Annotated in this window: 45 protein-coding genes (1 of these 45 cut by a window edge); 20 read left to right on the plus strand and 25 right to left on the minus strand. The window is 63.3% G+C overall.

What is annotated here, in order from left to right:
• Positions 1–157 precede the first annotated feature (157 nt).
• From HNP98_RS12410 to HNP98_RS12425, 4 genes are all read right to left on the minus strand, one after another.
• On the minus strand, positions 158–1006 hold the full coding sequence (locus HNP98_RS12410) for a type 1 glutamine amidotransferase (RefSeq protein ID WP_173810400.1): 849 nt from the start codon (positions 1004–1006) through the stop codon (positions 158–160).
• Between the two features lie 152 nt (positions 1007–1158).
• Positions 1159–2256 (minus strand): carboxylate-amine ligase, encoded by a 1098-nt coding sequence (locus HNP98_RS12415; RefSeq protein ID WP_173810523.1) that lies wholly within the window; start codon positions 2254–2256, stop codon positions 1159–1161.
• Between the two features lie 76 nt (positions 2257–2332).
• On the minus strand, positions 2333–3451 hold the full coding sequence (locus HNP98_RS12420; protein ID WP_173810401.1) for an ATP-grasp domain-containing protein: 1119 nt from the start codon (positions 3449–3451) through the stop codon (positions 2333–2335).
• 97 nt (positions 3452–3548) lie between these two features.
• The gene (locus HNP98_RS12425; RefSeq protein WP_173810402.1) at positions 3549–4256 is read right to left on the minus strand and encodes an esterase family protein; all 708 of its coding nucleotides are present in this window, start codon (positions 4254–4256) and stop codon (positions 3549–3551) included.
• A 167-nt stretch (positions 4257–4423) separates the two neighbouring features.
• Between HNP98_RS12425 and HNP98_RS21935 the strand changes: the two genes are divergently transcribed.
• On the plus strand, positions 4424–5977 hold the full coding sequence (locus HNP98_RS21935) for an alpha/beta hydrolase-fold protein (protein ID WP_246275120.1): 1554 nt from the start codon (positions 4424–4426) through the stop codon (positions 5975–5977).
• A gap of 545 nt (positions 5978–6522) precedes the next feature.
• Here the strand turns inward: HNP98_RS21935 and HNP98_RS12440 are convergent.
• Both HNP98_RS12440 and HNP98_RS12445 read right to left on the minus strand, forming a co-directional pair.
• Positions 6523–7158, minus strand: coding sequence for an AlbA family DNA-binding domain-containing protein (locus HNP98_RS12440; protein ID WP_173810403.1), 636 nt, complete (start codon positions 7156–7158; stop codon positions 6523–6525).
• Positions 7159–7286: 128 nt separating this feature from the next.
• A complete protein-coding gene (locus tag HNP98_RS12445; protein ID WP_173810404.1) occupies positions 7287–7715 on the minus strand; it encodes a DUF3127 domain-containing protein in 429 nt (142 codons plus the stop codon).
• A gap of 176 nt (positions 7716–7891) precedes the next feature.
• Here HNP98_RS12445 and HNP98_RS12450 point away from each other — a divergent pair, with 176 nt between their 5' ends.
• Positions 7892–8821: an isoaspartyl peptidase/L-asparaginase family protein gene (locus HNP98_RS12450; protein WP_173810525.1), complete on the plus strand. Its 930-nt coding sequence runs from the start codon at positions 7892–7894 to the stop codon at positions 8819–8821.
• A gap of 49 nt (positions 8822–8870) precedes the next feature.
• On the opposite strand, the gene HNP98_RS12455 is transcribed toward HNP98_RS12450, so the two are convergent.
• The 4 genes from HNP98_RS12455 to HNP98_RS12470 form a co-directional block, all read right to left on the minus strand.
• Entirely contained in the window at positions 8871–12938 is a 4068-nt protein-coding gene (locus tag HNP98_RS12455) for a non-ribosomal peptide synthetase (RefSeq protein WP_173810405.1), read from the minus strand.
• Positions 12939–13130: 192 nt separating this feature from the next.
• Positions 13131–19805, minus strand: a complete 6675-nt coding sequence (locus HNP98_RS12460; protein WP_173810406.1) for a polyketide synthase — start codon at positions 19803–19805, stop codon at positions 13131–13133.
• 435 nt (positions 19806–20240) lie between these two features.
• A complete protein-coding gene (locus HNP98_RS12465) occupies positions 20241–21113 on the minus strand; it encodes a cyanophycinase (RefSeq protein WP_173810407.1) in 873 nt (290 codons plus the stop codon).
• A 177-nt stretch (positions 21114–21290) separates the two neighbouring features.
• A complete protein-coding gene (locus tag HNP98_RS12470; RefSeq protein ID WP_173810408.1) occupies positions 21291–23093 on the minus strand; it encodes a hydrolase/aminopeptidase in 1803 nt (600 codons plus the stop codon).
• Positions 23094–23349: 256 nt separating this feature from the next.
• On the opposite strand from HNP98_RS12470, the gene HNP98_RS12475 reads away from it, so the two are divergent.
• The 3 genes from HNP98_RS12475 to HNP98_RS12485 all read left to right on the plus strand — a co-directional run bounded on the left by HNP98_RS12475 (position 23350) and on the right by HNP98_RS12485 (position 26847).
• A complete protein-coding gene (locus HNP98_RS12475) occupies positions 23350–25128 on the plus strand; it encodes a L,D-transpeptidase family protein (RefSeq protein ID WP_173810409.1) in 1779 nt (592 codons plus the stop codon).
• 254 nt (positions 25129–25382) lie between these two features.
• Positions 25383–25964, plus strand: a complete 582-nt coding sequence (locus tag HNP98_RS12480; protein WP_173810410.1) for a helix-turn-helix domain-containing protein — start codon at positions 25383–25385, stop codon at positions 25962–25964.
• Between the two features lie 706 nt (positions 25965–26670).
• Positions 26671–26847, plus strand: coding sequence for a hypothetical protein (locus HNP98_RS12485; protein WP_173810411.1), 177 nt, complete (start codon positions 26671–26673; stop codon positions 26845–26847).
• Between the two features lie 100 nt (positions 26848–26947).
• Here the strand turns inward: HNP98_RS12485 and HNP98_RS12490 are convergent, their stop codons facing one another.
• Both HNP98_RS12490 and HNP98_RS12495 read right to left on the minus strand, forming a co-directional pair.
• Positions 26948–27430 carry a hypothetical protein gene (locus tag HNP98_RS12490; RefSeq protein ID WP_173810412.1) on the minus strand — a complete coding sequence of 161 codons (483 nt, stop codon included), beginning with the start codon at positions 27428–27430 and terminating at the stop codon, positions 26948–26950.
• A 112-nt stretch (positions 27431–27542) separates the two neighbouring features.
• Entirely contained in the window at positions 27543–29036 is a 1494-nt protein-coding gene (locus tag HNP98_RS12495) for a DEAD/DEAH box helicase (RefSeq protein ID WP_173810413.1), read from the minus strand.
• 298 nt (positions 29037–29334) lie between these two features.
• Between HNP98_RS12495 and HNP98_RS12500 the strand changes: the two genes are divergently transcribed.
• The gene (locus HNP98_RS12500; RefSeq protein WP_173810414.1) at positions 29335–29850 is read left to right on the plus strand and encodes an NUDIX domain-containing protein; all 516 of its coding nucleotides are present in this window, start codon (positions 29335–29337) and stop codon (positions 29848–29850) included.
• 885 nt (positions 29851–30735) lie between these two features.
• On the opposite strand, the gene HNP98_RS12505 is transcribed toward HNP98_RS12500, so the two are convergent.
• A complete protein-coding gene (locus HNP98_RS12505) occupies positions 30736–31092 on the minus strand; it encodes a helix-turn-helix domain-containing protein (RefSeq protein ID WP_173810415.1) in 357 nt (118 codons plus the stop codon).
• 443 nt (positions 31093–31535) lie between these two features.
• On the opposite strand from HNP98_RS12505, the gene HNP98_RS12510 reads away from it, so the two are divergent.
• Positions 31536–31886, plus strand: coding sequence for a hypothetical protein (locus HNP98_RS12510; protein WP_173810416.1), 351 nt, complete (start codon positions 31536–31538; stop codon positions 31884–31886).
• 50 nt (positions 31887–31936) lie between these two features.
• On the opposite strand, the gene HNP98_RS12515 is transcribed toward HNP98_RS12510, so the two are convergent.
• Positions 31937–32542: a hypothetical protein gene (locus tag HNP98_RS12515; protein WP_173810417.1), complete on the minus strand. Its 606-nt coding sequence runs from the start codon at positions 32540–32542 to the stop codon at positions 31937–31939.
• A 241-nt stretch (positions 32543–32783) separates the two neighbouring features.
• On the opposite strand from HNP98_RS12515, the gene HNP98_RS12520 reads away from it, so the two are divergent.
• The 8 genes from HNP98_RS12520 to HNP98_RS12555 all read left to right on the plus strand — a co-directional run bounded on the left by HNP98_RS12520 (position 32784) and on the right by HNP98_RS12555 (position 40773).
• Positions 32784–33020, plus strand: a complete 237-nt coding sequence (locus HNP98_RS12520; RefSeq protein ID WP_173810418.1) for a hypothetical protein — start codon at positions 32784–32786, stop codon at positions 33018–33020.
• A complete protein-coding gene (locus tag HNP98_RS12525) occupies positions 33017–33964 on the plus strand; it encodes a UDP-2,3-diacylglucosamine diphosphatase (protein WP_173810419.1) in 948 nt (315 codons plus the stop codon). The genes HNP98_RS12520 and HNP98_RS12525 overlap by 4 nt, the downstream gene beginning before the upstream one ends.
• A 154-nt stretch (positions 33965–34118) precedes the next feature.
• Entirely contained in the window at positions 34119–35180 is a 1062-nt protein-coding gene (locus HNP98_RS12530) for a glycosyltransferase family protein (RefSeq protein WP_173810420.1), read from the plus strand.
• Positions 35177–36655 carry a GH1 family beta-glucosidase gene (locus HNP98_RS12535; RefSeq protein ID WP_173810421.1) on the plus strand — a complete coding sequence of 493 codons (1479 nt, stop codon included), beginning with the start codon at positions 35177–35179 and terminating at the stop codon, positions 36653–36655. Before HNP98_RS12530 ends, HNP98_RS12535 begins: the two co-directional genes overlap by 4 nt.
• Positions 36656–36687: 32 nt before the next feature.
• On the plus strand, positions 36688–37407 hold the full coding sequence (locus HNP98_RS12540) for a dienelactone hydrolase family protein (RefSeq protein ID WP_173810422.1): 720 nt from the start codon (positions 36688–36690) through the stop codon (positions 37405–37407).
• A gap of 415 nt (positions 37408–37822) precedes the next feature.
• Entirely contained in the window at positions 37823–38611 is a 789-nt protein-coding gene (locus tag HNP98_RS12545) for an NIPSNAP family protein (RefSeq protein WP_173810423.1), read from the plus strand.
• A 135-nt stretch (positions 38612–38746) separates the two neighbouring features.
• The gene (locus tag HNP98_RS12550; protein ID WP_173810526.1) at positions 38747–39685 is read left to right on the plus strand and encodes a sugar phosphate isomerase/epimerase family protein; all 939 of its coding nucleotides are present in this window, start codon (positions 38747–38749) and stop codon (positions 39683–39685) included.
• 254 nt (positions 39686–39939) lie between these two features.
• Complete coding sequence (locus tag HNP98_RS12555; protein WP_217425748.1) at positions 39940–40773, plus strand: alpha/beta hydrolase; 834 nt, start codon at positions 39940–39942, stop codon at positions 40771–40773.
• Between the two features lie 141 nt (positions 40774–40914).
• Here the strand turns inward: HNP98_RS12555 and HNP98_RS12560 are convergent, their stop codons facing one another.
• Together HNP98_RS12560 and HNP98_RS12565 are read right to left on the minus strand one after the other, a co-directional pair.
• Positions 40915–41370, minus strand: coding sequence for a VOC family protein (locus HNP98_RS12560; RefSeq protein ID WP_217425749.1), 456 nt, complete (start codon positions 41368–41370; stop codon positions 40915–40917).
• A 40-nt stretch (positions 41371–41410) separates the two neighbouring features.
• The gene (locus HNP98_RS12565; protein WP_246275121.1) at positions 41411–42907 is read right to left on the minus strand and encodes a TolB family protein; all 1497 of its coding nucleotides are present in this window, start codon (positions 42905–42907) and stop codon (positions 41411–41413) included.
• Between the two features lie 257 nt (positions 42908–43164).
• Between HNP98_RS12565 and HNP98_RS12570 the strand changes: the two genes are divergently transcribed.
• The gene (locus tag HNP98_RS12570; RefSeq protein WP_173810426.1) at positions 43165–44595 is read left to right on the plus strand and encodes a 3' terminal RNA ribose 2'-O-methyltransferase Hen1; all 1431 of its coding nucleotides are present in this window, start codon (positions 43165–43167) and stop codon (positions 44593–44595) included.
• A 5-nt stretch (positions 44596–44600) separates the two neighbouring features.
• Here the strand turns inward: HNP98_RS12570 and HNP98_RS12575 are convergent, their stop codons facing one another.
• Positions 44601–46001 carry a restriction endonuclease gene (locus HNP98_RS12575; RefSeq protein WP_217425750.1) on the minus strand — a complete coding sequence of 467 codons (1401 nt, stop codon included), beginning with the start codon at positions 45999–46001 and terminating at the stop codon, positions 44601–44603.
• A 64-nt stretch (positions 46002–46065) separates the two neighbouring features.
• Between HNP98_RS12575 and HNP98_RS12580 the strand changes: the two genes are divergently transcribed.
• Complete coding sequence (locus HNP98_RS12580) at positions 46066–46218, plus strand: AAA family ATPase (RefSeq protein WP_173810427.1); 153 nt, start codon at positions 46066–46068, stop codon at positions 46216–46218.
• A gap of 193 nt (positions 46219–46411) precedes the next feature.
• Here HNP98_RS12580 and HNP98_RS12585 read toward each other — a convergent pair whose 3' ends face one another.
• A complete protein-coding gene (locus HNP98_RS12585) occupies positions 46412–46984 on the minus strand; it encodes a hypothetical protein (protein WP_173810428.1) in 573 nt (190 codons plus the stop codon).
• Between the two features lie 28 nt (positions 46985–47012).
• Between HNP98_RS12585 and HNP98_RS12590 the strand changes: the two genes are divergently transcribed.
• Positions 47013–49775 (plus strand): polynucleotide kinase-phosphatase, encoded by a 2763-nt coding sequence (locus tag HNP98_RS12590; protein WP_173810429.1) that lies wholly within the window; start codon positions 47013–47015, stop codon positions 49773–49775.
• Between the two features lie 75 nt (positions 49776–49850).
• Here HNP98_RS12590 and HNP98_RS12595 read toward each other — a convergent pair whose 3' ends face one another.
• Both HNP98_RS12595 and HNP98_RS12600 read right to left on the minus strand, forming a co-directional pair.
• A complete protein-coding gene (locus HNP98_RS12595) occupies positions 49851–50009 on the minus strand; it encodes a hypothetical protein (RefSeq protein WP_173810430.1) in 159 nt (52 codons plus the stop codon).
• Positions 50010–50018: 9 nt separating this feature from the next.
• Complete coding sequence (locus HNP98_RS12600) at positions 50019–50456, minus strand: DUF6934 family protein (RefSeq protein WP_217425751.1); 438 nt, start codon at positions 50454–50456, stop codon at positions 50019–50021.
• Between HNP98_RS12600 and HNP98_RS21940 the strand changes: the two genes are divergently transcribed.
• A complete protein-coding gene (locus HNP98_RS21940) occupies positions 50457–50654 on the plus strand; it encodes a hypothetical protein (RefSeq protein ID WP_217425752.1) in 198 nt (65 codons plus the stop codon).
• Positions 50655–50834: 180 nt separating this feature from the next.
• On the opposite strand, the gene HNP98_RS12610 is transcribed toward HNP98_RS21940, so the two are convergent.
• From HNP98_RS12610 to HNP98_RS12625, 4 genes are all read right to left on the minus strand, one after another.
• Positions 50835–51086: a DUF3601 domain-containing protein gene (locus tag HNP98_RS12610; protein WP_173810432.1), complete on the minus strand. Its 252-nt coding sequence runs from the start codon at positions 51084–51086 to the stop codon at positions 50835–50837.
• A gap of 2 nt (positions 51087–51088) precedes the next feature.
• Positions 51089–51679: a TMEM175 family protein gene (locus HNP98_RS12615; RefSeq protein ID WP_173810433.1), complete on the minus strand. Its 591-nt coding sequence runs from the start codon at positions 51677–51679 to the stop codon at positions 51089–51091.
• Between the two features lie 146 nt (positions 51680–51825).
• The gene (katG, locus tag HNP98_RS12620; protein WP_173810434.1) at positions 51826–54093 is read right to left on the minus strand and encodes a catalase/peroxidase HPI; all 2268 of its coding nucleotides are present in this window, start codon (positions 54091–54093) and stop codon (positions 51826–51828) included.
• A 565-nt stretch (positions 54094–54658) separates the two neighbouring features.
• The gene (locus HNP98_RS12625; RefSeq protein ID WP_173810435.1) at positions 54659–55534 is read right to left on the minus strand and encodes an alpha/beta fold hydrolase; all 876 of its coding nucleotides are present in this window, start codon (positions 55532–55534) and stop codon (positions 54659–54661) included.
• 269 nt (positions 55535–55803) lie between these two features.
• On the opposite strand from HNP98_RS12625, the gene HNP98_RS12630 reads away from it, so the two are divergent.
• Complete coding sequence (locus tag HNP98_RS12630; RefSeq protein ID WP_217425753.1) at positions 55804–56319, plus strand: DUF4112 domain-containing protein; 516 nt, start codon at positions 55804–55806, stop codon at positions 56317–56319.
• A gap of 205 nt (positions 56320–56524) precedes the next feature.
• Here the strand turns inward: HNP98_RS12630 and HNP98_RS12635 are convergent, their stop codons facing one another.
• Positions 56525–57388, minus strand: the 3' portion of a protein-coding gene (locus HNP98_RS12635) for a VWA domain-containing protein (RefSeq protein ID WP_173810436.1). Its footprint extends 240 nt past the window's final position; the window shows 864 of its 1104 coding nt (coding positions 241–1104); its start codon lies beyond the right edge, outside the window; the stop codon is at positions 56525–56527.

Genomic DNA, 57388 nt, shown 5'->3' on the forward strand with positions numbered 1-57388 from the left:
GCTCGTTCAGCAAGTGCCGCGCGAGCCATTATAACCGAATTAAAATTGCTATTGACCAGCATAATTTGGAAATCACCCTGCTTTAAGCCACTACCTTTAAAATAACTAATTAACTTAAAAAAAACTGATAGCTGACAACGAGTAACTAATAGATTAATTACCGGGCAATTAGTTGCGCTGCTGTATTCGGCGTGGATTCAAGCTGCGCCACGGCTAAGCGCAGAAACGTGGGTACGACAATGCCCTCCGTGACTTCGATGGTGGTGGGGTCGGCCAGCAGGTGCACCATCTCGTCGTACTTGTCTTCGCCGTAGGCCGTAATTACCTGCTGCTTGCGCTCGTCCGTCCGCATGTAGCGCAGCATGCCTTCGCCGTCGGCTTCGGGGTGAAACTGGGTGCCGAGCACTTCGGGCGAGAAACGAATGGCCATCACGGCGCGGGCCAGGGCCACGTGGGGCCGCTCTTTTTCGAGGCAGAGCACCGCGGCCCCCAGCGCGTCCAGCCGGGCCAGGTCGGGGTGGGTGAGCTGGTAATCGCGCGAATCGACGGCGTAGAAGGGTTCCGGCAACGCGTGCAGCACCGGGTCGGCGTGGCCGGCGGCCGTCAGGTGCACGGGCATCACCCCAAACGAGGTAGACTTGCGCTTGCTCAGCTCGCCGAGGCCCAGGTGGCGGCTCACCAGCTGGAACGAGTGGCAAATCAACAGCAAATGCTTCTTGTCGTCGCTGGCCAGGTTGTGGGCAAACAATTCGTCAATAAACTGAAAATAAGCGCTTTCCCAGGCATCGGTGGTGGCCAGCGGGCTACCGGGGCCCCCGGAAGAAATGAAGACGTCAAAATCGGCGAGGCGCGGCAGCTGGTCCTGGCCCCGCACGTCGAAAGTTTCGACGGCGAAGCGGCTGCCGTGGGCGGCCTCGGCGCGGCGCACGAGCTGGCGGATGCAGCGCATGCCCTCGTTGGCCGCGCCCATGTACATATCCAGAATAGCTAAACGAACGGTGGTCATAAAAAAACGAATGTTGAGATGGGCTAACGGCTAATCATCGAAAAGAAACGGTTAAAAGACAGTAATCGACTCCTGAACAATAAAAAAACAGAAACGCCAACCGAGCGGCTGGCGTTCTGGCAGATCGAATTAGTAAGATTGAAGCAGCAAATTTACAATCCGTGCGAGGTTTCGGCTAGGATGTAGTCCACCACCTTGGTCAGGTCGCCGGTTTCGCGGAACACGGCCAGCTGGCGGTCGGCCCCGGTGCCCTGCTCCAGCATTTGCAGTACGTATTCTACCTCGTGGCGGCTGCCCAGCTCGTCGAGCACATCGTCCACGAAGTCGAGCAGCTCCAGAATGAGGGCCCGGGTGGGCACTTCCTCCTGCTTGCCGAAGTCAATCATGGTGCCGTCGAGGCCGTAGCGGGCGGCCCGCCACTTATTTTCCTTGATGAGGGCGCTGCGGTAGAGCCGGAAATTGAGGTTCTGGCGCTTGAGCTTGTAAATTTTGGCCACCAGGGCCTGCATCACGGCGGCCACGGCGATGGTTTCGTCGGGGCGCATCATCATGTCGCAGATGCGGTACTCGATGGTGTCGAAGAACGGGTGCAGGCGCAAATCCCACCAGATTTTCTTGCCGTTGTCGATGCAGCCGGTCTTAATCAGCAGCTGGATGAATTCGTCGTAATCGCTGGCGCTCGTGAAGTAGCTCGGAATGCCGGTGCGCGGAAACCGCTCGAACACCTTGGTGCGGAACGACTTATAGCCGGTTTCGCGTCCTTCCCAGAACGGCGAGTTGGTGCTGAGGGCGAACAAGTGGGGCAGGAAGTACCGCAGCGCGTTCATCATGTACACGCCGATGTCGCGGTTTTCGATGCCCACGTGCACGTGCATGCCAAACACGAGGTTGGAGCGGGCCGCCTCCTGCAGTTCCTCCACAATTTTGTCGTAGCGGGCGTCGGGCGTGATGGGCTGGTCCTGCCAGCGCGAAAACGGGTGCGTGCCCGCCGCGCCGATGCGCAGGCCCACGTTGCCGGCCAGCTCAATCACCTGGCGGCGCAGGTGCAGCACCTCCGTGCGGGCCTCGTGGATGTTCTGGCAGATGTTGGTGCCCACCTCCACCACCGATTCGTGCATTTCGGCCTTCACTTGCTCGTGGAGCGTGATTTTGCCGTTGTCCACGATTTTGGACATGTGCGAGCGCAGCTCCCGCGTGTCGGGGTCGATGGTCTGAAACTCTTCCTCGATGCCGAGGGTGAACGTGGGCAAGGGCATAGCTAGTCAGTTAACAGTGAGCAGTTAACAATTATTGGGGGAGGCAAGCGCCGGCCGTCGGCGCAGGGGGCTACTCCGGCTTCTTAGAAGCCGGCTTTCTGGCCGCCGGGGCTTTGCGCGCGGCGGTCTTTTTGGCGGCGGGCTTGTCGGCGGCAGCTACCTTGGCGGCCACCGTCTTTTTGGCCGCCGGCTTCCTGGGGGCGGCCGGCTTTTTGGCTACCGTGAACGCGGTGGTGCCCGCCGCGGCGCGGTGCGGGTGCACGAAGGTGCCCCAGGTGAGGTTGTCCTGGCCGGGCTGCTGGGCCTGGGCGCGGGCAATGGCCATGTTGGCGGCGGCTTCCACCACCCACTCGAAGTTTTTCTCGCCCACCGAATTGATGTCGGCGTCGGGGGCCGGGTTGCCGAAATCAATGGCCAGCGGAATGCCGTCGCGCACCGCAAACTCTACGGTGTTGAAGTCGTAGCCCAGGCCCTCGTTCAGCTTCAGCACGTAGTCTTTCATGGTGGCCAGCAGCTTTTCACCGGCTTCGCCCGTCGTTTTCATCTCGGTGGCGTAGCGCAGGTGCGGTTCGTTGCGGGGCTCGTAGGGCATAATCAATACCTCCGTGCCGCCGATGCAGTAGCAGCGGAAGTAGTCGGTGAAGTCCACCGATTCCTGGAACAGCATCACCAGCTGGCCCGTTTCGGCGTAGGCCCGGAAAAAATCGTCGGGCGAGTGCAGCTTGTACACGCTTTTCCAGCCGCCGCCCGAGTGGGGCTTCATGTAGGCCGGGAAGCCGATGTGGGCGAAGGCTCGCTCCCAGTCCATCATGTTCAGGTTGCGGAACGAGTTTTCGCCCGTGTCGCTGGGGCGCTCCTTGCTGGGCAGCAGCAGCGTTTTGGGCACCGGCACGCCCAGGCGCACGGCCAGGGCATTGTTGAAAAATTTTTCATCGGCCGACCACCAGAACGGGTTGTTAATCACGGCGGTGCCCATCAGGGCCGCATTTTTTAAGTAAGCCCGGTAAAACGGCACGTCCTGCGAGATGCGGTCGATGATAACGGCGTAGTCGGGGGCCACGTGCTGTTCCACCTCGTCAATTTTCACGAATTCGGCCTGGATGCCGGCCGGGGCTTTGGCGTTCACGCGGTCGACGAAGGCCTGCGGAAACGTGTTTTCCTGGCCGAAGAGGATGCCAATTTTTTTCATGACTAAAAGCTTTTTGGGTGTGAGGTTCGGGGGTAAGCGGGCCGCCCGGTGAGTGCGGTGCGACGGCCCGGGAATTAATCAGGAGCGACGGAAGCGCTTAGGAAATCGTGCTCAGGTACTGCGGAAACATTTCGCGCCACACCGGCCAGTCGTGGTCGCCGAAGGGCTTCACGTCGATGCGGTACGGAATGCCTTTCTGGCTCAGCAGGCCCGCCATCTGGTCGGTGGAGTGTTTGCAAAAATCGTATTCCGCGGTGCCCAGGATGATGTTCATCCACTGAAAATGCTCGCTGTGGGCCCCGGGCAGAAACTCGGGCGGGTTGTTGTAGTACACGTTGTCGTCGTGGTAGCCGTCGAGGAACTGGCGGATGTCGAAGGCCGCGCCCATCGTGAAGAGGTGCGCCACCTGGTCGGGGTGGCGGAAGGCGAAGTTGAGCGCGTGGTAGCCGCCGAAGCTGCACCCGGCCACGCCAATCTTGTCCACGTGGCATTCCTGCCGGAGCATCGGCACCAGTTCCTCGCTCAAGAAACGGTCGTAGAACACGTGGTTCTGCACCCGCACGGCCGGCTCCAGGTGCTTGGCGTACCACGAGTAGCGGTCTATGCTGTCGATGCAGTACAGCTTCACCCGGCCGGCTTCCACCAGCGGGCGGGCGGCTTCCACCAGGTTGAAGTCGCGGGCCTCGTAGTAGCGGCCGCCCGAGGTGGGGAAAATGACCACGGGGTAGCCCCAGGTGCCGAACACGAGCAGGTCGATGTCCTGGCCCAGGTGGTGCGAGTAAAAGCGGTGGTGCTGTTCGTGCAAAATCGGGGGCGGGGGGGACGAGGCGTGGGACGGACGGCAGCAGTGCCGCGGCAAACTACCAAGAAAATAATAGATTGGCGTGTAACGGAAACGGGAATTTTTTGGCCCGCCGTCCGGCCCGTGGCTCGTCAATACGGTAAATGCTGGGCCCGCCGTTACTTTGCCGCATGGTGGAGGTGAATGCAGACGCGGCGGTGCTGGCCGTGCGGCAGCGCGAAGAAGTGCTGGTTTCGGACTATTTGGGCCGCCCGGTGGCGGTGAGCGTGCTCTTGCCCCCCGGCCACGACCCGGCCCGCCCCGCCCCCTACCCCGTGCTGTACCTCAACGACGGCCAAGACCTGCCGCGCCTGCACCTGCGCACCACCCTGGCGGCGCTGTGGGCCCGGCAGGCCCTGCTGCCCTTCGTGCTGGTGGCCCCCCACGCCAACGAGCAGCGCCTGCACGAGTACGGCATCGCCGGCCGGCCCGACTACAACGGCCGCGGCAGCCGCGCCGGGGCCTACACCGAATTTGTGTTGCGCGAGTTGCTGCCCTGGGCCCAGCGCCAGTACCACGCCACGGCCGACCCCGCCGCGGCGGTATTCGCCGGGTTCTCGCTCGGGGGCCTCCTGGCCTTCGACGCCGTGTGGCACCACCCCGAAGCGTTTGCGCGGGCGGGGGCCTTTTCGGGCTCGTTCTGGTGGCGCGGGCGGGCTGTGGGGGCCGGCTACACGCCCGCCGACCGCCTCATGCACCAGCAGGTGCAGGCGCGGGCCGCCCACGCCACCCACGCCTTTTGGCTGCAAACCGGCACCCTCGACGAGCGCAACGACCGCAACGAGAACGGCGTCATCGACGCCATCGAAGATTCCCTGGACCTGGTGGACGCCCTGCGGACCCAGGGCCTCGACATGGCCCGGCAGCTGCGCTACGTGCAGGTGGAAGGTGGCCACCACCACCCCGACACCTGGGGCAGGGTGATGCCCGATTTCCTCAGCTGGGCCTTCGGGGCCCCGGCGGCCGTGGCCGCCCTGCCCGCGCCGCTGCCCCTGGTGCGCCTGCACCTCGACCCGCACCTGGCCCCCGCGCTGGCCGTGTCGGCGGCCGTGGCCGCGGTGCCGGCCTCTATTAATTTGCCGCCGCCCGCGGGCCACCGCCCGGCCCCGGCGTTGTTTTCATTCACGCCGGCCCCGGCCGCGCTTTCCCCTGCCGCCATGCCCACTGCCCGCCCCGTTGCCGGCGACTACCTGCCGTACTACCAAGGGTACCTCGACCAGGTGCCGGCCGGCACCGACCCGCTCCAGGCCCTGCGCACGCAAGCCGAGGAGGTGCGGGCGGCCTTTGGCCCGCTCAGCGAGGCGCAGGCGGTCACGCCCTACGCCCCCGGCAAGTGGACGCCGAAGGAGCTGCTGCTGCACCTGGTGGACACCGAGCGCATTTTTACTTACCGGGCCCTGCGCTTCGCCCGCGGCGATGCGCAGGATTTGCCCGGGTTTGAACAGGACGACTACGTGGCTCAGAGCGGAGCCAACGCCCGCTCCGTGGCCAGCCTGCTCGCCGAGTACGCCGCCGTGCGCGCTGCCACGCTGGCCTTGTTCGATGCGTTGGCCGAAGAGCAGCTCGACCGGCGCGGCACGGCCAACGGGGGCCCCGTCACGGTGCGGGCCTTGCTCTACGTCCTGCCCGGCCACGAGCACCACCACCTCCACATCTTCCGCGAGCGATACTTACCGGCCTTGTAAATACCGAAGATTTTTTACCTTCGCCCCGCGCAACACGCGGCCCCCGCCGCGTTTTCTTACCGCTTCCACCCCTAACCCTTCGTTTCAATCATGGCCAAGAGCACCGACGCCCGCAAAGAGAAAAAGAAAGAGCCCGCGAAAACCACGAAAGAAAAAAAAGCGGAAAAAGACGAGAAGAAGCGCCAAAAAGATATGCGCCAAGATTAGGCTTGATGGATTCAATAAAAGCGGACGGTTTTCGGTAATAAACCGGAAACCGTCCGCTTTTTCATTGCCAGTCATTACATAAATAAATGATTGTTAGGCTCTCTGAATACGAAACGGTGGTTTTGCTTGACGACTTGTGCGTTAAGCTTGGCTTTTGTCTACCGCCGGCCGCTAGGCTTGGAATCGTGAAGTACCCACCTTCCAGCGTTGATAAATTCGCCAATGCAGTATACCGCGCAGAGGGACTGGACCCTAGCCTGAGAAGCCCTCTCTATCAGCAGGTTTGGGCAAGAGTAGCCCAATCTTTTGAAGCGCACAGTAGTTCTTAAGACCCCTAACTATACCGTATAGTAAGGCTCCTTTTCCTTGTCGTGGTAGCGCAGATAGCCGTGCAGCACCAGCTTAATCAGCGTTTGGTAGGCGCGGCGCTTGCTAAAATTCACCAGTTTCATGAACTGCGGCAGCGTAAGGCGGGGATGGGTTTTGACATATTCGATGGCGGCCAGCTCGTGCCGGTTCAGCGGGATGCGCTCGAACATTGGGGGCAGGGCCGCTGGGGCTTGGCGTTCGAGCACCTGCTCGGTGAGGCGGCTGGTTTGCACGCTTTGGTCGCGCACCCGCACGTAGCCGCGCCAGTCGCCGACGGCTACCTGGGCGCGGTGAGGCTTGGCGGTGCTCTCGGGCACCGTCACCACCAGTACCGTGCGCCCGTCGGCCTCCACTTCGCGGAAACGCAAGTTTACCAGGGGCGGCTCTACGTGGCGGGCCGCGGCCTCGCGCAGCACAAATAATTCCTCTTCCGCGTCGCGCACGCCCACCACCCGGCCCGTATCGTCGACGCCCACCAGCACGTGGCCCCCCCGCGTGTTGGCCAGCGAGGCCAGCGTGCGCGAAATGCGGTGCACGTGCGTAGTTTTCTGCTTAAACTCCAGCGTTTCGCCCTCGCCGCGGGCAATCATGTCGGCTAAATTCATGCCCGATTATACGCGGGCTCGAAACAAAACGTGCCGCTCCGGCAAAACCGGAGCGGCACGTTTTATGGCTATTGGCTACTGGTTTTTCACAAACCCAGTCCCGCTCAACTGAGGAGCGAACTAACAGCTTAAAAAGGGAGGTCGTTGTCGTCGTCGCTGGCGATGGGGGCCGCCGAGGGCTGGGCCCGCAGGGTGGGGTTCTGGTTTTGAGCGGCTGGCCGCGGGGCGGCCTGCTGCTGGGGCTGGCCACCGAAGTTGCCGCCACCAGCCGGTGCTGCGCCGGCGGGCTCGATGCGCCAGGCTTCCAGGTTGGTGAAGTACATCATCTGGCCGTTTTTGTTGTAGCCGCGGCCGCGCAGGTTGAAGGCAATTTTTACCTCGTCGCCCACCTTAAACTGGTCCACCAGGCTGGTTTTGTCCATCACCAGCTGGAACTTGATTTGCTCGGGGTATTGGCCGTCCTGTACTTCCAGCACAAACTCGCGCTTGCGGAATTTCTCGCTGATTTGCTGCTCGTCGAAAATCTCAATCAGGCGGCCGGTTACGTCGTAAGCCATAAAACTTGGTCTTTTGGTAGGGTTGAAACTAGAACATCAAACCTACGAAAAAAATCCCTGTTTCCGGCCCGGCCTGCTCTTCCCACCGGCCCCGACTGCCGAAAAGTATGGCCCAGCGCTCCTGGCTGGGCCCCGGCTTACCTTTGCGCCCTCCCCAAATATTCCCCATCGCTCCCATGCTCGCCCTGGCCATCCACGGCGGTGCCGGCACCATTGCCCGCACCGCCCTCACCCCCGCCGCCGAAGCTCAGTACCGGGCCGCCCTGCACGCGGCCTTGGCCATCGGCTACGCCGTGCTGGCCACCGGGGGCCCCGCCCTCGACGCGGTAGAAGCCGCCGTGCGCAGCCTCGAAGACTGCCCGCTGTTCAACGCCGGGCGGGGGGCGGTGTTTACCCACGACGGCCACCACGAGATGGACGCCGCCCTGGCCTGCGGCCGCACCGGCCGGGCTGGGGCCGTGGCCGGCGCGCGCCAGGTGCAAAACCCCATCCGCGCCGCCCGCCTCGTGATGGAGGCCACCGAGCACGTGCTGCTGGCTTACCCCGGGGCCGACGAGCTGGCCTTGGAGCATGGCTTGCCTGTACAGCCGCCTGCCTATTTTTTCACCCAACAGCGCTACGACCAGCTCCAGGATGCCCTGGCCGCCGGCCGCATGCAGCTCGACCACGCCGCCGCGCCCGCCGCCGACCCCAACTGGAAAAAAGGTACCGTGGGGGCCGTGGCCTGCGATGCCCACGGCCACCTCGCCGCCGCCACCAGCACCGGCGGCATGACCAACAAGCGCTACGCCCGCATCGGCGACACGCCCCTCATAGGGGCCGGCACCTGGGCCGACACCCGCTGCGCCATCAGCTGCACCGGGCACGGCGAATACTTTATGCGGGCCGTGGCCGCCCACGACGTAGCCTGCCTGATGGAGTACCGGGGCCTGAGCCTGGCCGAAGCCACCCGCGTGGTGGTGCACGACAAGCTGGCCCCGGCCGGCGGCGAGGGCGGCCTCATCGCCGTCGACGCCGCCGGCAACCTGGCCCTGCCCTTCAATTCCGAAGGCATGTACCGCGCAAGTCGCACCGCGCGGGGCGACGAAGCGGTGGCCATCTATTAAATCAAGTCAGGCGCTCGGGTGGCTTAGCGAAAATGACCAAATGAGTAATCTAATCGTAGCTGTCTAAAACGCTCTGCAGGATGCGCGCTATTTCGACGTCGTGCGGGGGGGCAAACAATTGGTCATGATCACCAGGTATTTCGGTGATGTTAATCCCTTTCAATGCGACATTTTTCCACCCTAAGTATTCGGGTTCATGAGCATAATCTAAGGTTTTTTTGACGCGAAATAATTCGAGTTTTACATCTAATGGTGTTACGCAGTAGCATTCAGACGCTTTGTCAATCATTTGACCGAGCTTCAGGGGTTGTTGAAAGAAAATCTCGTGTTGTTTGGCCTTTCCGTAACGGAGTATTAAATAATATTTATTAAAAGTAACTTTGGCATTTTTTATTCTATATGTAATTATTTCAGAAGGTTTTTTACCGATGAGTAGCAAATTGTGTAATAAAATGTTAACCCAATGCTTCGCGCGGTACATGCGCTTTTTCAATACATTAGTGACGATATAATCCTCACTAATGTACGTGTCGAACGCAATGAGTACTTTGACTTTTTTGCCCAAAGCTTTCAATTGCTTGGTCATTTCGAAGGCAATTATTCCTCCAAATGAATAGCCTGCTAAAGCGTAAGGCCCCACAGGGTCTTTCTGTAAAATTGCGGCTATGTAATGCGCAGCCATTTGCTCTACCGTTTTGAAGGGTTCGTCCACGCCGTTTAAGCCTTGTGCCTGTAGCCCGTACACCGGCTGATCAGGTTGCATATTTCTTGCTAATCCATTAAATATTAAAACATTTAATCCAGCTCCGTGAACGATGTATAAAGGAGTTTTATTTCCCTGAGGCTTAATCGGAACCAACGAATCCCAGGTGATAAACTTGCTATCCATGGCAAGCATCAACGCTATTTTTTCTACGGTTGGGTGTTCGAAAAGAGTTGCTAGTGGCAATCTTTTGCCGGTTGCTTTCTCTAACAATACCATGGCTTGCACCGCAATTAGCGAGTAACCACCTAAATCGAAAAAATCGTCATATGCCCCTACCTTCTCAACATTCAGTAATTGCATCCAAATACCAGCTACTATTTTTTCAGTATCAGTGCGCGGATTGACATAACCAATCTTGGCTTTTTCAGCAACCTCAGTGTGATTATTAGCCCCCGAACCAGTACTATTAGCACTAACATCAGTTGAATTGATTAATGCTTTGCGGTCAATCTTTCCGTTTGCGGTTAACGGAAAAGCCGGCCGTAAGAAGAACTTGGCGGGCACCATATAAGCCGGTAGTTGTCGCCCAAGGGCTTGCTTCCATTGGCTGATTAGCGCGTCGGCGCTGACCGGCACCGCGCCGCCGTGCGCGATGACGTGTGCATGGAGCTGAGCGTAGCCGGACGGGGGGGTGTACACGGTCACCACGGCGGCGTTGATGCCGGCCAGGGCCGTCAGGGCGTGCTCTATTTCGCCGGGCTCGATGCGGTAGCCGCGCAGCTTGATTTGGTTGTCGAGCCGCCCCAGGCATTGCAGCTCGCCGTTGGGCAGCAGCTTGCCCAGGTCGCCGGTGCGGTAGAGCTTCGCGCTGGCCACTGGCCCGAACGGGTCGGCCACAAATCGCTCGTCCGTCAGCGCGGGCTTGTCTAAATACCCCAGGGCCACGCCGTCGCCGCCGATCACCAGTTCACCGATCGCGCCGGGCTTAACGGGGCGCAGGGTTTCATCGACGACGTAAAACTGGGTATTGGCAATGGGCTGGCCGATGGTAACTAGCCCGGTGGGGTCGGTGATATGCTTGACTGCCGACCAGATGGTGGTTTCGGTGGGGCCGTACAAGTTCCAGAGCGAGTCGCACTTGGGCACCAACTGCCGGGCCAGGTCAGCGGGTAGGGCCTCGCCGCCGCACAAGGCTTTCAGGGGCAGGGGTTGGGTCCAGCCGGCGTCCAGCAGCATGCGCCAGGTGGCGGGCGTGGCCTGCATGGCGGTAATGCGTACGGTGGTGAGCAACCCCAGCAGCAAGTGCCCGTCGCGGGCCTCGGCCTCGGTGGCCAGCACCACCGTGGCCCCAACGGTAAGGGGCAGAAATAGCTCCAGGCCGGCGATGTCGAAAGAGATGGTGGTGACGGCCAGCAGCTTGTCGTCGGCGCGCAGGCCGGGGGCCTGTTGCATGCTGGCGAGGAAATTGACCACGTTGCGGTGCGCTACTTGCACGCCCTTTGGCTTGCCCGTCGAGCCCGACGTGTAAAGTACGTACAGCCGCTGGCTGCTGGCCACCGACACGTCCGGGGCCTGGGCGGGGCTACCGGCGGCTTCCGCCACCAGATCTTTCAGCAAAAAAACCCGGGCCGTGGTTTCGTAAGCCGCGGCCGGATGGGCCGACACGATGAGGAACCGGGCCGCCGAATCGGCCAGCATGTACGCAATCCGTTCCCGCGGAAACTGTGGGTCGAGGGGCAGGTACGCGGCCCCGCACTTCATCACGGCCAGCAGCGCCACCAACAGCTCGGGGGTGCGGCCCACGGCTAGGCCCACCACGTCGCCCACCCGTACCCCCTGCCCCAGCAAGTGGTGGGCCAGGCGGTTGGCCTGCTCATCCAAGGTTTGGTACGACAGTTCCGCAGCCCCGAGCTGAATGGCCGTTTTGTGGGGCGTGGCCTGGGCCTGAGCGGCTACCAGCCCGTGCAGCGTCTGGGCGGCGGGGTAGGGGCGGGCCGTGGCGTTGAGGTCCGCGTAGGCGGCGGCCAGCACCGCGGGCGCTTCCCCCAGGTCCTTGATCTTTGCGCCGGGGCTATCCACTATTGCCCCGATGAGGCGCTCGAAGCGGGCCATCATCTGGTCGATGGTCGCGGCATCGAACAAGGCGGTGTTGTAGGACCATTCCATCAGCAGCTCGGCCTGCGAGCCGCTGGCGTTGACGAACAGCTCAAAGCTCTCGTAAGCCCGCGGGAAGCTGGTCAGACGGTGTGACAATCCATTGAAGGCGACATCGTTGTCGAGGCCTAAGTCAATGTTGAACACTACGGGTACCAACGGAATCCGACCAGTGGCGCGGGCCGACGGTAGCTTTTTCAGCAGGCTGCCGAAGGTAAGGTTTTGGTGGTCGTAAACGTCGAACAGGGCGGCTTTGCGCTGCAACAGAAAGTCCACAAACCGCAGCTCGCCGGCGGGGCGGCTGCGCAGGGGCAGCAGGTTCACGCAGTGCCCCACCAGCCGGCCGTCCGCCAGGGCGGCCTGGCCGGCTGCGGGCAGGCCTACCACGAGGTCTTCCTGGCCCGTGAGCTGGTGCAGCAGCACTTCAAACACCGCCAGCAGGGTGGTCACGAAGCTGCAGCCGGCCTGCTGCCCCGTCTTTTTGAGGGCCGCTACCAAGGGTGAGGGCAGCGGGTGGTCGCGGCGGTTGCTGGCGTAGGTGCGGGCGGCGGGCCGGGGCCGGTCGGTGGGCACGTCGAGGGCCGGCACGGGCCCTCGGAACTGCTCCACCCAGAACTGCTCGGTGCGGTGGTATTCCTCGCTTTGGTAGTAGGCCGCCTGTGCTTCAGCGTAGCAGCCAAAGGACGGTGGCGCGGGCAGCTCCGACGGCCGGTGTTGGGCGAAAGCAGAATAGTGCCGCCCCAAATCTTGCAGCAGTACCCCAATCGACCACCCGTCGCAGACGATGTGGTGCACGGTGAAAACGAAGCAGTGGTCGGCCGCGCCGAGCCGGACCAGGGCGGCCCGCAGCAGGGGCCCTGCTACCAGGTCGAATACGTGCTGCACCTCTTGGCGGCCGTACGCGGCCAGCCACTCCTGCTGCGCGGCCGGGGTCAGCGCGGAGATGTCGTGACAGGTCAGCGCTAGCGGCGCGGGAGCCAGCACGCACAGGTACTGGCCGTCGGCACTGAACGTGGTGCGCAAGGCGTCGTGCTGCGCCACTACCGCCTCCAGGGCTCGTTGCAGGGCATCTGCGTGCAGCGGGCCGGTTAAGTATAGCGCCAGGGCTTCGTTGTAGGCCCGGCTGGCGGTGTCACCGCCCACCAGGCAGGCAGCCCAGATTTCCGCTTGGGGCTCGGTAATGGGAGCCAACCGGTGGATTACCGGGCCGGCGAAGGGATTAAAATCAGTAGCAACCGTGGTATAAGAGTCTTTCATATATACTTAGCTCGCGGGCGGCCTTCTCTTTTTTTTACTGAATACCTACCAAGTCGCATTCTGTATAAAATAATTGGCTGAGCCGCGGAATAACTGATTCAAAACTAATAATCATGAAATATATAGTACAAAATCTGAATTTATTAGGAGGATGAAAGTTTCTGCAGCTATGGTTGCTTTCAGCCTCAGAAATTATCCTTGCACTTCAATTTTTAGGTAATCGCCGGCGTGGTCGGGGTCGGCAATGAACCAGGCCGGGTTGCCGTTGCGGTCGCGGCCCAGCCGGGCCCCCGGCACGGGGGGCTGGTTGAGGCCCGGGGCGGCCGCCGGGGCCGCGCCGGCCGCGGGTGGGGCCAGTGCCCCCGCCTTGAAAAAGCCGGCCGCCACCATTTCCCGCACGCCTTCCAGCATTAGGTCGATGACCCGCGTCACCTCGGCTTCGGTGTGGGCTTCGGTCATGAAGCAGGGGAAACCGTCCCAGATGTGCAGGCCTTTTTCGCGCAGCCACGTGAACAGCAGCTCGGCGTAGGGCACTTCTTCGCGGAACTTGATTTTCCACAGCGAGCCGAACTGGGCCACGAAAAAGGGTAGCTGCTGCTGCGCGAACGAAGCGTTGAGGGCCCCCGCGAGGCGGTCGGCCTTGGCCGTGAGGCCGGTTTGCAGGGCCGGGCTGGCGGCCTTGAGGTGCAGCAGCGAGGCCTTGGCCGCGGCCAGGGCCAGCGGGTGCCGCACAAACGTGCCGGCGAAGTACGTGACGCCCACTTCGGGCACCGAGGCGTCGCCGTACTGCCAGGCCCCGCCGTCGAGGGCGTCCATCAGGTCGCGCCGGCCCGCGATGACGCCGATGGACAGCCCCCCGCCGATGACCTTGCCGTAGGTGGCCAGGTCGGCGCGGATGCCGAACAGGGCCTGGGCCCCGCCCAGGTGCATGCGGAAGCCGGTGATGACCTCGTCGAAGATGAGGACCGTGCCGGCGGCGGCCGTCAGGGCGCGCACCTGCTGCAAAAAGGCCACGGGCTGGAACTCGGGCCGGCGGCTCTGCACCGGCTCCACGAGCACGGCGGCCAGCTCGTGGGCCCGCTCGGCGAGGATGCGCAGGCTCTCGTCGGTGCCGTAGTCGAGGATGAGCATGTTTTGCACCGCCTCGGGCAGGATGCCCGCCGCGGCCGGAAACGAGCGCAGGGCCTTGGTGCCGCGCACCAGGGCCTCGTCGATGATGCCGTGGTAGGAGCCCGTGAAGGCTACCACCAGCGAGCGGCCCGTGGCGGTGCGGGCGATGCGCATGGCCCCCAGCACGGCCTCTGAGCCCGTATTACACAGCCCCACCCGCTCGAAGCCGGTGAGTTCGCAGAGCAGCTCGCTCACCTCGCCGGCCAGCGGGTGCTGGGGCCCCACCTCGAAGCCGCGCTCGATTTGCGCGTGCAGGGCCTCGGCCACGAAATCGGGCTGGTGGCCGAACAGGCACGAGCCAAACCCGTTCAGGATGTCGATGTACTCGTTGCCGTCGAGGTCCCACAGCCGGCTGCCCTTCGAGCGCTCCACCACCAACGGGTACACCAGCTCCTTGGTGAGGGGCCGGAAGCCCGACACCACGCGCGGGTCGGCCATGTGCGGGCGGTGCCGCTGCGTGAAGGCCTTGCTGGCCTTGGTTTTTTCGGTGTAGCGGGCCGTGAGCTGTTGCAAAAACGCTTGCTGCGTAGCCGTTAACTGGCTGGCTTGCTTTTCGATGCGCGGCGAGGCCCCGAAGGGTTTCTTGATTTCAATGACTTCCTCCGGCGTGAGCAGCGGGGCGGCCGCCGGGGGCGCAACGGGGCCGGGCCCCGCCGCTACGGGCGCAGGTGCGGGCGCGGCGGGGGCCCCCAACGCTTCGGACCCGGGACCGTGCAGCAGGGCCACCTGCCTGGCCAGCAGCTGCAACTGCTGCGCAATTAAGCCCAGTGCCGAGTCGTTGCCCGTGGGCACGGCTAGTGGAGCCGCTGCCAGGGGCGTGGCACCCGGCGCGGGGGCCGCCAGCGGGGCCGTTGTACCGGGGCGGTATGCCTCGGGCGGCAGCGCCTGGTCAAGGTAGTCGGTCAGCTGATTAGGAGTGGCGTAGCGCTCGCTAAGTTGGCGGAAAGTAATAGGTAGGTTAAACTGTTTCTTGAGCGTAATGGCCAGCTGCGTGAGCGACAGCGAGTCGAGGCCCATTTCCAGGAACGACATGTCGGGCGTCACCCCGCTCATTTCAACGCCCGAGGCATTTTCTAGCAATTCGTTGACGACGGTGAGCAGAGCAGATTTCCTCATGGGATTGGGCAGCGGAAGGAAAGAAATAGCAGTCGGAGTTGGCGGGGCGGCCAGCGCCGGGGCGGCCAGCACCGGGGCCGCGGCCGCGGGTTCGAGCCAGCAGGGCTTGCGGTCAAAGGCGTAAGTAGGAAGCTGGGCGAGGCGCTGGCCCCGGCCGGCGTACACAGCCGCCCAGTTTGGTTCGGTACCGCGCAACCACAGTTGGCCCAGGGCCGCGAGCAGCGCCCGGTATTCGGGCTGGTCGGTGCCGGAAATCTTTTTCAAACTGGCCAGGGCGGTGCCCGGCCGGCCGGCCAGCTGTTGCTGGGCCAGGGCCGTGAGCACCTGGCCGGGCCCCACCTCCAGCAGCACGGGGCCGTGCTCGGCCAGCAAAGTGTCAAGGGCGGCGGCGAACCGCACGGTTTGCCGCAGGTGGGCGGCCCAGTAGCGCGGGTCGGTGGCCTGGGCATCGGTCAGCCAAGTGCCGCTCACCGTCGAAACCACCGGCTTCTGGGGGCGGTGCAGTGTGACGCTGGCCACTACCTGCTCGAATTCGTCCACCACGGGGTCCATCATGGCCGAGTGGAAGGCGTGGCTGGTGGCCAGCACCCGGTTGGGCACGTCCTGCGCGTCGAGCGCCTGGGCAAAGGCCGCGATTTCCTCGTCGGGGCCCGCCACCACGCAGGCCGACGGCCCGTTGACGGCGGCCAGCGAGAGGCCGGCCGGCAGGCGCAGCGCGAGCTGGCTCGCCGCCAGCCGCACCGACAGCATGCTGCCGCGCGGCAACTCCGCCACCAGCCGGCCCCGGTTGGCCACCAGGGCCAGCGCGTCGGCCAGCGAGAACACGCCCGCCAGCTGCGCGGCTACGAATTCGCCCACGCTGTGCCCGCAAAAGGCGGTGGGCGCGAGGCCCCAGCTCAGCCAGAGCCGGGCCAGCGCGTACTCGGTTACAAACAGCGCGGGCTGGGCGTAGCGGGTGTCGCGCAGGCGCGATTCGGCGGCCGGGTCATCGTCGGCTGCGGCGTACAGTACCTCGCGGATGTCCACGGGCAGGTGCGGGGCCAGCAGGTCGGCGCACTCCTCCACGGCCGTCCGGTACACGGGCTCGTGCGCGTACAGCTCGCGGCCCATGCCCAGGTACTGCGCGCCCTGGCCGGGAAACAGGAACACCACGTCGCCCGGGGCTTCCGCCAGCGTGGCGGCGGTGCCGGGGGCCGCGCCGGCCCGCAGCTGCGCCACTAGTTCGGGGGCGTCGGCGACCACCGCGAACCGGCGGTGGCCAAACGCCGGCCGGGTGGTGGCCAGCGTGGCCGCTGCGTCGGCGAGGGCCGGCGCATCGGGCCGGCCGAGGGCGTCGGCCAGGCGTTGGCCGTAGGCCTCGCGGCTGGCGTCCGACTGGGCCGACCACACCAGCAGCTCGGCCGGCCGCGCGGGGCCCGGGGCTGGCGCGGCGGTGGGCGCAATGAATTCTTCGACGACGACGTGCACGTTGGTGCCGCCCACGCCGAACGAGCTGACGCCCGCCCGCCGGGGCCCCGGGCCGGCCGGCCAGTCGGCCAGGGCGGCGTTCACGAAAAACGGGCTGTGGGCGAAGTCGATGTGGGGGTTGGGCGTGGCGTAGCCCAGCGAGGCGGGCAGCTGCCGGTGGCGCAGGGCCAGCACGGTTTTCAGCAGGCCGGCCACGCCGGCGGCGGCCGTGAGGTGGCCCATGTTGCTCTTGATGGAGCCCACGGCGCAAAACTGCCCGGCGGGCTGCTCGCCGAAGGCCAGCGCCAGCCCTTCCATTTCGATGGGGTCGCCGAGGGGCGTGCCCGTGCCGTGGGCCTCCACGTAGCTCACGGTGGCGGGGTCGATGCGCCCGTCGGCCAGCGCCCGGCCGATGGCCCCGGCCTGGCCTTCGGCGCTGGGGGCCGTGAAGCTGCCCTTGCCGCCGCCGTCGTTGTTCACCCCCACGCCCTTGATGACGGCGTGGATCAGGTCGCCGTCGCGCTGCGCGGCGGCCAGGCTTTTCAGCAGCACCACCCCGGCCCCGTCGCTGAACACCGTGCCGTGGCTGTCGGCGTCGAAGGGCCGGCAGTGGCCGTCGCGGCTCAGCATCGCGCCCTCCTGGTAGAGGTGGCCGCTGTGCAGCGGGGCCGTCACGCTCACGCCGCCCGCCAGGGCCACGTCGCAGTGCCCCTGCCGGATGGCCTCCACGGCCTGGGCCACGGCCAGCAGCGAGGTCGAGCAGGCCGAGTGCACGCTCACGGCGGGGCCCTTCAGGTTCAGCTGGTACGCCGTGCGCAGGGCCACGAAGTCCTTCTCGTTCACGGCCATCGCCTGGAAGTCGCCCACCTGCGCCAGCACGTCGGCCCGGGGCAGCACGTTGCGCAGGTAGTAGGTGTTGTTGCCGCTGCCGGCGTACACGCCCACCGTGGCGTCGGGCCGCTGCTGGGGCAGGTAGCCGGTCTGCTCCAGGGCCTCCCAGGCAATTTCCAGGAAAATGCGCTGCTGCGGGTCCATCACGGACGCGAGCCGGGGGTTCAGGCCAAAAAAGGCCGCGTCGAACCGGTCGGCGTGGTCGAGGATGCCCCGGGCGGGCACGTACAGCGGGTCGTTTTTGACGTGGGCCGGCACGGCCGGGTCCAGCTCTTCCAGGGTGAAAAAGCGGGTGGTTTCCCGGCCCTCGCGCAGCACGTCCCACAGCTCGGCCAGGGTGTTGGCCCCGGGGAAGCGGCCCGCCATGCCGATGATGGCCACGTCGGCGTGGCCGGGCGCGGCCGGCGCGGGCCCGGCCGCCAGGGGCGCGGCGGCCGGGCGCGCGCCGGCCGCCGGGGCCAGGTACCGGGCCACGCCCGCCGCGGTGGGAAACTGGTAGAGCTTGGTGATGGGCAGCGCGTGGCCCAGCTGCTTGAGGGCGGCCACCGTTTTCTGCGCCAGCAGCGAGTTGCCGCCCAGCTCAAAAAAGTTGTCGTCGGCCCCCACGCGGTCGAGTTGGAGCCAGCCGCGCCACAAGTCGGCCACGCTGTGCTCCAGGCCGGGGGCGGGCCGGCGGTAGGGCCCGGCCGAGGCCGGCCGGAGCAGGGCGGGGGCAGGCAGCAGTTTTTTGTCCACCTTGTCGCTCACGGTGCGGGGCAGCGCGTCCAGCCACACCAGGGCGGCGGGCAGCATGTAGTCGGGCAAGGTGCGGGCCAGCTCCTGGCGGATGGCCGCGTCGTCGGGCTGCCCGGTAGCCGACACGAGGTAGGCCACCACCTGCTTCTGCTCGTCGGGGCCCGGGCGCATCACCACCACCGATTCGCGCAGGGCCCCGATGCGGTTCAGGGCCACCTCAATCTCGCCGATTTCGACGCGGTTGCCCCGGATTTTTACCTGGTCGTCGCGCCGGCCCAGGAACTCCAGGCTGCCGTCGGGCAGGTAGCGGGCCATGTCGCCGGTGCGGTAGATGCGGGTGGGGCCTTTCTGCGGGTGGGGCCAGGTGAGGAACCGCTCGGCCGTCAGCGCGGGCTGGTTTAGGTAGCCGGCCGCCACGGCGTTGCCCGCGATGCACACCTCGCCGCCGCTGCCGGCGGGCTGCAGCCGCAGGTCTTCGTCCAGAATCAGCAGCTCGGCGTCCACCACCGGCCAGCCCATGTTCGGCAGGTCGGGCCAGTCGGCCGGGCGGCCGGGCAGCTTGTGCTCCGTCACCCAGATGCTGCCCTCGGCCGGGCCGTACACGTGCATGAGCGTGCAGGCGGGCAGCGCGGCGAACAGCCCCCGGATTTGCGGCGTGATTTTGAGCTGCTCGCCGCCGATGATGACTTCCCGCAGGGCCTCGGGGAACAGGTTTTCGGCGGTGGCCGCCTCGGCCAGGTATTGCAGGGCCACGTAGGGCAGGTAGGCCCGGTGGATGTCGGCGCGGCGCAGGTAGGCCAGCAGCTGGCCCGCGTCGAGCCGGTGGGTGTTGTCAATCAGGTGCACGGTGCCGCCGCTGACGAGCGGCAGGAACACTTCCAAAAACGAGACGTCGAACGTGAGGTGGCAGAACTGCAGCGTGTTCAGCCCCGGCTGGGCCTGGTTGTGCGCCACCTGCCAGTCCATCAGCTGAACAAGGCCGGTCTGGGTCATGCACACGCCCTTCGGCTGCCCGGTCGAGCCAGAAGTGTACAGCACGCACACCGTGGCGTTGTACGAGGGCACCGCCTGGCCGGCGAAAGCGTAGTCGGCGTCGGAGGCCACGACGGCCAGCCCCAGCCCGGCAAAAAAATCCGTGGCGGCGGCGGGGGCCACGCAGGCCGTCAGCCCCGAGCCGGCCACGATGCGCCGCAGCCGTTCTGCCGGGTAGGTGGGGTCGAGCGGCAGGTAGGCTTTGCCGGCCTTGAGGATGGCCAGCATCCCGACGACCATTTCCAAGCCGCGGGCCGCGCTTATGCCGACGAACTCGGCCGCGGGCGCGTGGTGCAACAAGGCTTGGCCGAGGCGGTCGGCCCGCTCGTTCAACTGCCGATAGGTGAGGGATTCCTCGCCAAAAACCACGGCCCGACGGTCAGCGTACGTAGCAGCCGCTTGCTCAACCAACCGGTGGACCAGCTTAGGGCCCTGGGCTTCGTTCGCAACGAAACCACCAAGGAAAACAGCGTCCATAATATTATATTATTACTGGATAAAATTTGCTTCAAGCGTGACTGTTGGAAGGTGGGATACTCGCTGAATTAAACGCAATACTTCTGCCCGTATAGGTTGACATTGTATAGATAACGCTATAAATGTAGTACTCGTGGATTAGTTTTTTTTAAACTGAATTTAGCAGTTAAAAAAAATAGACTTTATATAAAAAATCCATTAATTTTTTTACGACTAGCCCTGGCTTTTTTAAAGAGTGGGGAGGACGTGCTGGGGTTGCCTTTTGTGGCAAGAAAGAAGCCTTGCGCGGGCCCCCGGTACACCAGTAGGGTATGGCTGGGCCGTAGGGTCCTAGTAGGAACCGCCAGCTCATCGCCCACCCGTACAAAAGCGAACAGTATGAGGGATAAATATAGGAAGTAACTATATAAAATAAATAAATTTCTCTGATCCGGTCTATTCAGGATCCCGACTTGGGTAAAACTTTCGTTCGTCGATGTGGTACACGTTGCCTTTGGCCAGCACGTGCATGGCGAGGTTTTCCACGGAAAGGGCGGTGCCCTTTTTGGCGGCGGCGGCGTTGTTGTGCACAATGTTGTGGCCGTCGAGGATGATGACCAGGTTGGAGCCGATGGTTTCGACCACGTTGCCGCTGGTGATGAGCACGCCGGTGTCTTCGCCCAGGCCGATGCCGATGAGCCGGGGGTAGAGGCTCACGGCTTCGATGAGGCGGCCGAAGCGGCCGCGCTTCACGAAGTGCGAATCGACGACGGCGGTGGGCAGCAGGCCCAGGCCGGCCCCCATCTTCACGGCCCCCTTCAGCAGGGCGTCGGGCACCGAGCCCCCCCGAATCATGTGCTGCGACATGGCCATGGCCCCGGCGCTGGTGCCGGCAATGACGAAATGGGTTTCGGCGCGGTAGCGGCGCAGCATGGCGTCGAGAAAATCGGTTTCGCCGAACATCTCGCGCAGGCGCGTCTGGTTACCGCCCGAAAACATGATTACGTCGGCGGCCAGCAGGCGGTCGAGGTACTCGGGCTGGCGGGCGTCCTCCGGGGTGCGGATGTCCATCACGCCCACGTTGTGGCAGTTGAGCATGGCGAAGGAAGCCGTGTAAATCGGTCCTACTTCCTGCGGAATCATGGAGGCGGTGGTGATGACTTCAATGCGCGGGTCGGTTTTGCCCGACTCGGAGACGACGCGCTTGAGGATGCCCAGCTCGAAAAAATTGAGGTAGTACTTGCGACGGGTACGGGGATTGGGGTAGGTGCCCTTGTCTTCGTTGCCGCCGATGGCGATGAGCTTGCCGAGGGGAGGAGTGGTTTTCAACGGAAATCGATTCAACAGAAAAACATAGTAACCGGTGGCCGGGCCCCGGGTTGGGCCCGCCCCGGCAAAAGTCGGGCCGCCGGGCCCAATTTTGCGCCGGGCGTGCCTGCGCTCGGCATGAAATTGGGCCCGGCGCAACTGCTGCCTATATATAAGGTATAAGCGCGGGCCCCGGCGCTACGCCGCCCCGGCCAGCAACGGGTCGAGGGTGCCGGTGGCCACGGCGTGGTAGTTGGGGCGGGCGGCGGCGTAAATCCGCCGGGCCCGGGCCGGGCCGCCGGGCGTGGCCAGCAGCGCCCGGTACAGCGGCGCGATGAATTTGCGCCGGCCGACGCGGTGCAGAAAATCTTCCAGCGCCGCGTCGGCCGCGCCGTAGCCGGCCCGCAGGGTGTGCGGAAACCAAGCCGCCAAAATTTCGGCGTTGCCCGACGCCGTGAAGTGGAAGGCCGCGTCGAGCGCCGCCAGGCCGGCCGCCGGCAAGCTGGCCGGCAGGGCGCCGAGGAAGTGCATCCACTCGTGGCCGCTCCACCCGGGGGTGCCGGGGGCCAGGGCGGCGGGGGCGGCCCCGGCGGCGTAGCGGGCGAGGGCCGCGTCCACGGCGGCGAAGCGGGCCGCGGCCACGGGCCCCGCGGCGGCGGGCAGGCCGGGGCCATCGACCCAGGCGGCCAGCTGCACGTCGGCTTCGAGGCCGGGCACCGCGTCCAGTAGCTCGGCGCGGAGGTAGGCGAGGAAGGCGTCGGTGCGCATGGCCTGGAAGCTGAACCGGGCGAAGTACGCGGCGATGAAAGCGTCGAGCCGGGGGCGGCCCACCCGGGCTTCCAAAGCCAGGAGCAGGGCGCACCCTTTCTCGTAGGCAATCTCGGTGAGGCCGTCGTCGGGGTCGCGGCCGGCCAGGTGCAGGCGCAAATGGGTGTCGGGGCTGGCGGGCCCCAGCTCGGCGATGGTGTGCTGGAGCGCGGCCCGGCCCAGCACGTGCAGCATGTCGGCGTAGGGCCGGCCGTACAAATGTTCCATGATGCGCCGCTCGAAATACACCGTAAAGCCCTCGTTCAGCCAGAAATCATTCCATGTTCCATTTGTAACCAGGTTGCCACTCCACGAGTGCGCCAGCTCGTGCGCCACCAAACTCGTCAGGCTGCGGTCGCCGGCCAGAATAGTAGGTGTTACAAATGTTAACCTGGGGTTTTCCATCCCGCCGAACGGGAAGCTGGGCGGCAGCACCAGTAAATCGTAGCGTTCCCAGCGGTAGGGGCCGTAGAGTTGCTCGGCGGCGGCCACCATTTTCTCCAGGTCGGCAAACTCGTGGGTGGCGGCGGCCAGCGTGGCCGGCTCGGCGTACACGCCGGTGCGCCCGCTGAGCGGGGCAAAGGCCAGGTCGCCCACGGCCAGGGCCATGAGGTAGGCCGGAATGGGCTGCGCCATGCGGAAGCGGTACGTGCCGCTCGGGTCGCGGCGCTGGGGGTTCTCGGCGCTCATCAGGGCCAGCAGGTGGGGCGGCACCCGCACGGTGGCCTCGTAGGTGAAGCGGATGCCGGGCGAGTCCTGGCACGGCAGCCAGGTGCGCGCCAGCACGGCCTGCGACTGCGTGAAGAGGAACGGCTCGGAGCCGGCCGTCTGCTCCGGGGCCAGCCACTGCAGGGCCGCCGCCCCGGGGCCCGCGCGGTAGCGCACGGCGACGGCCGCCGCCCCGGGCGGCAGGTCGATGCGCAGGGCCTGGCCCAACACCGGGTCGGCGGGGCCCAGGGTGAAGGGCAGGGCCGGGCCCTCGGGGCCGGGGCCCAGCGTGACGGCGTCGACGGCCAAGCCGCGGGTGTCGAGCACCAGCGCGTCGCCCGCGCTTTCGGCGAGGTGCCAGGTGGCGGTGCCGGCCAGCGTGCGGGTGGCAAAATCGACGGTGAGGGCCAGGGCCAGGTGGCGCACCCGGGCGGGGGCGTCGCCGGCGTGGCTGTGCGGGTCGGGGGGCAGGGCAGCGGTTGGCATGGCGGGGCGGTGGAAGGGCGAAAAAATCGGAAAAAGAACGGGCAGGGGAACGGCCGGCAGTGGCCCCGGCCGGGCCGGGCAAAAGTACGGGGCCGGGCAGCCGGGGTCCGCCGCCAAAAGCAGGCCTGCCCCGAATGGCGTACCTTGCGCGGCCCGCCTTGGTGGCCCGTAGCACAACCCCGGCGCGGGCCGGTCAGTACAAGGGCCCGATTATTGCACCTCTCCAGGGCTGTTGCCCTCTTCGTATTTTCGCTGCATGCCCCGTTTCCGCTTTTTTCATTCTTTCCTGGTTTGGTTGTTCGGTGGCCTGCTGGGGGCGGCGCTGCTGAGCGGCTGTGGTTCCAAGTCCGACCGGCGGGGGCAGGGCGCGGGCGCGGGCACTACTGCCGGGGCCGCGGGCCCGCAGCCGGTGCTCGACAGCGCTTACGTGCAGCGGGCCCTGGAGGCGGTGCCCCAGTTCCAGGGCCAGCTGCCGTGGGCGAAGAAGTTCTACCGCGAGCGGCAATACCAGCTGGGGTGGTTTAAGAACAACGCGCTGGTGCCGCAGGCCGCCCAGCTGCTCCAAACCATTGCCAAAGCCCGGGATGAAGGCTTGGATCCTAAGAAGTACCAGGTTAAGGACTTATCTAAGCTGTTCAATCAATTCAAGGCAGCACCCGACCTGGCCCGGCGCGATGCCCTGGAGCAGGAAATAGACGTGGCCTTGTCGGGCACCTACTTCGTGTGGGCGTCCGATTTTTACCGGGGCGTGGCCAATCCGCACGATGCCAAGAATGCCGCCTGGCAGGTGAAGCCCAACAAAATCAAACTCCACAAAGCTTTGCTCACCTACCTCGGCGACCGCAAAAGCAAGTACGGCTACTACGAGTTTGCCCCCCTGCACCCCGAGTACAATAACCTGAAAAAAGCCCTGGCGGCCTACCGCACCCGCGAGGCCGCCGGGGGGTGGCCGGCCCTGCCGAAGGCCCTGGTGCTGCGGCCCGGGCAGGCCTCGGCGGCGGTGCCGGCCCTGCGCCGGCGGCTGCTGGGCCCAGCGGCCGCTGCGGCCACGTCCGCCGCCCTGGGGTACGACCCGGCCCTGGTAGCCGCCGTGAAATCGTTTCAGCGCGACGCCGGCCTGCGGCCCGACGGCGTGGTGAGCGGGGCCACGCTGCGCGAACTGAACGTGCCCATCGGCCAGCGCATCGACCAGTTGTTGCTCAACATGGAGCGCTGGCGCTGGCTGCCCAAAAAGTTCGAGCCGGACTACCTGCTGGTGAACATCCCCGAGTACCGGCTGCACGTCATCGAAGGCGGCAAGGAGGCCATGACTATGCGCGTCATCGTGGGCAAGGCCCTCACGGCCACCCCAATTTTTAGCGATAAGATGGAGTACGTGGTGCTGGCCCCCTACTGGAACGTGCCGTTCAGCATCATCGAAAACGAGCTGAAGGACAAGTTTGCCGCCGATCCCACCTACCTCGACCGGCTCGACATGGAGGTGGTGAAGGGCTACGGCCGCAAGGCCGTCGTCATCGACCCCGCCACCATCGACTGGGCCAACGTGACCCAGGAGAACTTCCGGTACACGCTGCGCCGCCGCCCGGGCCCCAAAAACGACCTGGGCAACGCGAAGTTCATCTTCCCCAACTCGAACGATATTTACCTGCACGACACGCCCCACGGCGAGCTGTTTTCGCAGGCGAGCCGCAACTTCAGCCACGGCTGCGTGCGGGTGGAGGAGCCCATCAGGCTGGCCGCTTACCTGCTGCGCGACAAGCCCGGGTGGGACCAGCAAACCATCCTTGACAGCATCGCTACCCACCGCGAGCGGTACATCACGCTCACCAAAAAGCTGCCCGTGTACCTGGTGTACCTCACGGCCTGGGCCGACGCCGACGGCCACGCCCACTTCCGCGACGACATCTACGGCCACGACAAAACCCTCGCGCGGGAGTTGCTCATCAAGCCCGCCGGGACCGCGCCGGTGCGGGTGGCCGCCCGGCCGCAGCCCGCCCCGTTGGCCCGCCCCGCCGCCGCTGGCAAAAGTGGCTAGCGGACAAGGAGGCTAACTCTGCCCCGACCATTTCAAGAGGCCCGCTTGCTCGGCAAGCTGGGCCTTTTCTGTTTTAGGCTGGGGACCGCAAATGGCAAAGCACAAGAGTCTCATCTGTTTACACTTGTAATTACAAGTGTAAACAGATGAGACTCAATTAGTATAACTATAGAATTGTAAACCAGCCGAAGTTGCGAGGAGTATCCCAGGACATTAATTTATTTCCCCCACATTTGTAAATAAATTATGTTTTCATGGTTGACCGTATCCGGGCGCTGCTGCTGGCCCGCCAACTGAGCCCGACGCAGTTCGCAGACGCCATCGGGGTGGCGCGGCCCATCATGAGCCACATCTTGTCGGGGCGCAACAAGCCCAGCCTGGAAGTGGTGCAGAAAATCCTGGAGGCCTTCCCGGACCTGGCCATGCCGTGGCTGTTGAAAGGTACGGGCCCCATGCTGGCTGTGGCGGAAGTGCCCGCTGCCGAGGACAAAGCCGTCGCGGTAGCCGCCCCGGGCCCCCGCAAACGCCCGGCCGGCCCCGTTGCCCCGGCCCCCGCCGCGGAAACTCCCGCACTTTCCCCGGATTTTGAACCGCTAGCCCCGGGCCCGGTAGCGGAGGCCACTGCCAGCCTAGCCCCTGCCCAGCCCGCCCTGGAAAACCCGCTGCCCCCGCTGCCCCCCGCGCCGGCTCCGGTGCTGCCCCCGGCAGCCGCGGCGGCTCCCCTGGTAGCCAGCGTACCGCCGGAGTTAGCCTTGTTTGCCGAGCCGGGCAAGGCCATCCGGCGCATCGTTATCTTTTACCGCGACGGCACTTTTGCCGACTACCAACCAGAATAAGGCGGGCTAGCGGGGCAAGCGCGTTGCCACCGTCCTGTTCAAGTAAAGCTGACTGCAACGGGCTAGCCGGGTTTGGTACAGATTTGGTACGGGGTAAAATATGTCCAAAATATGCAATTTATTAGCTGTTATAAACAGGCTTGGAGGGGTATCGGTAACACCTTAGTATAAAAAGCATGTCTATCTGATAAGCCCGGTATAAACCACAGCAGGCTGCCAGTAGCCTTAGTGTTGATGAAATTATAAATTTAAAATTCATAAAATACTGTAAATCAACAAGAATTATCCAGCTAATAAAACTTAAGATTTAGTATTAAAGCGACGAGCTTAGAGCACTAATAGCAGGTCTGCGCTTTAACTTTTTGTCAAGGCCGTAAAGCGTAGCTCTGGTGTTTGTGCCAAGAGTGGTGCTAACAGAATTGGCGGAGCGACCGGCTTTGATAAAGTCAGTTTGCGCGGTGCCCACCCCGCGGACACTACTAAAGAAATGAGTCCAGCAGATACGGGTGGGCAATGGAATAAGTAGGCAGAAAGTTGAGCTCAGTGGCTAAAAAATGGTACCACCAACTTCTTACGGCCGGGCCGGGCAAGTTGTGCCGTTAATTGCCAAATGTTATCCTGCGGAATCTGCTGGGCAGAGGCCGAATGGACGCGGCAGGCAGTGGCGCGGGTTGGCGATTTAGCGCCCGGTGGCTACCTTCGCGTTATGAAACCGACCCGAGCAATTGTACTGCTGGCCGCCAGCGCGGCCCTGTTCCTGACCGCCGCCTGCTCCCAGGCCCCCGACGCGGAAAAAGACCCCAACGCCGACGCCGCCTACAAGCGCGACCACCGCACCGAGATGTACCGCAAGGCGCAAGAGAGCAACGTGACCCGCAACTAAGCCGGCCCGCCCGCGCGGCCGACCTCATAGGAAACGCAAAGCCCCCGCCGGACTATCCGGCGGGGGCTTTGCGTTTCTTCTATACTTGGGGTAGAACTGGCTAGTCGGCCAGCACCAGCTCGGGCTGGGGCAGGGCGGCGAAGTCGGGCAGGGTGATGCCGGCCAGCAGGCGCTGCTCCAGCAGGTCGGCCCAGGTGCGCAGGTACAATACCACGTCGTCGCGCTGGTTGTGGCGCAGCTGGTCGCGGCGCTCGAACGGAATGGCGAACCGGATGGTGGGGTCGGCGAGGCGCTCGAGGTGGGTGAGGTCGGCGCGGGTGAAGCCCAGGGCCAGCATCTCGTCGATGGTGTCGTCGATGGGCAGGCCGCTGGCGGGGCAGTAGTCGACGAGCTGCCGCTCCCAGTCGCCGTAGCGCTGCATGGCCCGGGCGTGGATTTCGCCCTTGGTCAGCTTCGTGACGGTCTGGGCCAGGTGGCCGCAGTTGCAGCTGCCCATGTGGCCCCACTGGTAGGGCGTTTGGGTGGCGAGGCGCTGGGCGGTGTCGCGCAGGGCCTGGATGACGGGAAGCGAGGTGGTAGCCATAGGGGGGACGAATGACGAGGTACTGGACTGAAAAAGCAAAACGGGCCGGAAAAAGTTTTCCGGCCCGCTTCGGGAATCGTCGATTAAACGAGAAAATTTTCCGTTCCCGTCATTAGTAGGAGCTGCGGCGCGAGCCGCCGCCCTCGCGGCGGCCGCCGTCACGCCCGCCGCTGCCGCCGGCCTGCACGCGCTGGCCGCCGCTGCCGAAGCGGCGGTTGGTGTCGGAGCCGCCGCCGGCGGGCGCGGCCGCGGCGCGGCTGCCGCCCGAGGGCCGGTTGCTGTTGGCCGACGACCGCTCGGGGCGCTCGGACCGCTCGCCGCCGCTGCGGCCGCCGCTGGGGGCCCCGCCGGAGCGGCCCCCACCGCTGCTCCCGTCGCGGCTGGGGCGCTGGGGCCGGCCCGCCGGGCCCTTGGGCCGGACGATGCGCTCGCGGCCGTTCAGCTCCACGGGGCGCACGTGGGCCGTGGTGAAGGGGTGGTCGGTGTTCAGGTCAATCTGGCGGTTGATGAGCTTCTGGATGTCCTGCAAGTAGGCGCGCTCCTCGTCTTCCACGAACGAGAAGGCCGTGCCGAAGGCCCCGGCCCGGCCCGTGCGGCCGATGCGGTGCACGTAGGTTTCGGGCTCGTTGGGGATTTCGTAGTTGACGACGTGGGTCAGCTCGTCCACGTCGATGCCGCGGGCGGCGATGTCGGTGGCCACCAGCACGCGGGTGCTGCCGGCCTTGAAGTTCGACAGGGCCCGCTGGCGGTGGTTCTGGCTTTTGTTGCCGTGGATGGCCTCGGCCACAATCTCGTACTGGGCCAGGGCCTTCACTACCTTGTCGGCCCCGTGCTTGGTGCGGGTGAAAACGAGCACGCGGCGGATGGCCTTGTCGGTGAGCACGTGGCGGAGCAGGGCGGGCTTGTTGTTGCCCTCCACCAGAAACACCGACTGCGTCACCGTCTCGGCGGTGCTGCTCACGGGCGTCACGGCCACGCGCACGGGGTTGGGGCGCAGGATGGTGGCGGCCAGCTCCTGAATCTGGCCGGGCATGGTGGCCGAGAAGAACAGGGTCTGGCGCTTGGCGGGCAGCTTGGGCAGGATGCGCTTGATGTCGTTGATGAAGCCCATGTCGAGCATCCGGTCGGCCTCGTCGAGCACGAAAATCTCCACCCCGCGCAGATCCACGAAGCCCTGGTTCATGAGGTCGAGCAGGCGGCCGGGGGTGGCGATGAGCACCTCCACGCCGCGTTGCAGCTGCTGCACCTGCGGGTGCTGGCCCACGCCGCCGAAGATGACGGTGTGGCGAATCTGGCTCAGGTGGCGGCCGTAGGCCCCGAACGACTCATTAATCTGGATGGCCAGCTCGCGCGTGGGCGTCAGCACGAGGCAGCGGATGCGGCGGGGGGCCTGCTTTTCGAGCTGCGCCGAGCGGTGCAGCAGCTGCAGGATGGGGGCGGTGAAGGCGGCGGTTTTGCCGGTGCCGGTCTGGGCCACGCCCAGCAGGTCGTGGCCTTCCAGCACGTGCGGAATGGCCTGCTGCTGGATGGGGGTGGGGGTGGTGTAGCCTTCCTCGGTCAGTGCCTTGAGGAGGGGGTCAATCAGGTTTAATTCGCTAAACGTCATAAGTTGGGTTGGGTACTCAATACTACGTATCGGGTTGATAAACAGCGGCCCACGAGGGCGCGCTGGCGGGGCCCGGCGAGGGGGCACAAGCGGACGGGGCCGCGCCGGAGGTCCGGGCGCGGGCGGGGTTGGCGGCTCGTCGGAGGCCGCCGCATTCCCTGAAAAAGAGAAGTTGGGGTGAGGTGCGCTTACTTCGCGGAGGCAGCCGAGGCGCGGGGCTTTGCCCGGCGCGGCCGGGCGGCGGGCTGCTCCGACGGCGGCCCTGGTTTTTACAAAGATACAACACAACTCCCCCACGATGCAGATTACCGACCGCAAGCGCGTTTTCAACGGCCACTACAAAATCGACGAGCTGGCCGTGCGGGCCCCCAACGGCCAGGCGTTCACCCGCGAGCAGTTCATCTTCGGTAACGCCGTGGCGGCCCTCGTCTTCGACACCGCGCGCCAGCTCTACGTCCTCACCCGGCAGTTCCGCTACGGCCCCGAGCAGGAAGTGCTGGAAATCGCCGCCGGCATGATTGACCCCGGCGAGGGCCCCGACGCCACCGTGCGCCGCGAAATCCACGAGGAGCTGGGCTACGAAGTCGATGCCCTCACGCCCATTGCCACCGTGTTCTCCACGCCCGGGGCCAGCACCGAAACCATCGCCCTCTACTACGCCGAAGTAAGCCGCCAAACCGGCCCCGGCGGCGGCATGGCCGGCGAAAACGAAACCATCGAAATCGTCACGATGGACTGGGACGCGCTGGTTGCCGAGCCCTTCCAGGACGCCAAAACCCTGGTGGCCGTGCAGTGGGCCCGGCTGCGGCGGTAGCGGGTGCGGCCCAGTGGCTGGCTTACTGTTGGATGCGCTTGTGGTATCGGGTGGATACTGCTGGCACGCTGATTTTGGGTGGCCCACTGGGGAAGCAGGTAGATTGTCCCCATTTTGACCAGCCTACTTTTGAGTGAAGCTTGATTAGGTGTCACTTATGGAGCAGCACGCTTTGTCTGGGGTGATGATATTGATGGATTTATAGACAACAAAATTGGATTTCGAAATAGATAATGGACTACAAATCTTATCTGAAGATAGTGTTCTCTGTTACGCGTAAAGACATAACCGCCACTTATGGTGCAGCGGCCTTGGCTACGTTTCCATTGATTTTTTTAGCTTCAGGCACAACTTATTGGATAATTAAGTCTTCAGGAATATATCTTTCTTATTTCTTATTCATGTCGATATTTTTTTTATTAAATGCCAGTATATTTTTTTAAATCTTAAATTCATAAAAAACAACTGGCAAATTATTTATACTTCGAACCGTAATGCTTCTCCTCAATGGTTAAAATATTGGAGTATCTTTTATTTAAGTTTTATATATTTAATGGTATTAGCTATAATTTCATAATATTTCAACGTGAATGTCAAAGTAATCATCTTTAAGACTTGAAAAATGGCGGTAGTTAAAAGTGAGGTGGCATATTACAACTTAGTCAATTAATTAATGTCCTAAAAATGCATCCAGTGCCTCGAAAACAGAGTTTTTTACCTGATGCAACTAACTAAATTAATGGCATTACCTCATTCTGGACCACCGCTAAATCGTTAGCTTTTATAATGCTATAATAGGGATACCTAAGTAAATATTATACGTAGCATTATTACGAGGTGCCCAAACGTCAAGTAGAGCTTGGGGCCGCCCGGATTCGCTAGGTATCAAGCGTGTTTCAAGATAAGCTCGGCCGAAATGCCCAGCTTTTGGTACAGCCGCTTGGCCAGGTCCAAGTTGATGGCCCGTTTGCCGTTCAGTACTTCGCTCAGGCGGCTGTTGGCCACGCCGAGCAGGGCCGCCAACTCTTGTTTCTTTAGGTGCCGCGCCACCATTTCCCGCTCCAGGATGCCCACCAGCGAGGTGGGGGCGACGGGGCGGTGGCCGTGGCCGTTTTCGTATTCGTTGGCGGCGTGGCCCAATGCTTTGATTTCGTCCAGGCCGCCGGGCTCGTGGTCGATGAGGTGTTCCAGCCGCGTCATGGCGGCCCGGTATTCATTTTCGGTGTGGAGGGGGCGCGTCATGGGGCGGGTGGCGTTGGATTCACGGTTTTGCTTTCATCAAACCTGATGAACGAAGTGCTCACGCAAGCATCACGTCGCCGATTACAACCAGCTTACAAACACTTTACGCGACTAGTGCGTTATATTCGCATCAGAATAAATTGTACAAAGCGGGCAAAGTATATCATCTTTAAGTGCAATATATTTGTTTTATACAAAACATCGCTTTTTATCCTAATGGAAATGCCTAGTCTTTCCTTGTTGATTCCCTTGGCTGTCGGTACCCTCAGCGCGGTGGCTCTGGTAGTCCGAGTCGTTGGTAAGCTTTCTGCGAATCATATTACGGTAACCCGTGCTGATACCGGTGCGTCCGTTGTATTGGAGCGTCCTAGGGTCGAGCAGTCGCGGGAAAACCGGTCTGAGCAAGCACGCAAACTGTTGGGCTTGGTTGAAGCGTAGCGGGCATGGCAGACGAAGTACCCAAAGGGGAGGCCGGCAATCCGGCCTCCCTTTCCAGTTATGAAGGCCTGGCCAGTACGGCCCTGGTAGCGTTAGCCAACCTCATTCCTTACCCGGCCGGCCGGATTGTGGGCACAATCGTAGCGGCCCCGCTGGGGGTAGTGGTTGGGCGGCTCATTGGTTGGAAAATCCAGCAGCGCAAGCGCGAAGAAGTGCGCCGGATTGTGAACGAAGAGATGGACGACGTGCGCAAAGAACTTGCACGCGCAGACCTGACGCCGGAACGCATCGAAAAGCTGCAAGATGAGCTTGAGCAGCTGCGCAATGTGCGCCTCAAGCAGTTGCTGTTGGATTGACTATTGGGCTTTTTTGTGTGTCACCACAAGCCCAGCCTCCGGGGCCCCAGCTACTGCACTGGCGGCACCGTCACCACGTACTCGAAGGCCAGGTAGAGTTTGGCGTCGCCGACGCGCACCTTCAGTTCCTGGGGCTCGACTTTGGGCAGGGGCAGTAGGCCCTGGGCCTGGTAGAGGTCGCGGCCGTAGAAGCGGCCGGGCGTGGCGGGGGGCACGAGTTTGAACACTTCCTGGCCGGCCTTGTCGGTGGCCACCACGACGAGGTTGACGAGGTTGGCGCTGCCGGGGCCCTTGCGGCGGATGGTCACCTGCAACGCGCCGCCGGGGGGCAGGGCGGCCAACCGGCGCTGGTAGGTGGTGTCGGCCCAGGTGTGGAGCTTGCGCAGCTCGTCGATTTCGGCCAGCATCTGGGCGTAGGGGCGGTAGGCCAACTTCGTGTAGACGCCGGCGACGTCGGCTTCCTCGTCGGTGTTTTTGGTCACGTTCTGCACGGCCGGCGACTCGGCGTCGCGCTGCGGGAACAGGTAGTGGCGCTTATTAGTGATGAACTTGGACGCGTCGGGGGCCTGCGCGTGGGCGGCCCCGGCCGCGGCCAGGCCCAGAAGGGCGGTGGCCAACAGGCTGCGGGTGCTACGAATAACGGTAAAAGTGTGCATTGGATAAAGATAAAATTGGGCAGGAATTGGACGGGGTAGTAACTTCTGCTAAAAAACCTGAAATAGGTGGTTGTGAAGCTGTAAATAAACAAATTTTGGCGCAAATGACTCGCTTTAACCGGCGGCGTAGGCAGTAGAAAACCCGATTTTTTACTAAATCGTAACCCTTCGGTAATCATTAGGACACGGACGCGGCCGAATTTTGAGAACAGGACCTTCTGTTCACTTCTTCCTTCGAGCCATGTACTTTCCGGCCTTGTTTTCGTGGGCGCGGCGCCTGGGGCGCTGGTTGCTGTACGGGCTGTTCCAGGTGGCGCTGGGCGTCGCTTTCGCCCTGCACCTGCTGGGCACCCTGCGCTCGGCCCTGGGCGGGGGCGGGGCCAACGCCGCGGGCCGCCACCCGGGACCGGCCGTGCGCCCGCGCCGGCCCGAAGCCCGCCGGGCCCGCCCGCGCTTCACCAACCCCGCCGCCGCATGAGCGAGCCCTTGGATTTCACATTTGAGAATACAGGCCCCGCCGGCGTGCCCACCCGGCCGGCCAAGCGTAAAAAGCCCGCCAAAGCCGGTGGGAGCAAGCGCCGCCGGGTGCAGGTGGCGGTGGTGTCGGACGTCCACCTGGGAACCTACGGCTGCCACGCCCGCGAGCTGCTGCGCTACCTCAAAAGCATCCGCCCGCAGGTGCTGGTGCTCAACGGCGACATCGTGGACATCTGGCAGTTCAGCAAAAACTACTGGCCCCCGGCCCACATGCGCGTGGTGCGCTACCTGGCCGGCCTGGCCGCCAAGGGCACCAAAATCCACTACCTCACCGGCAACCACGACGAGCTGCTGCGCAAATTCGCGGGCCTGAAAATCGGGCAGTTCCACTTGGGCAACAAGCTGGTGCTCGACCTGCCCCACGGCCGCACTTGGCTCTTCCACGGCGACGTGTTCGACGTGACCATGCGGCACTCGCGCTGGCTGGCCAAGCTCGGCGGGCAGGGCTACGACTTGCTGATTCTCATCAACCGCTTCTTCAATTTCCTGCTCGACAAGCTGGGGCGGCCCCGGGTGGCGCTCTCCAAGCTGGTGAAGGAGCGGGTGAAGTCCGCCGTGGCCGCCGTGAACAACTTCGAGGAGACGGCCGCCGCCATTGCCGCCGACGAGGGCTACCGCTTCGTGGCCTGCGGCCACATCCACCAGCCCGAAATCAAGGAAATTGCCACCCCCAAGGGCCCCATCACCTACCTCAACTCCGGCGATTGGGTCGAAAACCTCACCGCCCTGGAGTACACCGCCGCCGCCGGCTGGCAGCTCTACCGCTACGCCGACGACCCCCGGATGCAGGCCCTGGCCGAGCCCGACGACGCCACCGACACCGCCTCCGACGCCCACCCCGCCCAGCTGCTGGAAGGCCTGCTGGCCGAGTTTAAAATTAAATGAATTTAATTGTTGGCTGTTGGTCGTCATGCTGAGCGTAGCCGAAGCATCTCTCCCGCTGAGTAACCCAATCTATTGAGTTAGTTGAGCAGTAGAGATGCTTCGGCTACGCTCAGCATGACGACCAACAGCCAACATCAATACCTAACAACCACAGATGCGCATCCTTTACGCCATCCAGGGCACCGGCAATGGCCACCTGGCCCGCGCCCTCGACGTGGTGCCGCTGCTGCAAGCCCGCTGCGACCGGCTGGATTTGTTGGTCAGCGGCCCGCCGGCCGATTTATCGCTGCCGTTTGAGGTGCGCCACCGGGCCCAGGGCATGGGCTTTTTGTTCGGCAAGAAGGGCGGCATCAACTTCGTGAAGACGTTCTGGCAGTTCAAATCGGCCAAGTTTGTGAAGGAGATTCAGCGCCTGCCGATTCGAGACTACGACTTGGTGATTAGCGACTTCGAGCCGGTGTCGAGCTGGGCGTGCCGGCTGCGCGAAGTGCCCTGCGTGGCCCTCAGCCACCAGAGCGCCGTGCTGCACCCGGCCGCGCCCCGGCCCGCTGATGCGGACCCCGCCGGCCGGGCCGTGCTGCGCCACTACGCGCCGAGCACGGCCCAGTACGGGTTTCATTTTCAGGAGTATGCGCCGGGCATTTCCACGCCCGTCATCCGCCAGCAGGTGCGGGCCCTGGTGCCCACCGACGAGGGCCACTACACGGTGTACCTGCCGGCCTTCGAGGAAGAGGTGCTGGTGGAGCGGCTGCGCTACCTGAGCCGGGCCACCCGCTGGGAGGTGTTCAGCAAGCACAGCACCGCGCCCGCCACCTACGGCAACGTGCGGGTGTGGCCGGTGAGCGGGGGGGCCGACTTCCTGGGCAGCCTGGCCCGGGCCAGCGGCGTGCTGTGCGGGGCCGGCTTCGAGACGCCCGCCGAGGCCCTGTACCTGGGCAAAAAGCTGCTGGTGGTGCCCATGAAGCAGCAGTACGAGCAGCAGTGCAACGCCGCCGCCCTGGCCCTGCTGGGCGTGCCGGTCATCAAAAATCTCAAAGACAAGTACTTAGCCGTGGTGGACGAGTGGCTGCACCAGGGCCGGGCCGTGCCCGTACACTACCCCGACCGCACGGGGGCCGTGCTCGACCAGCTGCTGGCCGAGCAATTGCCCGGGCCCGGGCCCCGGCGGGCCACCGTTTCTTTTCCCGATCCTGAACTCTCCGCGCCCCGCGCATGACCGACGCTACTTCTTCTTTACCGGCGGCTTTTTTCCCGCCGTCGGCCCCGCCGAACTTTACCCGCGCCGATTTTGGGCCCGATTTCCACTGGGGGGCCGCCGCGGCCGCCTACCAGGTGGAAGGGGCCTGGCAGCTGCAAGGCAAGGGCCCCAGCATCTGGGACGACTTTACGCGCCGCAAGGGGGCCGTCCGGCGCGGCGAGCACGGGCGGGTGGCCACCGACTTCTACCACCGCCACGCCACCGACCTCGACTTGGCCCAGGCGATGGGCCTGACGGATTTCCGGTTTTCGGCGGCCTGGCCCCGGGTGCTGCCCGCCGGCGTGGGCGCGGTGAACCGGCGCGGCCTCGACTTCTACGACCGGCTGGTGGATGCCTGCCTGGAGCGCGAGCTGCGGCCCTGGGTCACGGTGTACCACTGGGACCTGCCCAGCGCCCTGCAAGCCAAGGGCGGCTGGGCCAACCGCTCGGTGGTGGGCTGGCTCGCGGACTACGCCCAAGTGCTGGCCCACCGCCTCGGCGACCGGGTGCAGCACTGGATGGTGCTCAACGAGCCGATGGTGTTCGTGGGGGCCGGCCACCTGCTGGGCGTGCACGCGCCGGGGCGGCGGCACCTGGGGGCGTTTCTGGCGGCGGCCCACCACGCCACGTTGGCCCAGGCCGAAGGCGGGCGGGCGCTGCGGGCCCTGCTGCCGGCCACAGCCCGCATCGGCACCACGTTTTCGTGCTCCTACCTCACGCCCCACCGCCCGGGCCACGCCCGCGACGAGGCCGCCACCCGCCGCGCCGACGCCCTGCTGAACCGCTTTTTCGTGGAGCCCGCCCTGGGCCTGGGCTACCCGGTGGCCGAGCTACCGGCCCTGCGCTGGCTGCTGGAGCGCTACCACCGGCCCGGCGACGAGCAGCGCATGCAGTTCGACTTTGACTTTTGGGGCATCCAGAACTACACCCGCGAGGTGGTGAAGTTCTCGCCCTGGCTGCCGCTGCAATGGGCCACGCTGGTGCCCGCCAAGCGGCGCGGCGTGCCCCACACCGACATGGGCTGGGAGGTGTACCCGGAGAGCATTTACGAAATGCTGAAGCAGTACGCCGCTTACCCCAACGCCCCCCAGCTGGTCGTGACCGAGAGCGGGGCCGCCTTCCCCGACGTGAAAGCGGGCGGTGCCGTGGCCGATGCCGAACGCCGCGCCTACCTGCAAGCTGCCCTGGGCCAGGTGCTGCGGGCCCGCCGCGACGGCCTCGACGTGGCCGGCTACTTCGCCTGGACGCTCACCGACAACTTCGAGTGGGCCGAGGGCTACGGGCCCCGCTTCGGGCTGGTTCACGTCGATTACCAAACCCAGGAGCGCACCGTGAAAAGTTCGGGCCTGTGGTACCGCGACTTCCTGCGCTGGCCCGGGGCGGCGGGCCCCAGCGGGGCGGAGGGCCGCCGGGCCGACTTTCCCGAACCATTCGCCGCCGGTTCCGTTGGGTGAAGGCGTCTTATTTTTCACTCCAAACAAACCCCATGAGTTCTCCCAATTCCCTGGCCCTGTCGGTCGGCGACGGCACCACGATGCAGGCCTATACCGCCCAACCGCAGGACAGCGCGGGCCCGGTGCCCGGCATCATTTTGTTGCAGGAAGCCTTCGGCGTGAATTCCCACATCCGCAGCGTGGCCGACCGGCTGGCGCAGGCCGGCTACGCCGTGGTGGCCCCCGAGCTGTTCCACCGCACGGCCGCGCCGGGCCTGGAAATTGCCTACAGCGACTTCCCCAGCGCCATGCCCCACTACTTCGCCATCACCAACGAGGGCCTGACGGCCGACCTGCAGGCGGCCCACGCCTGGCTCACGGGCCAGCCCGGCGTGGCGGCCGATAAAATCGGCAGCATCGGCTTCTGCCTGGGCGGGCGCGTGTCGTTCCTGGCCAACGCCGTGCTGCCGCTGGCGGCCGGCGTGTCGTACTACGGCGGCGGTACCGAGCAGATTAAAGACCGCGCCGCCGACCTCCACGCCCCGCATTTGTTCTTCTGGGGCGGGCTCGACCAGCACATTTCCAAAGAAAATATCGTCGAAGTAACCGACGCCGTGGACGCGGCCCAGAAGCCCTACGTGAACACCGTCATCTCCTACGCCGACCACGGCTTCCACTGCGACGAGCGCCCCAGCTACAACGCCGACGCGGCCCGCGAAGCCTGGGCCCTTACGCTGGCCTTCTTCCAGGATAAATTCCAGGCCGCCGAATAGGAGTTGGGCCTGAATAGTCTCTTACGGCAGTTTTCAGGTCCGTGCATGGCCGGTACGGAAGGATTGTAGAACGAAGTGGCACTTCGTTTCCGTGCGAGAACGCCAAACGGAGTGCCACTCCGTTCTACAGCGCTGGGTGCACCGACTCGAAAACTGCGGTAGTTTAGCTGTTGATAAACAATTGGCCAGCACCGGGAAATTGACGAGTTGTGTATTTTTAACCGAATATTTACGAGAGCGGGGCCCCGGTGGGGCTGCGGGGCAAAAGCTGGCGAAAGCGGCGGGCCCGCTGCGGGCCAAACAAGAAAGTGCGCCGGGGCTGGGCCCGCCGCTTCCCGCAAATTCCGGGGCGGCCCGCGGCAACGGCGTCCGCGGTGCTACTTTCGGCCGGCCGCTTTTTATTCCCGCCCCCGCCATGAAAAACCTCGTCTTATTTCTATTCTTAACCGGGCTGTTTTTGGGCCCCGGCACCAACAGCGCGGCGGCCCGGGCCCGGGCCGCCAAACCCGCGTACTGCGAGCTGACGGTTTACCACTTCAAAACCAGCCGGCAGGAAGCCCTGCTCGACAGTTTTTTGCAGCGGCAGTACCTGCCGGCGCTGCACCAGGCCGGCATTGCCGACGTCGGCGTTTTCAAGCCGGTGGGCAACGACACCACCGCCGACAAGCGGGTGTACGTGCTCGTGCCCTTCGCCGCGCTGAAGCAATGGGAAAAGGTTGCGCAAGAAACGAGCAGCCGGGCCGCAACGGCCCCCGGCGGGTACGCCAACGCGGCCTACAACAACCCGGCGTACACTCGCATGGAAACAATTCTCATCAAAACCTTCGATGAGATGACCGGCCTGGTGCCCCCCAAGCTGGAGGGCCCCCAAAGCGAGCGGGTGTACGAGCTGCGGAGCTACGAGGGCGCGAGCGAAAAAATATTCCGCAACAAAGTGCGGATGTTCAACGCCGGCGGCGAAATCAAGCTCTTCGCCCGGCTCGGCTTCAACGGCGTTTTTTACGGCGAAGTCGCCTTTGGGTCGAAAATGCCCAACCTGATGTACATGACGTCTTTCAACAATATGGCCGCCCGCGAAGCGCACTGGAAAACGTTCGGTAGCGACCCCGAGTGGAAGCAGCTCTCGGGCCGGCCGGAGTATCAAAACAACGTGTCGCACATCGACATCGTGTTTCTGCGGCCCACGGCTTATTCCGGCCTTTAAGTGGTCAGGCATCAGTTGCCGGTTGTTAGCTGATTTACCAATTGCTGACTAACAACTGACAACGAGCAACTGACAACCCGTTTACTTTTGCACGGGTACTCAATTATTCTTCCAACCCTCACCACCCACCCGGCCATGTCCACCTCCCGTCGTCATTTTCTGAAAAGCGCGGCCGCCTTTACGGCCGCGGCCGCCGTTGCGCCGCTGCTGGCCGGGGCCGCGCCCAACAAGGCATTTTTTGAAATTTCGCTGGCCGAATGGTCCTTTCACAAGTCGCTGTTCGGCAATAAAATCAGCAACCTCGATTTTCCGGTCATCGCCAAAAAACAGTACGGCATCGGCGTGGTGGAGTACGTGAACCAGTTTTTCAAGGACAAGGCCGAAGACCAGAAGTACCTGAGCGAGCTGCTGCTGCGCTGCCACGACAACGGCGTGAAAAACCACCTGATAATGGTGGACGGCGAAGGCGAGCTGGGGTCGCCCAACGAGCAGGAGCGAATCAAAGCCGTCGAAAACCACTACAAATGGGTGGATGCGGCCAAGTACCTGGGCTGCATCACGGTGCGGGTAAATGCGTTTGGCAAAGGCTCGGCGGAGGACGTGCAAAAGGCCGCCGCCGACGGCCTGGGCCGGCTCGCCGAGTACGCGCAAAAGGCGGGCATTAATGTGATTGTGGAGAACCACGGCAGCTACACCTCCAACGGCGAGTGGCTGCTGGGCACCATCCAAAAAGTGGGCCGGCGCAACGTGGGCATTCTGCCCGACTTTGGCAACTTCTGCATCCGGCGCGACACCGGCGACCTGTACCAGGGCAAGTGCATCGAGGAGTACGACAAGTACAAAGCCGTGCAGGAATGGATGCCGGTGGCCAAAGGCGTAAGCGCCAAAACCTTCGACTTTGATGCGGCCGGTAACTGCGTCGAAACCGATTACCTGAAGATGTTCAAAATCATCAAAGATTCCGGCTTCAAAGGCTACGTGGGCATCGAGTACGAAGGCGAAAAGCTGAGCGAAGAGGAGGGCATCAAAAAAACGAAGGCCCTGCTGGAAAAAGTCGTGCAGAATTTGAGCTAGGCGCGCTTGGTAATTAATTGGCGGTGGGCTAAAATGGGGTGGTCCGGCGACTTTTTCTGTCGTCGGGCCACTCTGACGGTTGAACAGGTCCCCGGCCGGTAACAAGAGTGGCCCGACAAAGCCCTTCGGGCAATTCGCCGGACCACCCCGTTCTAGTCCACCGCCAAATAATTAGCGCGTTTGCCGCAGTCACTTTTTGTACGGATAATCCACCGCTCTCCATGCCCAGGCCAGTAGCTTTATTTCTGCTTTTATTGCTGGCTTCGTTCGCGACGCGGGCGCAGCCGCTGGTGGTGCCGCTCTGGCCCAAGGGGGCCCCCGGCTTCGAAAACCGGCGGAACGAGCCCGAGCAGGCCAAGGATTACTGGATTAAAAACATCCATAACCCGTCGATTACCGTTTTTCTGCCGCCCAAGGAGAAAGCCACCGGGGCCGCGGTAATTATTTGCCCCGGCGGCGGCCACCGCGAGCTGGTGTACAACGCCGAGGGCGTGGAGCCAGCCGTGTATCTAAACAGCATCGGCGTGGCAGCTTTCGTGTTGAAATACCGGCTGAGCCGCGAAGAAAACTCGCCCTATTCCTTGGACAAGCACCCGCGGCAGGACGCCTACCGCGCCGTGCGCCTGGTGAGGAGCCGGGCCAAGGAGTGGGGCATCGACCCGGCCCGCCTCGGCATGCTCGGCTTTTCGGCCGGCGGCGAAGTCGTGGCCATGGTGGCGTACGCCGACGGCCGCGGCGATGCCAAAGCGGCCGACCCCGTCGACCGGCTCAACGGCAAGCCTGATTTCCAGATGCTCATCTACCCCGGCCCGTTGGGCATTCCCGACAGCGTGGGGGCCACGGCCCCGCCGGCGTTTTTGCTGGCCGCCAACAACGACGTGTGCTGCTCGGAGCCCATCGTGCGGCTGCTCAAGGGCTACCGCGCCGCGCACGTGCCGGTGGAAGTGCACCTCTACACGCAGGGCAGCCACGGGTTCAACATGGGCCAACGCTCCAAGCTGGCTTCCATCGGCACGTGGCCGCAGCGGATGGCCGATTGGCTGGCCGACAACGGCGTGCTGGATCCAAAAAATAAACACCAGGAGTAGGGCCCTGCGAACAGCTAAGTAATTAAATAGCCGGTAGTGCAAAGGCCGCAACGCTAACAGGCGCTCAGCTTTTTCACTGCCGGCTATTTATTTGATTGGCCGTTTAATTAAATACCGCAGCGACTAAACAGCTTCAATGCCTCAAAACTTATCGTCGTTGACTTCCACCCAGAATTTATCGGGGTCCTGGAAGTAAATCTGTTTCACGCCGTCGGGCCGGGGAGTGGTTTGTTTCTCGTCGCCTTTCCAGTTGCCGTAGCGCACGTTTAATTGGTCGAGGTGCGCCATGAACTGCTTCAGGTCGGGCACGCTGAACGCCAGGTGCGTATTGATGTCGTGCTCCTCCGGCTTCCCGCCCTGGATGATGTGCAGCTGGCTGTGGGGCCCGATGCGAAACCAGGTGTGCCGGCCGTCCTTGAACGGTTCCGGGATTTCCTGGAGCAGCAGGACGTTCTTGTAGAACGCGTCGCTCTGCGCCAGGCTGGTCACGTACACCGCCACGTGGCTGAGGGCGGTGGGGCCCTGGGCCGCTGCGCCCCGCGCCCCCGCCACCATCAATATGAAAGTCAGGAAGTAGCGAAGGATAGGCGAGTACATGAATTAATTGGGTTGCTGATTAATAAGATTTGGCGCGTAATTACTGGCCGGCGTCCGCGCTGTTGCTGATGAAAGCAATCTTCTTGCTGTCGGGCGACCACGAGGGCGTGTTCATCGTGCCCTGGCCGCCGTAAACGTAGGCAATTACTTTGGGCTCACCGCCGCCCACCGGCATCACGCGCAGGTACACGTGCTTGTAAAACGGGTGGTCGGTGGCGGGCACTTCGTCTTTCAGGAACGAGATGAACGCCACCCATTTGCCGTCGGGCGACACGTGCGGAAACCAGTCCTGGTACGCGCCGGTGGTCACGGCTTCCTGGGCGCTGCCGTCGGCCTTCATGCGCCAGATTTGCATGGTGCCCGTGCGGTTGGAATTGAAATAAATAAACTGGCCGTCGGGCGTGTATTCGGAGCCGTCGTCGAGGCCTTTGGCGGTGGTGAGGCGCACTTCCTTGCCGCCGCCGGCGGGCACGCGGTAAATGTCGAACTCGTCGTTGCGCTGCCCGGTGAGGAGCAGGAACTTGCCGTCCGGCGACCAGCCGTGCAGGTAGGAGGGGCCCCGGGGCGTGATTTGCCGGGGCGTGCCGCCCGTCGAAGCCACGGTGTAGGCGATGGAGCCGCCCAGCTTCTCAACGCCGCTGCTCAGGCCCAGCTGCTTGCCGTCGAAGGAGAGCACGTGGTCGTTGTTGTTGTTTTTGACGTCGCCGGTGGGCAGGGGCGTCGGCTGGCGCGTGGCCAGGTCAAAATTGTACATCAGGCCTTCGCTGTTGTACACCAGGCGCTGGCCGTCGCGCCGCCAGTTCGGGGCCTGGAGCGACTTGGGCGACGAGTAAATTATTTCGCGGCGGCCCGTGGTGGCTTCGAGCAGCTCGAGGTGGCTGCCGAGGTATTCCTTGTACTGCACCAGCCCGTCGTGGGCCGGCACGCTGATGCGCACGTCGCGGAACACGCCCGTTTCCGTCACGTCGGCGTTGTGCGAGCCCACGAACAGGCCCACGTACACGTCGTCGCCCAGGTCCACGTCGGCCACGCTTGCCGTCACGAACGGCTGGCCGAACTCGGCGACCCGCATCGTGTAAACTTTGCCCGTCCGTTCGAGCTGGATGATGTTGGCGTGCGTGATTTTCGAGCGGATTTCTTCGGTGGGGGCCCCGGCGGTTTTGCGGAACTGCAACGACGTGAGGCCGTCGCCGTGCTCCACGGCGTTGACGTGCGGGGAGTTGCCGTCCAGGGTTTTGCGCACCATCCAGCCCACTTTGCGGTGCGGGTCCACGCCGTTCAAGCCCACAAATTCGGCCCGGGCGTAGAGGATGAAGTCGCCCTTCATTTTTTTGTAGGCGAAATGAAATTCGTCGTGGTCGAGCCAGATGTTGTAGCCCGCCCCGGAAATAACATATTGCTGGGTGGCGGGCAGGTAGGTGGCCGCGCCGGGCTTCACGCCGGTGCCAATGTCCTGGTGGCCGTCGAAAACGCCGAGCTTTTCCTGTGCGTGAGCAGCCGGGCCGAACAGCGCGAAGAGGGCGAACAAAACGACCATTGGTAATAAGTTTTTCATTGCAGTGGGAGCCGGTTGGGTGGGAGAGTAAGCGAGGAAAGGTGGTACTAAAATGCGCGGCTGATAAATTGCCGGGTGCCCGCAAGGTGTTGGTGTCGTGCGGTTTGTGTTTATAATAATTATAATATTTTATTGACTGGCTGGGATAAGGTAGCGCACGGCTTTTAATTAGTGGCCATTTGCGTCGTATTTGCCGGGCGGGCCGGGCTACTTTTGGCCCTTCGCCCCGCGCTTTGGCCATGCTACTCACCATTTCGACCACGTACCAGCCCGCCACCGATTTGGGCTATTTGCTCCACAAAAACCCGGGCCGCCTGCAAACCGTGGAGGTGGCCGGGGGCCAGGCCCACGTATTCTACCCCGAAGCCACCGCCGAGCGCTGCACCGCCGCCCTGCTGCTCGACCTCGACCCCGTGGGCCTCGTGCGCGGCCGGGGCCCCGGCAACGAGGGTTTCGCCCTGGAGCAGTACGTGAACGACCGGCCCTACGTGGCCTCGTCGTTCCTGAGCGGGGCCCTGAGCAAGGCTTTCGGCACGGCCATGAACGGCACCTGCAAGGACCGCCCCGACCTGCCCGCCCAGGCCCTGCCGCTGGCCGTGAAAGTGGCCGTTGTCTCGGCCCCGGGCCCCGACTGGCCGCGCCGCCTCTTCGAGCCGCTGGGCTACGAAGTAGCCATCGAAACTACGCCGCTCGACCCCACCGTGCCCGCCTGGGGCCCCAGCCGCTACTACACCCTGCACCTGCGCCACAGCGGCCTGCGCCTGCAAGACGTGCTCACCCACCTCTACGTGCTGCTGCCGGTGCTCGACAACGACAAGCACTACTACATCGATGAGAATGAGGCCGAAAAGCTGCTGCACCGCGGCGCCGGCTGGCTGCCCCAGCACCCCGAGCGCGGCTTCATCACGCGCCGCTACCTGCGCTACCTGGCCGCTTACGTAAACCCCACGCTGGCGCGGCTACTGGAAGGCACGGAGGAAGAGCTGCCCGAACCCGAGGCCCCCGGCGCCCTCGAAACGCCCGCCCCGGCCGCGCCCGAAGCCGCCGCGGGGCCCCTGGCCGAACCCAAGCTGAGCCTCCACGACCAGCGCCTCCAGCAAGTGGCTCAGGAAATCTACGACCTGGGCCCCAAGCGCGTGCTCGACCTGGGCTGCGGCGAAGGCAAGCTGCTGCGCCTGCTCCTGCGCCAGCCCAAAATCGAGTACCTCCTCGGCCTGGACGTGTCGCACCAGGCCCTGAGCCGCGCCGCGGCCCGCCTGCACCTGGCCGAAATGCCCCCGCGCCAGCGCGCCCGCCTCGACCTCATCCAGGGCTCGCTGCTCTACCGCGACGAACGCCTCGCCGGCTTCGACGCGGCGGCGCTGGTCGAAGTCATCGAGCACCTCGACGCCAACCGCCTGGGGGCCCTGGAAACCGTGGTGTTCGGCCAGGCCCGCCCGGCGCACGTCTTCGTCACGACGCCCAACGCCGACTACAACCAGCTTTTCGAAAAGCTCAACGCCGGCGAATTTCGCCACGACGACCACCGCTTCGAGTGGTCCCGCGCCGAGTTTGCCGCCTGGGCCACCGCCGTAGCCGAGCGCCACGGCTACCAAGTGCGGCTAATAGGCATGGGGGAGGAGGTAGAGGGCGTGGGGGCCCCGTCGCAGCTAGCGGTGTTTGGGTTATAACCCCCTCAGTTTAATCTATCTAAGTTGTATTGTATAGCTGTGAATACTTCATGCTCTTTGTTAAGAGATTTTAAAAAGTCTTGTCTAGCCTCTTTAAAATATATCTTGGCCTTCGTAAAGTCTTTAATGGAACTGTAAAAAAGAGCAAGGTGATATTTTATATTACCTTGGGCTTCTAGGTTCGTAGTAAAATCTTTGAGCTTTCGTGACAGTATTTCGATTAATTTTTCTTTCTCATCATACAGAATATCTATTAAATCTTGACAAACAGTCGGGTTAGTTGGGCCTAAATCGAAAAAGATGTCGATAATAGGATTCAAATAATCAGTGTCTTTATTAGTTGCTACAGCTAATTCAATACGACCTTTTATTGCCTCATAGCTTGTTTGGCAAAGGCTAATGCTCTCTATGAATTTTTGATCAGCCTCTTCGAATTTATTTGCTGATTGTAAAATTTTTCCCTGTGTAATAAGGATTGACGCTATTTCTGTATTGTCTTTTGTTATTGAAATTATTTCGCTAAGCTCTGCTAATTCACTTCTTAATTTAGCTTCTATATCGATGGCTATAGGTAAAGCTTTTGCAAGTATGTATTCAAGTTTTTTTATATTCTTGTCTTTTAATTCATCAGGCGTAAATAATACGCACAAGAAGAAGAATTCATTGAATTCTACAAAACCAGTATACTCAGGAGTATGATAAGAGTCTATAATTATTTTTCTTAATTTGGTTTTTGCGTCACTTCTCCTAATAGTGCTTTGATATGTAGTTTTAGCATTTGATGATAACGAGATTGTATACTCCTCTTGAAATTTTATGAGTTTTTCTAGTGAACTTAACTGTTCGGTTTTACTTATGATTTTTATATACATCCATTCTTTTTTCTTTCGTGCTTCTTCTAGGCTTAACCCGCGTTGGAAAACTGCTGCATTTATACCTTCTACGTGGGACGCATCTATAACCCATCCAAAAGGACTTGGTATTAAAACGCCATACTTACCACTGTAAGGGATTGCTCCGAACCCTTGAAAATCTTTTAATTCATCAAAATTAAGAATATCAAGTTCAAGTCTGCTAGGGTCATTGTAAGCTCTATTTATTGCGGCTTGGGAGTATCCTTTTTGTGTAATTAATAATCCTTTATCAGCTCCTACGTCCTGCATCATCGCTAGAAATGATTCAACATCTTTCACATCAATATTTTCCGAATAGTATTTGCCGTCAACAATAATTGTAATCTTTTCCCCAGCAGCATAATCTTGTACTAAGATGTCAATTTGACGGTCTGCTTTAGAATAGCGCCCGGGTAAAGAAGCATTGTGTGTGATTTCCGCTTCGGGATACATATCCTGAAATTGAGTATGAATTTCCTTCTCGTACTTCTTCCAATCCATCAATCCAGACATTTTTTGTTCAAGTTAAGTAAGTATGCGCTCTATACGCATGCAAAGGTTTCTTAAGATAATACTAATGCCCCAAGATACCCTGAAGGTCCCCGAACTTGCCCTGGTGCTGCTCATTGGCAGCACGGGGGCGGGCAAGTCCACGTTTGCCCGGCGCTTGTTCCAGCCTACCGAAATAGTGTCGTCGGCTACTCGCCGGGGCCCCAGCGGTAGGGGCTAGCGGAACCGGGTGCGGTTGGCCCGTTGTTTTTACCTTGCCCACTCAAGCCATTTACCTATGAAACCTGCCCTTACTGCTGCTGCCAAAGCCGCCAAGCGCCAGCAACTGGCGGAAGCCATGCGTGCCTCGTTCCGCATCGAAGGCATCCAGGTTTCGGCCGAGCAGGCCCGGGCGGCGCTGCGCGCGGTAGAGGCTAGCTTGGAGTATCGTGCGGACTTTCAGTTAGCGGAATCTGAGGCAAAGCGACCCGCATAAAGTCTTTAAAACCTTCTTCAAATTCCTCACGGGCCAGGTCGCCGGGCTTGCCGTATTGCGCGGTGAGGTGGTCGTTGAAATTTATAAGTGTCGGCCTATGCGCAGCTTGTAGTTTCAATTTTGCCTGGACTGTTGCAAGTTCGTTGGGATGATTCAGGTCGACGATAATAAGTCTGTCGACTACCCGATTAGCTTCTAGGTGGGTTATTTCTGCCTGAAACGGGTTGTCATCAACCCAATAAAAGTCGGATTCTAATGCGATGGCTTCGGTCTTGAGCGTATCCCAATTTGTGGAATGCACGGCATCTTTGAGTTGCTCAAGCGTCGCGGGAAGTAGGAATTGCGCAAGATATTTGAGTGCGGAACGGCTGTCACCTTTGCAATGCGTGGTCAACCAGTAGCATTCGAATTGTTGCGTCACAAAAGCAACAAACGCATCGACGCCGGGCGCGGCTCGCGTGTGTTTTGACGTAAGCAAAACGCCGTCAATGTCTAAATAAAGCTTCGCCATTGGGTGGGGTTATCATTTGCCAGAAACAATGCCCCAAGATACCCTGAAGGTCCCCGAACTTGCTCTGGTGCTGCTTATTGGCAGCACGGGGGCGGGCAAGTCCACGTTTGCCCGGCGCTTATTTAAGCCCACCGAAATTGTGTCGTCGGACACCTGCCGGGGCTTGGTGGCCGACGACGAAAACGACCAATCGGCCAGCGCCGACGCCTTTGAGCTGCTGCACTACTTGGTGGCCAAGCGCCTGAAGCGCGGCCTGCTGACCGTGGTGGACGCCACCAACGTGCAGCCCGAGGGCCGCAAGCCCCTGGTGGCCCTGGCCCGGCAGTACCACGTGCTGCCCGTGGCCGTGGTGCTCGACGTGCCCGACGGCGTGGCCCTGGCCCGCAATGCCCAGCGCCCCGAGCGGCGCGGCGTGGGGCCCCACGTGGTGGCCCGCCACCGCCAGGCGCTGCGCCGCAGCCTGCGCACCCTCAAGGAGGAAGGGTTCCGGCACATCCACCACCTGCGCGGCGAGGCGGAAATTGACGCGGTGCAAAGCATCGTCCGCGAGCGGCTCTACAACAACCGCCGGGAGGAAACGGGGCCCTTCGACCTCATCGGCGACGTGCACGGCTGCTACCACGAGCTGCGCGCGCTGCTGGAGAATCTGGGCTACCAGATTCTGGAGGAGCCGATTTTGGATATCCGGGATTTGGGCGTGCGGGTGGTGGCCCCGCTCACCTCACCCCCGGCCCCTCTCCCGCGGAGAGGGGAGCCAGACGCAAGCGAAACAGAATCGTTAGGCTCCCCCTCTCCGCGGGAGAGGGGGCCGGGGGGTGAGGTTCTGGGGCCGCGCCGCCGCGCTATTTTCCTGGGCGACCTCGTGGACCGGGGCCCCGCCTCGCCGCAGGTGCTGCGCCTGGTGATGAGCATGGTGCGCGCCGGCACCGCCCTGTGCGTGCCCGGCAACCACGACATCAAGCTCCTGCGCCACCTCAACGGCAAGAAAGTCACCGTGAACCACGGCCTGGCCGAAACCCTGGCCCAGCTGGAGGCCGAGCCCGAAGCGTTCAAGGGCGAAGTGCGGCGCTTCCTCGACGGGCTGGTGAGCCACTACGTGCTCGACGGCGGCCGGCTGGTGGTCGCCCACGCCGGGATGCCCGAGGCCATGCAGGGGCGCGGCTCGGGGGCCGTGCGGGCCTTCGCGCTCTTTGGCGAAAGCACCGGCGAGATTGACGAGTTCGGCCTGCCCGTGCGCTACGAGTGGGCCCGCGAGTACCGCGGCCGGGCCCTGGTGGCCTTCGGCCACACGCCCGTGCCCGACGCTGAGTGGCTCAACAACACCATCGACCTCGACACGGGCTGCGTGTTCGGGGGGCGCCTCACGGCCCTGCGCTACCCCGAGCGCGAGCTGGTGGCCGTGCCCGCCGCGCAGGTGTACTCCGAGCCCGTGCGCCCGCTGAATTATAAGCAGTTAGCTGCTAGCACTCAGCTGTTAGCTTCTTCGCCCGACGGAGCAAGCCAGAACGGAAAGCTAACAGCTAATAGCTATCAGCTAGAAGCTGATGAAACGCTCGACATCCGCGACGTGACGGGCAAGCAGTTCATCGAAACCCGGCTGCTGCGCGGCGTCACCATCCGGGAGGAAAACGCGGTGGCCGCTTTGGAGGTGATGTCGCGCTTCGCCGTGCATCCCAAGTGGCTGCTGTACCTGCCGCCCACCATGTCGCCCACCGAAACCTCGGCCCTGCCCGACTTGCTCGAACACCCCGCCGAAGCATTCGCCTACTACCGGCGGCAGGGCGTGGAGCGCGTGGTGTGCGAAGAAAAGCACATGGGCAGCCGCGTGGTGGTGGTGCTGGGCAAGGATGAAGCCGCCATCCAGCGCCGCCTGGGGCTGGCGGGCGAGGGCATCGGCAAGTGCTACACCCGCACCGGCCGCAACTTTTTCACCGACGGGGCCCTGGAAACGGCCTTCCTGGCCCGCCTGCGCGACGCCCTGAGCACCGCCGGCTTCTGGGAGAAGTTCGACACCGACTGGGTGTGCCTCGACGCCGAGCTGCTGCCGTGGTCGGCCAAGGCCCAGGAGCTGGTGAAAACCCAGTACGCCGCCGTGGCCGCCGCCGCCACCGCCGCCCTGCCCCAGGCCGAAGCCGTGCTGGCCGATGCCGCCGCCCGCGGCCTCGATGGCGCCGAAGCCCTGCTGGCCCGCACCACCGCCCGCCGCCAGGCCGCCACCCACTACGCCGACGCCTACCGCCGCTACTGCTGGCCGGTGCACTCGCTCGACGACCTCAAGCTGGCCCCCTTCCACCTGCTGGCCACCGAAGGCAAAACGTACTTCGACCGCGACCACGCCTGGCACATGGAAACCCTGCGTGCCCTCGCCCTGGCCGACCCGGGCCTGCTGCGCGCCACGCCCTACCGCGTGGTGCCCCTGCACGACCCCGCCGCCGTGGAAGCCGCCATCCAGTGGTGGACGGACCTGACGGCGGCCGGCGGCGAGGGCATGGTGGTGAAGCCCTACGACTTCGTGGCCCTGCGCGGCCAGAGCCTGCTGCAACCCGCCCTCAAGTGCCGGGGCCCCGAGTACCTGCGCATCATCTACGGCCCCGACTACCTGCTGCCGGGCAACCTGGAGCGCCTGCGCCAGCGCAACGTGAAAGCCAAGCGCAACCTGGCCCTGCGCGAGTTTTCGCTGGGCGTGGAAGGGCTGGAGCGCTTCGTGGCCGGGCAGCCCCTGCGCCGCGTGCACCAGTGCGTGTTCGGCGTGCTGGCCCTGGAAAGCGAGGCCGTGGACCCGCGGCTGTAGGTAGCGACAGCAACAGAAAAAGCCGCTCATTGAGCGGCTTTTTCTGTTGCTGTTACTGATTTACACTATGGGAAGTTAGCCCGGAAGTAGGTGCTTCGGGATTTGTCCTTCGCGAAGCATTTCATTTGCTTTTACTAATTTTTCCTTGAATGGATTTTGCTCCTGGTACTTCGCCAACGATTTCTTGATGCGCACAATGGGCACCTTGCTCGCGTTCAATTCTTTAATGGTCATGGCCGTAAGTTATTTTTTGCGTCTAACTAAAAAAGCATCGTACGTCACGCCCCTCGTGAATTCTTTCCAAATACCTTCATTACGGCCGTAAAGTTCAAAATCGTCTTTGGCTTCTGCTTGGTACTTGGTCAGGCCCATACGGTAGAGGCGGGTTCGCGCTGGAGTGTTGCCGGCCGCGAAAATAACAGCATCGGGGTAACGGTCGAAGAAAGCATAAACGCAGCCGGCCACCGTGGCTAGTACTTGGTCGCTGTCGCCGTTGTTGGAAATGCTGGAGTCATCTAGTTCTCCCGTCAACGGGTCTTTATCGCCTAAAGCCAGGTTGTATAGTCCAGCTTGGTTGGTTTCCGCGAAGATGACCAATTTTGGGATGTTCCCTCTTGGTCCTGAGCTGGTAAATTCGTATACCTTCAGGGTCGGGTCGGCTTCCAGCAGGTACTGTTTCAAGTGCATGAAGGCAAAGATATAAGCGGCCTGAAGCGCCAGCGCAACGTGAAAGCCAAGCGCAACCTGGCCCTGCGCGAGTTTTCGCTGGGCGTGGAAGGGCTGGAGCGCTTCGTGGCCGGGCAGCCCCTGCGCCGCGTGCACCAGTGCGTGTTCGGCGTGCTGGCCCTGGAAAGCGAGGCCGTGGACCCGCGGCTGTAGGTAGCGACAGCGAGTAGCAACTCAATCATCGGACTCGTAATCGAGCGAAGCCAGCCCGTCCAAACCATTCAACTTTTGGGGATTACTACGCACTATTATTCGGCGAATTTTCGGGCCAGTAGTATTAAAGACAAAATCATTAACTAGCAAAAAATTAAGAAGTTAATGAATATAATGTTATCAACAGGCGACTACGAAATGGGTGAAGTTTTCGATGAGCGCCGCTTGTTCCCCGGGCCGCCATTGCAGCCGGTACACCACCGGCAAGCCGCCGGCGCTGACGTGCAGCGTCAGTCCGTCTTCGTAGGGCACAAAATTGGTGTGCTCAAACACCCAGGTTTCGCCCACGGGGTACGCCTGGCCGTCGTAATCAACGAATGCCCGCACCACGCGGTAGCGCTGGCCCGGCGTAAGCTTCTGAATAGCAGCCATACTTATTCCTGGGGCGTGGCCAGCAGCGTGCGTTCGATGCGGCGGTCGGGCACCAGCCACATCAGGGCCACGAAAACGTAGCAGGCCCCCGCCAGCCAGGGCAGCCAGAAGCTGCTGGCGATGCCCGCCAGGTAAAGCACCGGCGAGAGCTTGCCCTTCCAGTCGCGCCCCAAGGCGCGGGCCAGCGGCCCGTCGGGGCCCCCATTCACGGCAATAATGCAGTGTTGCAGAACGGCATACGCCACCGCCGAACCCATCAGAATGCCGCCGTACAGGGCCAGGGTGGCCGGTGCAAAGTGGTTTTCGCCCATCCAGCCGGTGGCAAACGGCGTGAGCGAGAGCCAGAACAGCAGGTGCAGGTTGGCCCACAGCACGCCGCCGCTCACCTGCCGGGTACCGCTAAGCAGGTGGTGGTGGTTGTTCCAATAAATGCCCACGTACACAAAGCTCAGCACGTAGCTCAGAAACACGGGCAGCAGCGGCCACAGCGCCGCAAAGTCGGCCCCGTGCGGCACTTTTAATTCTAACACCATGATGGTGAGGATGATGGCAAGTACACCGTCGCTGAAGGCTTCGAGGCGGGTTTTGTGCATGGGGCAAGGAAATAGGGCGGGTACGCTGCTGGCACAGCTGCCGGGCCGGAAATGGTGCTAAAGTAAGTCCACAAAAAAACGCCGCCCCGTTGTCAGGGCGACGTTTTCTTAACATAACCAGCAAGCAATAGCTCGCCAGTTCAACCTTACGCTTTGGCCAGGTCGAAGCGGTCGGCGTCCATCACTTTGGCCCAGGCGGCCACGAAGTCGCGCACGAATTTCGGGCCGGCGTTATTGGTGCCATAGACTTCGGCCACGGCCCGCAGCTCCGAGTTCGAGCCGAAAATCAGGTCCACGCGGGTGCCGGTCCACTTCACCAGGTTGGTGTTGCGGTCGCGGCCCTCGAACACCTGGTCGGCCTCGGAAGTAGCCTTCCAAGTGGTACCCATGTCGAGCAAATTCACGAAGTAGTCGTTGGTGAGCACGCCTGGCCGGTCGGTGAAGACGCCGTGGTTGGAGTGGTCGTAGTTGGTGTCCAGCACCCGCAGGCCGCCCACCAGCACCGTCATTTCGGGGGCCGTAAGGGTCAGGAGCTGCGCCTGGTCGATGAGCATCGCCTCGGGGGCGGCTTCGTGGTTGGCGCGCAGGTAGTTGCGGAAGCCATCGGCGTGCGGCTCCAGCGCGGCAAACGACTGCACGTCGGTTTGCTCGTGCGAGGCGTCGGTGCGGCCGGGGTGGAAGGGCACCTGCACGTCGTAGCCGCCTTCCTTGGCGGCCTGCTCGATGGCGGTGGCCCCGCCCAGCACAATCAGGTCGGCCAGCGATACGCGCTTGCCGCCGGCTTGCGCGGCGTTGAACTCGGTCTGGATGCCGGTCAGCACGTCGAGCACCGTGGCCAGCTCGGCCGGGTTGTTGGCTTCCCAGAACTTCTGGGGGGCCAGCCGGACGCGGGCCCCGTTGGCCCCGCCGCGCTTGTCGGAGCCGCGGAACGTGGAGGCCGACGCCCAGGCCGTGCGCACGAGCTGCGAGCCCGTGAGGCCGCAGGCCAGCAGCCGGTCTTTCAGCGTGCTGATGTCGGCGGCGTCAATCGGCGCGTAGTCGGCGGCGGGCACCGGGTCTTGCCAGATGAGCACTTCGGCGGGCACGTCGGCCCCCACGTAGCGCACCCGGGGGCCCATGTCGCGGTGCGTGAGCTTGAACCAGGCGCGGCTGAAGGCGTCGGCAAACTCCTCGGGGTTCGCGTGGAAGCGGCGCGAGATTTTCTCGTAAATCGGGTCTTCGCGCAGGGCGATGTCCGTCGTCAGCATGAACGGCTGGTGCGACTTGTTGGGGTCGTGGGCGTCGGGGATGGTGCCGGCCCCGCCGTTGTTTTTGGGCTTCCACTGCTTGGCCCCGGCCGGGCTCTTGGTCAGCTCCCACTCGTAGCCAAACAGGTTGTTGAAGTAGCCGTTGCCCCACTTGGCGGGCGTGGAGGTCCAGGCCCCTTCGAGGCCGCTGGTGATGGTGTCGCCGGCGTTGCCGGTGCCGTACGAGTTCAGCCAGCCCTTGCCCTGCTGCTCGATGCCCGCCGCGGCCGGCTCGTGCGCAATGTACTCGGCGGGGTCGGCCGCGCCGTGGGTTTTGCCGAAGGTGTGGCCGCCGGCAATCAGGGCCACGGTCTCCTCGTCGTTCATGGCCATGCGGCCGAAGGTTTCGCGGATGTCGCGGGCCGCGCCCAGCGGGTTCGGGTTGCCGTTGGGGCCTTCCGGGTTCACGTAAATCAGGCCCATCTGCACGGCCGCCAGCGGGTTTTCGAGCTGCCGGTCGCCGGTGTAGCGCTTGTCGCCCAGCCACTCTTTTTCCGAGCCCCAGTAGATTTCATCCAGCGGCTCCCACACGTCGGCGCGGCCACCCGAGTAGCCGAACGGCTTGAGGCCCATCGACTCCAGGGCGCAGTTGCCGGCCAGAATCATGAGGTCGGCCCAGGAAATCTGCTCGCCGTACTTCTGCTTCACCGGCCACAGCAGCAGGCGGGCTTTGTCGAGGTTGGCGTTGTCGGGCCAGCTGTTGAGCGGCGCGAAGCGCTGCATGCCCGAGCCCGCGCCCCCGCGGCCGTCGGTGATGCGGTAGGTGCCGGCGCTGTGCCAGGCCATGCGGATAAAGAACGGGCCGTAGTGGCCGTAGTCGGCCGGCCACCAGTCCTGCGAGGTGGTCATCAGCGCAAACAGGTCCTGCTTCACCGCGTTCAGGTCCAGCTTCTTGAATTCCTCGACGTAGTTGAAACTTTCGCCCATCGGGTTCGACAGGGCCGACTGTTGGCGCAGGATGTTGAGCCGGAGCTGGTTGGGCCACCAGTCGCGGTTGCGGGTGCCGCCGCCGGCCGCTTGCTGCGGCGTCGTGCCTGCCAAAAACGGGCATTTTGCCGCCGAGGGATCATTCATGAAATGCTCCGTGGTGTTGCCGGCGGGCGCGTGCTTGTTATGTTCTTCAGCCATCGTTGAAAAGGTTGGATTAATTTAAAATTGGGGTTTCAGAGGGTTGCCTCTGTCGTTTGCGCTGGTTCGCAGCACGTTGTTGGTAGCATATTCTTTGTCGGCTGCCGCGACACCCGGGGCTTTTAACAGTACCCCGGGTAAGTCATTTGATTATTGGAACTACCACAAAGGACGCCCCAGGTTTGCGGAAGCGAAAATAATATTATGTTATGGTCGTATAAGGTTTCCGTGGCCAGCCAGCCTGCAACGGTGGTTTTCACCGCTTTGGCCCGTGCTCACCGGCAGGACCGTTGCCCTGCACGCATCCGCAACGTAAGCCGTGTGAGCCTCAAATTATTTGCGCGTCGCCGGGCCCTGTAACTCGTTAGATGAACGCTAACGGAACGCTATTCTATCCCTTCGCAAGAAAAATACTTACGCCAACTGTCCGAATTGCCGCGATTTGTATTTTATGGCTGCGCCTGCTCGTTGATTACTAGCCCGGTGAATCTGCCCATAATTACCGGGGGCCCGCATTCTTAGGCAGGCGCGTTAGTTGACGGCTCTGCCGGGCGGGCGCCGGCCGTTAATGGGCCAAAGCCGGAATGGCCGGGGCCCGAAAAAACGCGTCGGCTTTTTGGTTGAATTCGGCCGCGTGCTCTTGCAGCGTGGCGTGGCCGCTGCCGGGCACCACCCAGAGCCAGGCGCGGGGCAGGTGCTGGTAGATGGCCACCGTGTGCTGCGGCACAATCAGGTCGTGGTCGCCGGCCACGATGAACGCCGGGGCCCGGACCCGGCGCAGCGCCGCCAGCGGCACGTTGGGCTGCAACACGTCCAGCCGGAAGATTTTCCAGGCGTTTCGCCGGGCCGGGTCCGCGAATGCCGCGCCCTTGTTTGCCCGGTATTCGCGCTGCTGCTGCTTCCACAGGGCCGGCAGCAGGGCCGTGGAGTCGGGCGCGAGGTTGGCCCCCGTGGCCACCAGCCGCCGCACGTGTCCGGGGTGGCGCAGCGCCAGCAGCAGGGCCGTGATGCCGCCGTCGCTCCACCCCAGCACGTAGGCGGAGTCGAGGCGCAGGCCCGTGAGCAGGGCCGCGCAGTCGTCGGCCATCATCTCGAAGCTCAGCGAGTCGCCGGGGTCTGCCGAGCGGCCGTGGGCGCGGCTGTCCAGGGCAATGACCCGGTAGTGCCGGGCGAAGTAGGGGATGTTCTGCTTAAAAGCCGCGATGCTGCCGCCGTTGCCGTGCAGCAGCAGCAGGGGCGGGCCCGCGCCGTACGCCTCGTAGTAGAGCCGCACCCCGCGCACCGCCAGGTAGTGCCCCGCGGCGGGGTTGTGGCCGTAGGGCACGGCTTGCCCGGCGGCCCCGCGCCCGCCCAGGCCCAGGCACAGGGCCAGTAGCAGCCGGGCCCCGGCGCACCGCCGGCCGCCGGGTAGCCGGCGGTTCTTGAATAGTCTGCTTAGCATGAGGGTCAACACATTGGCCATGGCGCAAGGTAAGGGGCCAGCCCGCGCTGAAGCGTGGGCCACGGCTTCCCGCGGGCAGCAGGCCCCCAGAGGCGGGCGGCAAGGGCCCCCCCCGAAGCGTATGGGCGATGACAGGCACGGCTAAGCACGAACCCCCCCGGCACGCGCGAAAGCTTGCGGCGGCTTCCCGCCGCCGCGTGCCCGGCACTGGCGCTCCGCTGTACCCGCGGGGCGGTACGCCGTATAGCGGGCCAACCCGTCGCTCTCCCATGCCCCTGCTCAACCGCCCCGCCGTGCCCGCCCCCTTCGACGTTGACGACCGCCTGCGCTGGGTCGAGCGCGTGGCCCGCCTCATGGATAGCCAGTTCCGGCTGCCCGGCACCCGTTTCCGCTTCGGCCTCGACCCACTGCTGGGCCTGGTGCCCGTCGTGGGCGACCTCTCCACCACGGCCGTGTCGGTGGCCCTGCTGCTGACCATGCTGCGCCACGGGGCCAGCGGGGCGGTAGCGGTGCGCATGGCCCTCAATATTCTGATTGACAGCGTGGTGGGAGCCATCCCCGTCCTGGGTAACGTGTTCGACTTTACCTACAAAAGCAACGAGCGCAACGTGGCCCTGCTGCGCCGCCACTACGCCGAGGGCAAGCACCGGGGCAGCGGCAAGGGCCTGGTGGCGCTGCTGCTGCTCGGCTTCCTGGCCGTGGCGGGCCTGGTGGCCTGGGGTAGCGTGGCGCTGCTGCATTGGGGGTGGCTGTACTTCGAGGCGCACCCGGTGCTGCACGGGTAGTCCATTTTGGGCAGGAAAACCTTGTTTTGGTGCGATATAAGGCGTTTTCAAGCCAGTGTGCCCGGTGCTGTAAAACGGAGTGGCACTCCGTTATCGGGCAAACGCCAAACGGAGTGGCACTTCGTTATCGGGCAAACGCCAGACGGAGTGGCACTTCGTTATCGGGCAAACGCCAAACGGAGTACCACTCCGTTTTACACGGCTGCTAGGCTTCCAGCTTTTGGCCCTGGATGGCCGCTGCCATCAGGGCCGGGAAGCGCGCCGGCGTGCAGGCGAAGCTGGGGATGCCCAGCGCCGCCAGCTGCTCGGCCACGCGGCGGTCGAAGCTGGGGGCCCCATCGTCGCTCAGGGCCAGCAGCACCACTAGGTTGACGCCGGCGGCCTTGAGCGCCGCTGCCCGCTTGATCATCTCCCGCTCGTTGCCGCCCTCGTAGAGGTCGGTGACCAGCACCAGAATCGTGTCGGTGGGGCGGGTGATGAGCTGCTGGCAGTAGGTGAGGGCCAGGTTGATGTCGGTGCCCCCGCCGAGCTGCACCCCGAAGAGCAGGTCCACCGGGTCGTGCAGGTTTGCGCTCAGGTTCACTACGGCCGTATCGAATACCACCATGTGCGTTTTCACCGCCTTCAGCGAGGCCAGCACCGCCCCAAACACGCCCGCGTACACCACCGACGAGGCCATCGAGCCGCTCTGGTCCACGCACAGCACAATCTCCTTCAGGGCCTGCCCGCGCCGCCCAAAACCCACCAGCCGCTCGGGAATCACGGTTTTGTGGGCCGCCTGGTAGTGCCGCAGGTTGGCTTTGATGGTCGCTCCCCAGTTGATTTCGTGGTAGCGGGGGCGGGGGTTGTGCACGGCCCGGCTCAGGGCCCCCTGCACCGCCTGGCGCAGCGGGTTGCTGAGCTTTTTCTCCAGCTCCCGCACCACTTTGGTGATGACCTCGCGGGCCGTGGCCTTGGCCTTCTGGGGCATCACCCGGCTCAGGGCCATCAGGGTGCCCACCAGGTGCACATCAGCCTGCACCGTGCGCAGGATTTCGGGCTCCAGCAGCAGCTGGTTCAGGCCCAGGCG

The sequence above is a fragment of the Hymenobacter caeli genome (assembly GCF_013294115.1).
In the GTDB taxonomy this organism is placed as follows: Bacteria; Bacteroidota; Bacteroidia; order Cytophagales; family Hymenobacteraceae; genus Hymenobacter; species Hymenobacter caeli.

Excerpts from the sequence above, each read along its gene's own strand:
- HNP98_RS12525 (WP_173810419.1), top strand. The coding sequence starts at position 33,017 with ATGAGCGAGCCCTTGGATTTCACATTTGAGAATACAGGCCCCGCCGGC.
- HNP98_RS12450 (WP_173810525.1), top strand. The coding sequence starts at position 7,892 with ATGCTCGCCCTGGCCATCCACGGCGGTGCCGGCACCATTGCCCGCACC.
- HNP98_RS21935 (WP_246275120.1), top strand. The coding sequence starts at position 4,424 with ATGGTGGAGGTGAATGCAGACGCGGCGGTGCTGGCCGTGCGGCAGCGC.
- HNP98_RS12545 (WP_173810423.1), top strand. The coding sequence starts at position 37,823 with ATGAAAAACCTCGTCTTATTTCTATTCTTAACCGGGCTGTTTTTGGGC.
- HNP98_RS12610 (WP_173810432.1), bottom strand. The coding sequence starts at position 51,086 with ATGGCTGCTATTCAGAAGCTTACGCCGGGCCAGCGCTACCGCGTGGTG.
- HNP98_RS12575 (WP_217425750.1), bottom strand. The coding sequence starts at position 46,001 with ATGTCTGGATTGATGGATTGGAAGAAGTACGAGAAGGAAATTCATACT.
- HNP98_RS12550 (WP_173810526.1), top strand. The coding sequence starts at position 38,747 with ATGTCCACCTCCCGTCGTCATTTTCTGAAAAGCGCGGCCGCCTTTACG.
- katG (WP_173810434.1), bottom strand. The coding sequence starts at position 54,093 with ATGGCTGAAGAACATAACAAGCACGCGCCCGCCGGCAACACCACGGAG.
- HNP98_RS12490 (WP_173810412.1), bottom strand. The coding sequence starts at position 27,430 with ATGGCTACCACCTCGCTTCCCGTCATCCAGGCCCTGCGCGACACCGCC.
- HNP98_RS12580 (WP_173810427.1), top strand. The coding sequence starts at position 46,066 with ATGCCCCAAGATACCCTGAAGGTCCCCGAACTTGCCCTGGTGCTGCTC.
- HNP98_RS12440 (WP_173810403.1), bottom strand. The coding sequence starts at position 7,158 with ATGAATTTAGCCGACATGATTGCCCGCGGCGAGGGCGAAACGCTGGAG.
- HNP98_RS12625 (WP_173810435.1), bottom strand. The coding sequence starts at position 55,534 with ATGCTAAGCAGACTATTCAAGAACCGCCGGCTACCCGGCGGCCGGCGG.
- HNP98_RS12570 (WP_173810426.1), top strand. The coding sequence starts at position 43,165 with ATGCTACTCACCATTTCGACCACGTACCAGCCCGCCACCGATTTGGGC.
- HNP98_RS12460 (WP_173810406.1), bottom strand. The coding sequence starts at position 19,805 with ATGGACGCTGTTTTCCTTGGTGGTTTCGTTGCGAACGAAGCCCAGGGC.
- HNP98_RS12630 (WP_217425753.1), top strand. The coding sequence starts at position 55,804 with ATGCCCCTGCTCAACCGCCCCGCCGTGCCCGCCCCCTTCGACGTTGAC.
- HNP98_RS12595 (WP_173810430.1), bottom strand. The coding sequence starts at position 50,009 with ATGACCATTAAAGAATTGAACGCGAGCAAGGTGCCCATTGTGCGCATC.
- HNP98_RS12475 (WP_173810409.1), top strand. The coding sequence starts at position 23,350 with ATGCCCCGTTTCCGCTTTTTTCATTCTTTCCTGGTTTGGTTGTTCGGT.
- HNP98_RS12510 (WP_173810416.1), top strand. The coding sequence starts at position 31,536 with ATGGCAGACGAAGTACCCAAAGGGGAGGCCGGCAATCCGGCCTCCCTT.
- HNP98_RS12445 (WP_173810404.1), bottom strand. The coding sequence starts at position 7,715 with ATGGCTTACGACGTAACCGGCCGCCTGATTGAGATTTTCGACGAGCAG.
- HNP98_RS12455 (WP_173810405.1), bottom strand. The coding sequence starts at position 12,938 with ATGAAAGACTCTTATACCACGGTTGCTACTGATTTTAATCCCTTCGCC.
- HNP98_RS12520 (WP_173810418.1), top strand. The coding sequence starts at position 32,784 with ATGTACTTTCCGGCCTTGTTTTCGTGGGCGCGGCGCCTGGGGCGCTGG.
- HNP98_RS12615 (WP_173810433.1), bottom strand. The coding sequence starts at position 51,679 with ATGCACAAAACCCGCCTCGAAGCCTTCAGCGACGGTGTACTTGCCATC.
- HNP98_RS12535 (WP_173810421.1), top strand. The coding sequence starts at position 35,177 with ATGACCGACGCTACTTCTTCTTTACCGGCGGCTTTTTTCCCGCCGTCG.
- HNP98_RS12515 (WP_173810417.1), bottom strand. The coding sequence starts at position 32,542 with ATGCACACTTTTACCGTTATTCGTAGCACCCGCAGCCTGTTGGCCACC.
- HNP98_RS12470 (WP_173810408.1), bottom strand. The coding sequence starts at position 23,093 with ATGCCAACCGCTGCCCTGCCCCCCGACCCGCACAGCCACGCCGGCGAC.
- HNP98_RS12590 (WP_173810429.1), top strand. The coding sequence starts at position 47,013 with ATGCCCCAAGATACCCTGAAGGTCCCCGAACTTGCTCTGGTGCTGCTT.
- HNP98_RS12420 (WP_173810401.1), bottom strand. The coding sequence starts at position 3,451 with ATGAAAAAAATTGGCATCCTCTTCGGCCAGGAAAACACGTTTCCGCAG.
- HNP98_RS12410 (WP_173810400.1), bottom strand. The coding sequence starts at position 1,006 with ATGACCACCGTTCGTTTAGCTATTCTGGATATGTACATGGGCGCGGCC.
- HNP98_RS12585 (WP_173810428.1), bottom strand. The coding sequence starts at position 46,984 with ATGGCGAAGCTTTATTTAGACATTGACGGCGTTTTGCTTACGTCAAAA.
- HNP98_RS12530 (WP_173810420.1), top strand. The coding sequence starts at position 34,119 with ATGCGCATCCTTTACGCCATCCAGGGCACCGGCAATGGCCACCTGGCC.
- HNP98_RS12480 (WP_173810410.1), top strand. The coding sequence starts at position 25,383 with ATGGTTGACCGTATCCGGGCGCTGCTGCTGGCCCGCCAACTGAGCCCG.
- HNP98_RS12505 (WP_173810415.1), bottom strand. The coding sequence starts at position 31,092 with ATGACGCGCCCCCTCCACACCGAAAATGAATACCGGGCCGCCATGACG.
- HNP98_RS12560 (WP_217425749.1), bottom strand. The coding sequence starts at position 41,370 with ATGTACTCGCCTATCCTTCGCTACTTCCTGACTTTCATATTGATGGTG.
- HNP98_RS12500 (WP_173810414.1), top strand. The coding sequence starts at position 29,335 with ATGCAGATTACCGACCGCAAGCGCGTTTTCAACGGCCACTACAAAATC.
- HNP98_RS12495 (WP_173810413.1), bottom strand. The coding sequence starts at position 29,036 with ATGACGTTTAGCGAATTAAACCTGATTGACCCCCTCCTCAAGGCACTG.
- HNP98_RS12540 (WP_173810422.1), top strand. The coding sequence starts at position 36,688 with ATGAGTTCTCCCAATTCCCTGGCCCTGTCGGTCGGCGACGGCACCACG.
- HNP98_RS12565 (WP_246275121.1), bottom strand. The coding sequence starts at position 42,907 with ATGGTCGTTTTGTTCGCCCTCTTCGCGCTGTTCGGCCCGGCTGCTCAC.
- HNP98_RS12485 (WP_173810411.1), top strand. The coding sequence starts at position 26,671 with ATGAAACCGACCCGAGCAATTGTACTGCTGGCCGCCAGCGCGGCCCTG.